Source organism: Arthrobacter sp. Helios (assembly GCF_023167125.1).
In the GTDB taxonomy this organism is placed as follows: domain Bacteria; phylum Actinomycetota; class Actinomycetes; order Actinomycetales; family Micrococcaceae; genus Arthrobacter_B; species Arthrobacter_B luteolus.
Genome location: NZ_CP095402.1, coordinates 1,889,268 through 1,946,938 on the forward strand (window position 1 = coordinate 1,889,268; position 57,671 = coordinate 1,946,938).

At 64.4% G+C, this 57,671-nt stretch carries 42 protein-coding genes, 3 tRNA genes and 3 rRNA genes (2 of these 48 cut by a window edge); 22 read left to right on the forward strand and 26 right to left on the reverse strand.

Features of this window, described 5'->3' with window-relative positions; genetic code table 11:
* From ArtHe_RS08490 to ArtHe_RS08520, 7 genes are all read right to left on the reverse strand, one after another.
* Positions 1-992, reverse strand: partial view of a DUF5979 domain-containing protein gene (locus ArtHe_RS08490; RefSeq protein ID WP_248319580.1) — the 5' portion only. It extends 610 nt beyond the left edge of the window; only the first 992 of its 1,602 coding nucleotides appear in the window; the start codon lies at positions 990-992; the stop codon falls past the left edge of the window.
* Between the two features lie 476 nt (positions 993-1,468).
* Positions 1,469-1,585: ribosomal RNA gene (rrf, locus tag ArtHe_RS08495) — 5S ribosomal RNA — on the reverse strand.
* 239 nt (positions 1,586-1,824) lie between these two features.
* Positions 1,825-4,960: ribosomal RNA gene (locus tag ArtHe_RS08500) — 23S ribosomal RNA — on the reverse strand.
* Positions 4,961-5,548: 588 nt separating this feature from the next.
* A 16S ribosomal RNA gene (locus tag ArtHe_RS08505) occupies positions 5,549-7,077 on the reverse strand.
* Together the 16S, 23S and 5S rRNA genes form the textbook arrangement of a ribosomal RNA operon.
* Positions 7,078-7,693: 616 nt before the next feature.
* Entirely contained in the window at positions 7,694-8,491 is a 798-nt protein-coding gene (locus tag ArtHe_RS08510) for an MBL fold metallo-hydrolase (RefSeq protein WP_248319581.1), read from the reverse strand.
* Between the two features lie 6 nt (positions 8,492-8,497).
* Positions 8,498-9,604, reverse strand: coding sequence for a branched-chain amino acid aminotransferase (locus tag ArtHe_RS08515; RefSeq protein ID WP_248319582.1), 1,107 nt, complete (start codon positions 9,602-9,604; stop codon positions 8,498-8,500).
* Between the two features lie 62 nt (positions 9,605-9,666).
* A complete protein-coding gene (locus tag ArtHe_RS08520; protein WP_248319583.1) occupies positions 9,667-10,731 on the reverse strand; it encodes a 3-isopropylmalate dehydrogenase in 1,065 nt (354 codons plus the stop codon).
* Positions 10,732-10,899: 168 nt separating this feature from the next.
* On the opposite strand from ArtHe_RS08520, the gene ArtHe_RS08525 reads away from it, so the two are divergent.
* The 6 genes from ArtHe_RS08525 (at position 10,900) to ArtHe_RS08550 (ending at position 17,239) form a co-directional block, all read left to right on the forward strand.
* Complete coding sequence (locus tag ArtHe_RS08525) at positions 10,900-12,138, forward strand: histidine kinase (protein ID WP_248319584.1); 1,239 nt, start codon at positions 10,900-10,902, stop codon at positions 12,136-12,138.
* A gap of 2 nt (positions 12,139-12,140) precedes the next feature.
* Positions 12,141-12,881, forward strand: a complete 741-nt coding sequence (locus ArtHe_RS08530) for a response regulator transcription factor (RefSeq protein ID WP_248319585.1) — start codon at positions 12,141-12,143, stop codon at positions 12,879-12,881.
* Positions 12,882-12,912: 31 nt separating this feature from the next.
* The gene (locus ArtHe_RS08535) at positions 12,913-13,227 is read left to right on the forward strand and encodes an MmcQ/YjbR family DNA-binding protein (RefSeq protein ID WP_248319586.1); all 315 of its coding nucleotides are present in this window, start codon (positions 12,913-12,915) and stop codon (positions 13,225-13,227) included.
* A 69-nt stretch (positions 13,228-13,296) separates the two neighbouring features.
* Complete coding sequence (locus ArtHe_RS08540; protein WP_248319587.1) at positions 13,297-14,067, forward strand: ABC transporter ATP-binding protein; 771 nt, start codon at positions 13,297-13,299, stop codon at positions 14,065-14,067.
* Complete coding sequence (locus ArtHe_RS08545) at positions 14,060-16,585, forward strand: FtsX family ABC transporter permease (protein WP_248319588.1); 2,526 nt, start codon at positions 14,060-14,062, stop codon at positions 16,583-16,585. The genes ArtHe_RS08540 and ArtHe_RS08545 overlap by 8 nt, the downstream gene beginning before the upstream one ends.
* 144 nt (positions 16,586-16,729) lie before the next feature.
* Positions 16,730-17,239 carry a hypothetical protein gene (locus ArtHe_RS08550; RefSeq protein ID WP_248319589.1) on the forward strand — a complete coding sequence of 170 codons (510 nt, stop codon included), beginning with the start codon at positions 16,730-16,732 and terminating at the stop codon, positions 17,237-17,239.
* 96 nt (positions 17,240-17,335) lie between these two features.
* Here the strand turns inward: ArtHe_RS08550 and metG are convergent, their stop codons facing one another.
* The 8 genes from metG to ilvD all read right to left on the reverse strand — a co-directional run bounded on the left by metG (position 17,336) and on the right by ilvD (position 28,692).
* Positions 17,336-18,895: a methionine--tRNA ligase gene (gene metG, locus ArtHe_RS08555; RefSeq protein ID WP_248319590.1), complete on the reverse strand. Its 1,560-nt coding sequence runs from the start codon at positions 18,893-18,895 to the stop codon at positions 17,336-17,338.
* 55 nt (positions 18,896-18,950) lie between these two features.
* Positions 18,951-20,336 (reverse strand): FtsX-like permease family protein, encoded by a 1,386-nt coding sequence (locus ArtHe_RS08560; RefSeq protein WP_248319591.1) that lies wholly within the window; start codon positions 20,334-20,336, stop codon positions 18,951-18,953.
* Positions 20,333-21,046 (reverse strand): ABC transporter ATP-binding protein, encoded by a 714-nt coding sequence (locus tag ArtHe_RS08565; protein WP_248319592.1) that lies wholly within the window; start codon positions 21,044-21,046, stop codon positions 20,333-20,335. Before ArtHe_RS08565 ends, ArtHe_RS08560 begins: the two co-directional genes overlap by 4 nt.
* A 168-nt stretch (positions 21,047-21,214) precedes the next feature.
* Positions 21,215-22,810, reverse strand: a complete 1,596-nt coding sequence (serA, locus tag ArtHe_RS08570; RefSeq protein WP_248319593.1) for a phosphoglycerate dehydrogenase — start codon at positions 22,808-22,810, stop codon at positions 21,215-21,217.
* A 157-nt stretch (positions 22,811-22,967) separates the two neighbouring features.
* The gene (ilvC, locus tag ArtHe_RS08575; RefSeq protein ID WP_248319594.1) at positions 22,968-23,993 is read right to left on the reverse strand and encodes a ketol-acid reductoisomerase; all 1,026 of its coding nucleotides are present in this window, start codon (positions 23,991-23,993) and stop codon (positions 22,968-22,970) included.
* A 46-nt stretch (positions 23,994-24,039) separates the two neighbouring features.
* Positions 24,040-24,552 (reverse strand): acetolactate synthase small subunit, encoded by a 513-nt coding sequence (ilvN, locus tag ArtHe_RS08580; RefSeq protein ID WP_248319595.1) that lies wholly within the window; start codon positions 24,550-24,552, stop codon positions 24,040-24,042.
* 4 nt (positions 24,553-24,556) lie between these two features.
* Positions 24,557-26,464, reverse strand: a complete 1,908-nt coding sequence (locus ArtHe_RS08585; protein WP_248319596.1) for an acetolactate synthase large subunit — start codon at positions 26,462-26,464, stop codon at positions 24,557-24,559.
* Positions 26,465-26,988: 524 nt separating this feature from the next.
* Positions 26,989-28,692, reverse strand: a complete 1,704-nt coding sequence (ilvD, locus tag ArtHe_RS08590; RefSeq protein WP_248319597.1) for a dihydroxy-acid dehydratase — start codon at positions 28,690-28,692, stop codon at positions 26,989-26,991.
* Between the two features lie 160 nt (positions 28,693-28,852).
* On the opposite strand from ilvD, the gene ArtHe_RS08595 reads away from it, so the two are divergent.
* On the forward strand, positions 28,853-29,293 hold the full coding sequence (locus tag ArtHe_RS08595; RefSeq protein ID WP_248319598.1) for a hypothetical protein: 441 nt from the start codon (positions 28,853-28,855) through the stop codon (positions 29,291-29,293).
* Between the two features lie 31 nt (positions 29,294-29,324).
* Here the strand turns inward: ArtHe_RS08595 and ArtHe_RS08600 are convergent, their stop codons facing one another.
* The 3 genes from ArtHe_RS08600 to bcp form a co-directional block, all read right to left on the reverse strand.
* Positions 29,325-30,281, reverse strand: a complete 957-nt coding sequence (locus tag ArtHe_RS08600; protein WP_248319599.1) for a 2-hydroxyacid dehydrogenase — start codon at positions 30,279-30,281, stop codon at positions 29,325-29,327.
* Positions 30,282-30,399: 118 nt separating this feature from the next.
* A tRNA-Leu gene (locus tag ArtHe_RS08605) sits at positions 30,400-30,484 on the reverse strand.
* Between the two features lie 53 nt (positions 30,485-30,537).
* Complete coding sequence (bcp, locus tag ArtHe_RS08610) at positions 30,538-31,005, reverse strand: thioredoxin-dependent thiol peroxidase (RefSeq protein ID WP_066295386.1); 468 nt, start codon at positions 31,003-31,005, stop codon at positions 30,538-30,540.
* Between the two features lie 154 nt (positions 31,006-31,159).
* On the opposite strand from bcp, the gene ArtHe_RS08615 reads away from it, so the two are divergent.
* Entirely contained in the window at positions 31,160-31,657 is a 498-nt protein-coding gene (locus tag ArtHe_RS08615) for a MarR family winged helix-turn-helix transcriptional regulator (RefSeq protein ID WP_349238399.1), read from the forward strand.
* Between the two features lie 162 nt (positions 31,658-31,819).
* Here ArtHe_RS08615 and ArtHe_RS08620 read toward each other — a convergent pair whose 3' ends face one another.
* From ArtHe_RS08620 to ArtHe_RS08630, 3 genes are all read right to left on the reverse strand, one after another.
* The gene (locus ArtHe_RS08620; RefSeq protein WP_248319600.1) at positions 31,820-32,080 is read right to left on the reverse strand and encodes a hypothetical protein; all 261 of its coding nucleotides are present in this window, start codon (positions 32,078-32,080) and stop codon (positions 31,820-31,822) included.
* Positions 32,081-32,266: 186 nt separating this feature from the next.
* Positions 32,267-32,339, reverse strand: a tRNA-Lys gene (locus tag ArtHe_RS08625).
* A 192-nt stretch (positions 32,340-32,531) separates the two neighbouring features.
* A tRNA-Lys gene (locus tag ArtHe_RS08630) sits at positions 32,532-32,604 on the reverse strand.
* An 852-nt stretch (positions 32,605-33,456) separates the two neighbouring features.
* Here ArtHe_RS08630 and ArtHe_RS08635 point away from each other — a divergent pair.
* The 3 genes from ArtHe_RS08635 to ArtHe_RS08645 all read left to right on the forward strand — a co-directional run bounded on the left by ArtHe_RS08635 (position 33,457) and on the right by ArtHe_RS08645 (position 37,113).
* On the forward strand, positions 33,457-35,076 hold the full coding sequence (locus ArtHe_RS08635; protein WP_248319725.1) for an ABC transporter substrate-binding protein: 1,620 nt from the start codon (positions 33,457-33,459) through the stop codon (positions 35,074-35,076).
* Positions 35,077-35,170: 94 nt separating this feature from the next.
* Complete coding sequence (locus ArtHe_RS08640; RefSeq protein WP_248319601.1) at positions 35,171-36,175, forward strand: ABC transporter permease; 1,005 nt, start codon at positions 35,171-35,173, stop codon at positions 36,173-36,175.
* Positions 36,172-37,113: an ABC transporter permease gene (locus ArtHe_RS08645; protein WP_248319602.1), complete on the forward strand. Its 942-nt coding sequence runs from the start codon at positions 36,172-36,174 to the stop codon at positions 37,111-37,113. Before ArtHe_RS08640 ends, ArtHe_RS08645 begins: the two co-directional genes overlap by 4 nt.
* Before the next feature lie 122 nt (positions 37,114-37,235).
* Here ArtHe_RS08645 and ArtHe_RS08650 read toward each other — a convergent pair whose 3' ends face one another.
* On the reverse strand, positions 37,236-39,002 hold the full coding sequence (locus tag ArtHe_RS08650; protein WP_248319603.1) for an ABC transporter ATP-binding protein: 1,767 nt from the start codon (positions 39,000-39,002) through the stop codon (positions 37,236-37,238).
* 132 nt (positions 39,003-39,134) lie between these two features.
* Here ArtHe_RS08650 and ArtHe_RS08655 point away from each other — a divergent pair, with 132 nt between their 5' ends.
* From ArtHe_RS08655 to ArtHe_RS08680, 6 genes are all read left to right on the forward strand, one after another.
* The gene (locus ArtHe_RS08655) at positions 39,135-40,805 is read left to right on the forward strand and encodes an ABC transporter substrate-binding protein (RefSeq protein ID WP_248319604.1); all 1,671 of its coding nucleotides are present in this window, start codon (positions 39,135-39,137) and stop codon (positions 40,803-40,805) included.
* Between the two features lie 107 nt (positions 40,806-40,912).
* Positions 40,913-42,409, forward strand: a complete 1,497-nt coding sequence (locus ArtHe_RS08660) for a malate:quinone oxidoreductase (RefSeq protein WP_248319605.1) — start codon at positions 40,913-40,915, stop codon at positions 42,407-42,409.
* Positions 42,410-42,541: 132 nt separating this feature from the next.
* A complete protein-coding gene (locus ArtHe_RS08665; RefSeq protein WP_248319606.1) occupies positions 42,542-45,673 on the forward strand; it encodes an efflux RND transporter permease subunit in 3,132 nt (1,043 codons plus the stop codon).
* Between the two features lie 144 nt (positions 45,674-45,817).
* Positions 45,818-46,927, forward strand: a complete 1,110-nt coding sequence (locus ArtHe_RS08670; protein ID WP_248319607.1) for an LLM class flavin-dependent oxidoreductase — start codon at positions 45,818-45,820, stop codon at positions 46,925-46,927.
* 4 nt (positions 46,928-46,931) lie between these two features.
* Positions 46,932-47,414: a MarR family winged helix-turn-helix transcriptional regulator gene (locus tag ArtHe_RS08675; protein ID WP_248319608.1), complete on the forward strand. Its 483-nt coding sequence runs from the start codon at positions 46,932-46,934 to the stop codon at positions 47,412-47,414.
* Positions 47,411-48,331 (forward strand): oxidoreductase, encoded by a 921-nt coding sequence (locus tag ArtHe_RS08680; RefSeq protein ID WP_248319609.1) that lies wholly within the window; start codon positions 47,411-47,413, stop codon positions 48,329-48,331. Before ArtHe_RS08675 ends, ArtHe_RS08680 begins: the two co-directional genes overlap by 4 nt.
* On the opposite strand, the gene ArtHe_RS08685 is transcribed toward ArtHe_RS08680, so the two are convergent.
* The 4 genes from ArtHe_RS08685 to ArtHe_RS08700 all read right to left on the reverse strand — a co-directional run bounded on the left by ArtHe_RS08685 (position 48,297) and on the right by ArtHe_RS08700 (position 52,540).
* On the reverse strand, positions 48,297-49,775 hold the full coding sequence (locus tag ArtHe_RS08685) for an MFS transporter (protein WP_248319610.1): 1,479 nt from the start codon (positions 49,773-49,775) through the stop codon (positions 48,297-48,299). The genes ArtHe_RS08680 and ArtHe_RS08685 overlap by 35 nt on opposite strands.
* A complete protein-coding gene (locus ArtHe_RS08690) occupies positions 49,775-51,172 on the reverse strand; it encodes a M20/M25/M40 family metallo-hydrolase (RefSeq protein WP_248319611.1) in 1,398 nt (465 codons plus the stop codon). The genes ArtHe_RS08685 and ArtHe_RS08690 overlap by 1 nt, the downstream gene beginning before the upstream one ends.
* Before the next feature lie 104 nt (positions 51,173-51,276).
* Positions 51,277-51,984, reverse strand: coding sequence for an NUDIX domain-containing protein (locus ArtHe_RS08695; RefSeq protein ID WP_248319612.1), 708 nt, complete (start codon positions 51,982-51,984; stop codon positions 51,277-51,279).
* A 55-nt stretch (positions 51,985-52,039) separates the two neighbouring features.
* A complete protein-coding gene (locus tag ArtHe_RS08700; RefSeq protein ID WP_248319613.1) occupies positions 52,040-52,540 on the reverse strand; it encodes an Lrp/AsnC family transcriptional regulator in 501 nt (166 codons plus the stop codon).
* Between the two features lie 805 nt (positions 52,541-53,345).
* On the opposite strand from ArtHe_RS08700, the gene ArtHe_RS08705 reads away from it, so the two are divergent.
* The 5 genes from ArtHe_RS08705 to ArtHe_RS08725 form a co-directional block, all read left to right on the forward strand.
* A complete protein-coding gene (locus tag ArtHe_RS08705; protein WP_248319614.1) occupies positions 53,346-54,380 on the forward strand; it encodes a thiamine pyrophosphate-dependent enzyme in 1,035 nt (344 codons plus the stop codon).
* A 25-nt stretch (positions 54,381-54,405) separates the two neighbouring features.
* Entirely contained in the window at positions 54,406-55,422 is a 1,017-nt protein-coding gene (locus ArtHe_RS08710) for an alpha-ketoacid dehydrogenase subunit beta (RefSeq protein ID WP_248319727.1), read from the forward strand.
* Entirely contained in the window at positions 55,415-55,744 is a 330-nt protein-coding gene (locus tag ArtHe_RS08715; protein WP_248319615.1) for a biotin/lipoyl-containing protein, read from the forward strand. Before ArtHe_RS08710 ends, ArtHe_RS08715 begins: the two co-directional genes overlap by 8 nt.
* Positions 55,744-56,559: an alpha/beta fold hydrolase gene (locus ArtHe_RS08720; protein ID WP_248319616.1), complete on the forward strand. Its 816-nt coding sequence runs from the start codon at positions 55,744-55,746 to the stop codon at positions 56,557-56,559. The genes ArtHe_RS08715 and ArtHe_RS08720 overlap by 1 nt, the downstream gene beginning before the upstream one ends.
* Positions 56,560-56,748: 189 nt before the next feature.
* Positions 56,749-57,671, forward strand: partial view of a serine/threonine-protein kinase gene (locus ArtHe_RS08725; RefSeq protein WP_248319617.1) — the 5' portion only. The gene runs 22 nt beyond the window's last position; only the first 923 of its 945 coding nucleotides appear in the window; it begins with the start codon at positions 56,749-56,751; its stop codon lies off the right edge, out of view.

Below are 57,671 nucleotides of genomic sequence, written 5' to 3' on the forward strand. Positions count from 1 at the left end.
CCGGCGGGAATGGTGAAGGAGCCGGGGAGCCCGGCACCGCAGTCCACGTTGACGACTATGTCCCCTTGGTTGCCCGCCCCGGCGCCGGTAATCGTCTTAGCCACCGTCAAGGATCCAGGGTCCACCTGCAGGTGGGAAAACAAAGCGGTGTCGTTGGCGCCCAGCTGACTCGTGGCCGCGAGGATCAGCGGCTGGGCCGCACCGGGGTTCCCTTGTGCCAGGTACACACTCCCCGCCTGGACGCTCACGTTGGCTACAGCCCCCAGGGCGCCGGACGATGGCCCCGTCGTGTTGTTCTGCACCCACAATTGCGTTCCAGGGAGCACCTGAGATCCGCTGGCGAGGGCGTCTCCCCCAGTCTGCGCCGTGTGAAGTGTAAACCCATCGGGAACCGTCACCGTCACAACGTCCACGTTCTCCCCGTTGACGGTAAAGGGACCAGCCCGCGTTCCCATATCGGCCGACGCCGTTTCGGGCGTGATTTCGATTCCGGGTACCGCTGGCTCAAGGACCGGTCCGTTTGCCTGGGCGGCAGCAACGATTGCGGCCACCGCTCCCCGGATGTCAGTTTGAGCTGTGTCGACCACGTATCCATCGGTGAAATACCAGATGGCTGCCTGCACGGCGGCAGCCTGCTGGTCAGCAGTCAACCCGGCCGGCTGCGGCATCATTGGATAGTAGTTGTTGAGGATGAACGTCACGTACCCGATATTCGGCACGTTGGACTCTGCCCAGGAGTCCAACTGATATTCGATACCTACGCCGGTTTCCAGATAGACGTTGATACAGTACATCTGGACCGGCTGTCCCTCGGCGCTGACCGCATTAACGATCCCGGCGAAAGTGTCGATGTCTACATAGTCCGCCGGATTCTCCGCCGGGTATTCGGCGGTCGGGTCCATACCGCTGCCCTGCCCGGGATGCAGCCCTTGGATCTCTAGACCGGGACCAAAGCCGGTGACCTCCAACGCCGGCAGTGGCTCAACAGCCATCGCGTTCAAGGGGCCTGCCATCAAGAGGCCGGAGGTAATTAGCCCCGCTAAGAGTGCACGCCATACAGGCACCCGTTTACGTCTAACTGACTGTCCGTTGGCCTTGGACAGCGACAAAAAAGATCTCATGGACATCGACTCCTGCGTTAGCTGTTTTTCGACGCCGCAACCGAGACTTTGCGGCCTATCGGAGCACTTCCGCCCCCACGAATCCGCGAGGGTACTGGAAATCAGCGGCCAGCGACAGCGCAAATAGATGTGCACTTGGCTACAAAAGGGTTGCTAAACAGATAACGCAGGTTTAAATCTGACCGATTTCCTGCCCAGGAGTGCAGAACAGCAGGCGAGGCGGGAGCAGGGGGTGTGTGGGGGGGACATCCGCGGGTTAAGCGGGGTTAAACAGGTCAGGCCCCGCACCAAGGGTGCGGGGCCTGAACCCGGACCACCCCACAAAGGGGGGTGGCCTTGAAATGATTGTCCGGCGGTGACCTACTCTCCCACACCCTCCCGGGTGCAGTACCATCGGCGCTGCGGGTCTTAGCTTCCGGGTTCGGAATGGGACCGGGCGTTTCCCCCGCGCTGTGACCGCCGTAACCCTTCCAACCCAAACCCCTCTTGCTGCCGGCATCATCCCGAAAAGGAGGATGCGGTGGCGGGGGGCGGGTAAATCTGTGGTGGATTACACGGGTACCGTGTATTCAATTATTTGTTCCCTGGAATAACAACCCAACGGGTTGTTGTCCGGGAACCACATAGTGGACGCAAGCAGCATGATCATCACACCCCTCTATATTGCGGAACCGTTTGAAGTCGTGTTCCGCCAGAGTGTGTTGTGGTGTAAGTTATCGGCCTATTAGTACCGGTCAGCTTCACGGGTCTTTAGTCCCCGCTTCCACATCCGGCCTATCAACCCAGTGGTCTGGCTGGGGGCCTCTCACACACAAGGTGTATGGAAATCTCATCTCGAAGCAGGCTTCCCGCTTAGATGCTTTCAGCGGTTATCCCATCCGAACGTAGCTAATCAGCGGTGCACTTGGCAGTACAACTGACACACCAGAGGTTCGTCCGTCCCGGTCCTCTCGTACTAAGGACAGCCCTTCTCAAATTTCCTGCGCGCGCAGCGGATAGGGACCGAACTGTCTCACGACGTTCTAAACCCAGCTCGCGTACCGCTTTAATGGGCGAACAGCCCAACCCTTGGGACCTACTCCAGCCCCAGGATGCGACGAGCCGACATCGAGGTGCCAAACCATGCCGTCGATATGGACTCTTGGGCAAGATCAGCCTGTTATCCCCGAGGTACCTTTTATCCGTTGAGCGACGGCCATTCCACAATGTACCGCCGGATCACTAGTCCCGACTTTCGTCCCTGCTTGAGATGTCTCTCTCACAGTCAAGCTCCCTTGTGCACTTACACTCGACACCTGATTGCCAACCAGGCTGAGGGAACCTTTGGGCGCCTCCGTTACTCTTTAGGAGGCAACCGCCCCAGTTAAACTACCCATCAGGCACTGTCCCTGACCCGGATTACGGGCCGAAGTTAGATATCCAGTATGACCAGAGTGGTATTTCAACGATGACTCCACCCGAACTGGCGTCCGGGTCTCACAGTCTCCCACCTATCCTACACAAGCCACACCGAACACCAATACCAAACTATAGTAAAGGTCTCGGGGTCTTTCCGTCCTGCTGCGCGTAACGAGCATCTTTACTCGTACTGCAATTTCGCCGAGTTTATGGTTGAGACAGCGGGGAAGTCGTTACTCCATTCGTGCAGGTCGGAACTTACCCGACAAGGAATTTCGCTACCTTAGGATGGTTATAGTTACCACCGCCGTTTACTGGGGCTTAAATTCCCAGCTTCGCCCGTAAGGGCTAACCGGTCCTCTTAACCTTCCAGCACCGGGCAGGAGTCAGTCCGTATACATCGTCTTGCGACTTCGCACGGACCTGTGTTTTTAGTAAACAGTCGCTTCCCCCTGGTCTCTGCGGCCCACACCCGCTCACGCCAGCAAGTGACGGTCACGGGGCAGGCCCCCCTTCTCCCGAAGTTACGGGGGCATTTTGCCGAGTTCCTTAACCATAATTCTCTCGATCGCCTTAGTATTCTCTACCTGATCACCTGTGTCGGTTTGGGGTACGGGCGGCTAAAACCTCGCGCCGATGCTTTTCTAGGCAGCATAGGATCACCGGATTCCCCCGTTCGGGGGTCCCATCAGATCTCAGGTGCGTCATCAAAGACACAGTGACGGATTTGCCTATCACTGACCCTACATCCTTAGACCAGGACTACCATCGCCTGGCCCGGCTACCTTCCTGCGTCACACCTGTTAATACGCTTACCTCCCGGGTTACGGTCCCGCGCTCCACCAAAAACCGGGTCGCCACAAGGGCGGCCGGTCAGGTATTGGGCGGTTAGTATCCCCCGTTTGGTATGGGCGGTTTTTCGCCGGTACGGGAATATCAACCCGTTGTCCATCGACTACGCCTGTCGGCCTCGCCTTAGGTCCCGACTTACCCAGGGCAGATTAGCTTGACCCTGGAACCCTTGATCATTCGGCGGACGGGTTTCTCACCCGTCTTTCGCTACTCATGCCTGCATTCTCACTCGTGTAGGCTCCACCACTGGTTTACACCGCAGCTTCACTGCCCACACGACGCTCCCCTACCCATCCAGACGGCTGAACCACGAAGGCTTACCAAAAATCTGAATGCCACAACTTCGGCGGTGTACTTGAGCCCCGCTACATTGTCGGCGCGGAATCACTTGACCAGTGAGCTATTACGCACTCTTTCAAGGGTGGCTGCTTCTAAGCCAACCTCCTGGTTGTCTGGGCAACTCCACATCCTTTCCCACTTAGCACACGCTTAGGGGCCTTAGTTGGTGGTCTGGGCTGTTTCCCTCTCGACTATGAAGCTTATCCCCCACAGTCTCACTGCTGCGCTCTCACTTACCGGCATTCGGAGTTTGGCTGACGTCAGTAACCTTGTAGGGCCCATCGGCCATCCAGTAGCTCTACCTCCGGTAAGAAACACGCAACGCTGCACCTAAATGCATTTCGGGGAGAACCAGCTATCACGGAGTTTGATTGGCCTTTCACCCCTACCCACAGCTCATCCCCTCCATTTTCAACTGAAGTGGGTTCGGTCCTCCACGACGTCTTACCGTCGCTTCAACCTGGCCATGGGTAGATCACTCCGCTTCGGGTCTAGATCACGCCACTCACTCGCCCTATTCAGACTCGCTTTCGCTACGGCTTCCCCACACGGGTTAACCTCGCGACGTAACACTAACTCGCAGGCTCATTCTTCAAAAGGCACGCTGTCACAGCTACAAGGCTGCTCCAACGGTTTGTAGGCACACGGTTTCAGGTACTATTTCACTCCCCTCCCGGGGTACTTTTCACCTTTCCCTCACGGTACTTGTCCGCTATCGGTCATCAGGGAGTATTTAGGCTTACCAGGTGGTCCTGGCAGATTCGCACGGGATTTCTCGGGCCCCGTGCTACTTGGGATCCTCTCCAAGCGGCAGCATACATTCCGGTTACGGGGCTAACACCCTCTACGGCCTGGCTTTCAAACCAGTTCACCTATGCACCTGCACTCACTTCACCAATCCGGCAGAACTGGTACGGAAAGTCCCGCAACCCCAGTGATGCAACGCCCGCCGGCTATCACACACCACTGGTTTAGCCTCTTCCGCGTTCGCTCGCCACTACTAACGGAATCACTGTTGTTTTCTCTTCCTGCGGGTACTGAGATGTTTCACTTCCCCGCGTTCCCTCCACGCACCCTATGTGTTCAGATGCGGGTCACCCGGTCACTCGCGCGCCGGGCGGGGTTTCCCCATTCGGACATCCTGGGATCAACGCTCGGTTATCAACTCCCCCAGGCTTATCGCAGATTCCTACGTCCTTCTTCGGCTCCTGATGCCAAGGCATCCACCGTGTGCCCTTAAAAACTTGACCACAAAGATCAATAATTAATATCGCTATCGAGAAAACCACGGTCTCACCAGCCAACCCATCAACCCACCCCCTCAAAGGAGGACAAGCCAACAGACCAACCGGATCTACCAGGTTTTTCTGAAATTGCACTTAATAATTTTTAAGATGCTCGCGTCCACTATGTAGTTCTCAAACAACAACCCCGTCACACCCCTCCACCACCACGTATTTACCGTGACAGTCTCAGACCTGCGCAGGAACAATCAGAAACAACACCGAATCCGTGTCCTTCCAACCACCCGCCGGCACCCGCTCCGCACAAAACGGATCAGGCCACCAGCAGTCAATTGTCATTCATACGGTCCTGTTGCCTCAGGACCCAACAGTGTGCCAAACGGAAAAACCCGGTCCCACGATCCGGCAGCGTGTTCCAATCCCGTCCCCGAAGGAACAGAACGTACTGGGCTGCCAGGCGTAGCGCCGGGCACCTGCTTATTGATATTCCACCCTTGAGCACCCACCGGGGAACATATGTCCCCGATATGGGCATCTCCTGCAAAACACACATCCAGCACTGTGGAAGGACATGGGCCTTGAGGTGCTCCTTAGAAAGGAGGTGATCCAGCCGCACCTTCCGGTACGGCTACCTTGTTACGACTTAGTCCCAATCGCCGGTCCCACCTTCGACGGCTCCCTCCCACAAGGGGTTAGGCCACCGGCTTCGGGTGTTACCAACTTTCGTGACTTGACGGGCGGTGTGTACAAGGCCCGGGAACGTATTCACCGCAGCGTTGCTGATCTGCGATTACTAGCGACTCCAACTTCATGAGGTCGAGTTGCAGACCTCAATCCGAACTGAGACCGGCTTTTTGGGATTAGCTCCACCTCACAGTATCGCAACCCTTTGTACCGGCCATTGTAGCATGCGTGAAGCCCAAGACATAAGGGGCATGATGATTTGACGTCGTCCCCACCTTCCTCCGAGTTGACCCCGGCAGTCTCCTATGAGTCCCCGCCATAACGCGCTGGCAACATAGAACGAGGGTTGCGCTCGTTGCGGGACTTAACCCAACATCTCACGACACGAGCTGACGACAACCATGCACCACCTGTAAACCGGCCACAAGTGGGGGACCTGTTTCCAGGCCTTTCCGGTTCATGTCAAGCCTTGGTAAGGTTCTTCGCGTTGCATCGAATTAATCCGCATGCTCCGCCGCTTGTGCGGGCCCCCGTCAATTCCTTTGAGTTTTAGCCTTGCGGCCGTACTCCCCAGGCGGGGCACTTAATGCGTTAGCTACGGCGCGGAAAACGTGGAATGTCCCCCACACCTAGTGCCCAACGTTTACGGCATGGACTACCAGGGTATCTAATCCTGTTCGCTCCCCATGCTTTCGCTCCTCAGCGTCAGTTACAGCCCAGAGACCTGCCTTCGCCATCGGTGTTCCTCCTGATATCTGCGCATTTCACCGCTACACCAGGAATTCCAGTCTCCCCTACTGCACTCTAGTCTGCCCGTACCCACTGCAGACCCGGGGTTGAGCCCCGGGCTTTCACAGCAGACGCGACAAACCGCCTACGAGCTCTTTACGCCCAATAATTCCGGATAACGCTTGCGCCCTACGTATTACCGCGGCTGCTGGCACGTAGTTAGCCGGCGCTTCTTCTGCAGGTACCGTCACTTTCGCTTCTTCCCTGCTGAAAGAGGTTTACAACCCGAAGGCCGTCATCCCTCACGCGGCGTCGCTGCATCAGGCTTTCGCCCATTGTGCAATATTCCCCACTGCTGCCTCCCGTAGGAGTCTGGGCCGTGTCTCAGTCCCAGTGTGGCCGGTCACCCTCTCAGGCCGGCTACCCGTCGTCGCCTTGGTGGGCCATTACCCCAACCAACAAGCTGATAGGCCGCGAGTCCATCCAAAACCGCATAAAGCTTTCCACCACCATGGCATGCGCCAGGTGGTCGTATCCGGTATTAGACCCAGTTTCCCAGGCTTATCCCGAAGTTAAGGGCAGGTTACTCACGTGTTACTCACCCGTTCGCCACTAATCATTCTGTGCAAGCACAGAAGTCATCGTTCGACTTGCATGTGTTAAGCACGCCGCCAGCGTTCATCCTGAGCCAGGATCAAACTCTCCGTAAATGTGTTACAGACACAAAACCGGAGCCAAGGAAAATTGGCTGCACAGTTCTGCACTAAATTCGAAACCAGCTAAAAAAACCATCCACAGCCCACGGGGTGGGCGGGACAGCCAATTCAACCAATCAAAATAATTGGTATCAATAAACTTGGCACACTATTGAGTTCTCAAACAACAGTCGCATCCGGTCTACTCAGAAAAACCATTCCGTTTCCGGATCAATGTTTTTCTTTTCGCACCGCTGCGGTGTTTCATAATTCTATTTCATCTTTCCGGTTTTTGCAATTCGGCGGATTTCCGTGGAAATCGTTCCGAACCGTTCAAACCGGCTGTCCGAACCACACAAAAGCAACCGGATTTATCCGTGATTTTGTGTGGGTTTGGTTTCCGTTCCGACCAGTCCTGGTCGGCGGCAACTCGTTTATCTTGCCACACCCCGGGCAGTTCCTGCAACTCGGCGGGGCTGTGATGCCCCGCACCGTCCGGCCCAGCCTTCGGTGCGTGTCCTCCCCGTTCCGGAACCAGCCGGCCCCGGCGGGAAGTACAGATCCATTGTAGGGAGAGACGGGCGGCCAGGCGCAAGCCGAACGGCCGTGCCGGTGCTCACAACGGCCGGATTCAGCTGGTGACGCGCAGGTATTCCAGCTGTGCGGCGACCGAAAGCTCGGCCGCGGAACGGACTGACGCGGGCACATCCGCGTAGACGGCGTCGGTCACGTCCCCAACCGTGGCGCCCTCCCCCAGATGCTCCAGCGCCGACCTGATCTGTGCGAGCCGTTCATCCCGGTGGTCACGGTAGGTCAGAACCACGGACTCGAGGTTCTCCAGGTCCGGGCCGTGGGCCGGCAGCACCGTGGCGGGGCCCAGCTTGCCGAGCTTGTCCAGGCTGGCCATAAAGTCCACCAGGGTTCCATCCGGGTAATCCAGCACGGTGGTCCCCCGGCCCAGGATGGTGTCACCGGTCAGCACCGAACCGTTGGAGCCGTCTGCGGGGAGATAAAAGCAGACGGAGTCGGAAGTATGCCCCGGCGTCGCCACTACCTGGATCCGTGTACCGCCGGCATGGATGACTTCGCCGTCGGCCAGCTTTTCTCCGCCGTGGCAGAAGGCGGGATCGGCGGCGCGTACAGGTGCACCCGTCAGCTGGTGCAGCCTTTCGGCTCCCTCTGTGTGGTCCGGGTGCCTGTGCGTGATCAGAATCAGGGCAATGTCGCCTGCGGCAGCCAGGGCCGCGAGGTGGTCTTCCTGGGCAGGACCCGGATCAACCACTACCGAGGGGCCGCCGTCTGCGGCGGCAATGATGTAGCTCTTCGTGCCGTCCAGGCTCATGGGCCCGGGATTGTCGGCCAGCCGGTACCGGGCGAGCGGGGAACTGCGCACCAGCTGTTCCGGTGCCGGCTGTGCCGATTCAGTCATCTCCGGTTACGCCAGCCGGGTCAGCCAGCCGCGGGTGTCCTCCACGGCTCCGGTCTGGATTCCCAGGAGTTCCCGGCGGATCGACATGGTGATCTCCCCTGCCGCAGCTTCCGGGGAACCGATGGTCTCGGTCTCCGACTTCAGCTCGCCGACCGGCGTGATCACCGCGGCAGTGCCACAGGCGAAAACCTCGGTGATGTCGCCGGAGGCAACGCCGTCGCGCCATTCGTCCAGGGTGATTTTGCGTTCTTCAACCTGCAGTCCGCGGTCGCGTCCCAGCTGGAGCACGGAATTGCGTGTCACCCCGTGCAGGATGGTGCCCGACAGCGCCGGTGTCACGAGCCGTCCGTCCTTGAAGACGAAGAACACGTTCATTCCACCGAGTTCTTCCACAGCGTTGTCGTTGAACTCGTCCAGGAACAATACCTGCTTGCAGCCGTTGGCTTCGCCTTCCATCTGTGCGATCAGCGATGCGGCGTAGTTACCGCCGCACTTGGCTTCGCCGGTTCCGCCGCGGCCTGCCCGCGCGTATTTCGTGGACAGCCAGATCGACACGGGCTTGAGCTCGCCGCCGAAGTAGTTGCCGGCAGGCGAGGCGATGACGCGGTAGGACACCTCCCGGGCCGGGCGCACGCCGAGGAACGGTTCCGTGGCGATCATGAACGGGCGCAGGTACAGGGATTCCCCGTCACCGGTGGGAACCCAGTCCCGGTCGACGGCGACGAGCTGGCTCAGGGATTCGAGGAACAGCTCCTCCGGCAGTTCCGGCAGGGCCAGGCGGCGGGCCGAGGTGTTGAGGCGGGCGGCGTTCGCTTCCGGACGGAAGGTCCAGATGGACCCGTCCTGGTGGCGGTAGGCCTTGAGGCCTTCGAAGATTTCCTGGCCGTAGTGCAGCACCGCGGCAGCCGGGTCCATGGCGATCGGACCGTAAGGCTCGATGCGGGCGTCCTGCCACTGGCCTTCGCCGTTTTCGCCGGCACGGTAATCAATGACGGCAGTGTGGTCCGTGAAGTGGTTTCCGAATCCCGGATCCGCGAGAATCCGTGCGCGTTCCTCCTCGGACTTGCGCTGGGCGGATAGCTTCTGGGTGAACTCCAGAGCGCTGACAGACATTATTCCTCCACGGTGAACGGGGAAGCCGTTCTCTTTGCCGATTGATTGGGTCACTGTTGAGCTTATGACACTGCCGCGGCGATCGCATCGCCGATTTCCGCCGTTTTGCGCGTGTGTGCGGTGCGGCCTGCGACGTCGGCTTCCACAGCCTGTTCCACGCGTTCCGCTTCGGAGTGGAAACCGAGGTGGTGCAGCAGCAGCGCCGCAGAGAGGATCGCCGCCGTCGGGTCGGCAATCTGCTGGCCGGCAATGTCCGGGGCTGAGCCGTGAACCGGCTCGAACATCGAGGGGAAGGTGCCTTCCATGTTGATGTTGCCGGAGGCGGCCAGCCCGATCCCGCCGGTGACCGCAGCAGCGAGGTCGGTGAGGATGTCGCCAAACAGGTTGTCGGTGACGATGACGTCGAACCGGGAGGGGTCCGTGGTCAGGAAGATGGTCGCGGCGTCAACGTGGAGGTAATCCACCGTGACGTCCGGGAACTCGGCGGCGACGGCGTCCACGGTCCGCTTCCACAGCTTGCCGGCGTAAACCAGGACGTTGTGCTTGTGTACCAGGGTCAGTTTCCTGCGCGGCCGGTCGTTGGCCCGGCGGAAGGCGTCCCGGACCACGCGCTCGACGCCGTGGGCCGTGTTGAGCGAAACCTCGGTGGCGATTTCATGCGGGGTCCCCGTGCGCAGAGATCCGCCGTTGCCGACGTATGGACCTTCCGTGCCCTCGCGGACGACGATGAAGTCGATCTCGCCGGGATTGGCCAGCGGGCTGGCGACGCCGGGGAAGAGCTTGGACGGCCTCAGGTTCACAAAGTGGTCCAGGCTGAAGCGCAGCTTGAGCAGCAGTTCGCGCTCGATCAGGCCCGACGGCATGGTGGTGTCCCCCGGTGCGGCGCCGACAGCACCGAAGAGGATGGCGTCGTGCCCCTTGAGCGACTCCAGGGTTTCTTCCGGAAGGGTTTCACCGGTCCGAAGCCAGTGCTCGGCACCGAGGGAATATTCCGTGAGGTCGAAGCGCGCCGGGCTGCCCTGCGTCACCGCCGTCAGTACCTTGACGGCTTCTGCCGTGACTTCGGGACCGATGCCGTCGCCGGGGATGACGGCCAGGGAGATAACGTTCGACGCTGCTTCATTCATGGGCCAATTCTAGGAAGACTGTCCATATAGCGGTCAACACGTATCACATACTGAGACGGAGCTACGGGAGCGGCAGCGACGCGGGTGCCGGCACGGTCCACGGCGGACTCCAGGTTCAGACCACGGCATGACGCGCCCCTCCACCGCCGGGCCCTAGAGTTGTTTTCCATGCTCCTGCACCGACGAATCTATGCCTGGGTCCAGGCCAACCCCGGCAAGGTGGACCTCGCGCAGGCCCTCGGCGTCACCTTGATCTTCGCAGTCCCCTTTTTGCTCTTTACCGGATCAGTGGTCGAGTTCCTCCTCTCCTGCGCGCTCTGCCTGCCGCTGGCCTGGAGCCGGTCCCGGCCGGTGACAGCCGCTGCGATCCAGGCCTCGGCGTGCCTGTTGTCGCTGGTCCTGGTTCCGGACACCGGGTTGCCGGCCTACGTCCTGGTTCTGGGCACCGTCTATTCCCTGGCCGCCCATGCCCCGCGCTGGGCCAGCCTCAGCGGGCTGGCCCTGGCTCTGGTCGGCGGGGTCCTGCTCATCCTGCGGTATCTGGTCATCCCCTCGGTGCAGATGGTTGCCGGCACCCCGCAGCTCTTCCCGGGCCAGCTGGTGATCTTTGTGATCTCCGTGATCGCCGTCGACGCGGTGGTGCTGGTGGCCTGGACGTTTGGCGACCTGGCCCGCACCCGGCGCCTGGCCATGCAGGCCCTGAAGGACCATGCCCGGCGCCTGGAGGTGGAACGCCAGCAGGAACGCGATCTGGCCGCTGCCGATGAACGCACCCACATTGCCCGCGAAATGCACGACATCGTGGCGCACTCGCTCTCCGTCATCATTACGCAGGCCGACGGCGCCCGGTATGCGAGCGCCCAGGATCCGGAGATTGCGGCGAAGACCCTGGGCACCATCGCCGATACCGGCCGGGGTTCGCTGCGCGAAATGCGCCGGCTGCTGGGGGTGCTCCGCGGCGACGAGCTGGCCTCGACCCGTCCCCTGCCCACCCTTGACGACGTCGATTCCCTGGTGGACGCCGTGCAGCGCGCCGGTCTGGAAGTACGGGTGAACCGGACCGGAATGATGCGCCGTCCGCTGCCCGCCGGTGCGGAGCTCACGGCCTACCGGGTGATCCAGGAGTCACTGACCAACGTGCTCAAGCACGCCGGCCCCCAGTCGCACGCAGAGGTGGACCTCCAATGGACGCCCCGGGGCCTGGAAATCCAGGTGCGCGACGACGGCCGGGGAGCTGCGGCGGATGCCGCGGCCCCCGGCGGCGCAGGGAACAACGCGGGCAGTCACGGCCAGGGCATCAAGGGCATGACCGAACGTGTGGCCCTTTACGATGGAAGCCTTATTGCTGCACCCGCGGCCGGCGGAGGATTCCGCGTGGCCGCCTTCATTCCCTATACGGAGGCCTAAGCATGACCGGCGCCCTGTCCCCCCAACCTGACGGCGGCGAAGCCAGCCAGGAACCGATCCGCGTAGCCCTGGTCGATGACCAGCAGCTGGTCCGCGGCGGCTTCAAGATGCTCATCAACTCACAGCCGGACCTGACTGTCGTGGCGGAAGCCGGCAACGGCGCCGAAGCCGTCCGGGTCCTCTCCTCGGTCCCTGCCGACGTCGTCCTGATGGACGTGCGGATGCCCGGTATGGACGGGATTGAGGCCACCGCCAAAATCCTTGAGCGCGCAGCGGCGCAGCCGGAGGGCTCAACGGACACTGGAATCCGGGTAGTTGTCCTGACCACCTTCGACCTGGACGAATATGCGCTCTCCGCCATCCGCGCCGGAGCCAGCGGTTTCCTGCTCAAGGACGCGCCGCCCGAGGAACTGCTGGACGCGATCCGGACCGTTCACCGCGGGGATGCCGTGATTGCGCCCTCCACCACGCGGAGGCTGCTGGACCATGTGGCTCCCCTGCTGCGCGAACCAACTCCCGAGGTCAGCCGGCACGCTGCCAGCGTGGAGACCCTGACGCCCCGCGAGCGCGAAGTGTTCACACTGATTGCCGGCGGCCTGTCCAATCCGGAGATCGCGGCGACGCTGTTCCTGTCCGAGGCCACGGTCAAGACCCACGTCGGCCACATACTTGCCAAGCTCGGCGCCCGGGACCGGGTGCAGGCGGTTGTCATCGCCTACGAAACCGGTATCGTCGCCCCATAGCGCGAAGCTGCCGTGCGGAGAGGGGCCTGTCGTGTCCACTCAGGACGACGTCCGTTCCATCTGCCTGGCGCTGCCCGGGGTTACCGAACGGCTGAGCTGGCAGCAGCCGGCCTGGTTTGCCCGCACGCTGATGGCCCGCATGTGGGAGGACGGCGTTCTTACGGTGAAATCGGAGGAACGCGAGGCCCTGGCCGGCACGGATCCGCAGAAGTTCTTCTGGACCCCGCATCATGACCGCTCACCCCTGCTGGTGCTGGTCCGGCTCGTTGCGGTGGAGGAGACAGAACTGCAGGAGCTGCTGCTGGAGTCCTACCAGCTGGCAGGCCCGCTTCCACCCACGGTATGACCCGGTGGACGGTAATCCCCCTCCACCCTCCGATGTGCCGGCACCGGCCGGCGAAATAGCGTTGGGGGTATGACAACCCTTACTGAGCAAAACCCTGTGCCCGGGCCCGGCAGCACCACGGCTGCCGCGGCGGCACAGGCACTGAACAAGACCTACGGAAAAGGCGACACCACTGTCCACGCCCTGCGCAGCGTGGACGTCAGCTTTGAGTCCGGCTCCTTCACCGCCATCATGGGCCCCTCCGGTTCCGGCAAGTCCACCCTCATGCACTGCCTGGCCGGGCTGGATTCGGCGGACTCCGGACAGATCTGGATCGGCGGTACGGAGATCACCGGACTGAATGACGCAGACGTCACCCGGCTCCGCCGCGACAGCGTCGGATTCGTGTTCCAGTCCTTCAACCTCGTCCCCACGCTGACCGCGGAGCAGAACATTACCCTTCCCGTCGCCCTGGCCAATGGGAAGGTGGACAAGCAGTGGCTCGGCGAGATCACCCGCACGCTCGGCTTGGAAGGGCGCCTGCTGCACCGCCCGCATGAACTCTCCGGCGGCCAGCAGCAGCGCGTGGCGGTGGCCCGTGCCCTGCTGACCCGCCCGCACGTTGTCTTCGGCGACGAACCCACCGGCAACCTTGACTCCCGCTCCGGTGCCGAGGTGCTCTCGCTGCTGCGGCGCTCCACCCGGGAGATGGGCCAGAGCATCATCATGGTCACCCACGACCCGGTCGCGGCCTCCTACGCCGACCGCGTTGTTTTGATGAACGACGGCGAACTCGTCGGCGAGCTGTCAAAGCCCACGCCTGAATCGGTCCTTTCGGCCCTGACGAAGCTGGGTGCCTGACGTGCTGCAGGTAGCCCTGGCGCAGGTGCGCCTGAATGCGCGGCGCTTCATCGCCGTCGGCGTCGCGGTTCTGATCGCGGTCGGTTTCCTGACCGCGACGCTGATCATCAATTCCTCCTCCAAGGCGTCGTTGACGCAGAGCGTGGGCCAGAGTTTCCGGAACGCGGACCTGGTCGTGTCAGCAGGATACGACGACGAGTCCCAGAGCTGGGCGGTCCTCACCGAGGAGACCGCCAGCCTGGCCCGCGGTGTGGACGGCGTCACCGATGCCTATGCAGTCCGGACCAGTTACGTCACCATCGGCGGCGGCGGAAGCACCGCCTTCGCCGAGCTGAGGAACATTCCGTCCGACAAGTCGCTGATGCCGGTCGACGTGGTTCAGGGAACCCTGCCCGTCACGGGCACGGAGATCGCCGTGGACCAGACAACGGCGGAGCGCCGGGGCCTTTCCCTGGGCTCGATGCTGCCCGTCGCGTCCCAGGACCCCACCACTGACGTGCCGCCGGCGGAACTGCGGGTCAGCGCGCTGGTGGAAACTTCCGCGGATCCCGGCATGATGGGCGCTGCCCAGCTCTACGCAGTGGATGCGGCGGCCGCCCTGTATGCCGACCCCGCCTACGGTTTTGACAGCATCCAGCTTTCCCTCGCGGACGGAGCCTCGCTGCAGGAGGTCCAGGCTGCGCTCCAGCAGGACCTGGCCGCTGCCGGTATCTCCGCGGTCACCGTACGGACCGTGGAGGAACAGACCACGGAACTCGTCGCATCCCTGACCGGCGGCGAAGACGCCCTGACCATCATCCTGCTGGCGTTCGCCGCCGTCGCCCTCCTGGTCTGCGCCCTGGTGGTCTCCAATACCTTCTCGGTGCTCGTGGCGCAGCGGACCCGGGAACTTGCCCTGCTGCGCTGCATCGGAGCAGCCCGGTCCCAGATCCGCCGCTCCGTCCTCGTCGAAGCGCTCCTGGTAGGCATCGTGGCGTCTGTTGCCGGTGTGCTGGCCGCGGTAGGGCTGGTCGCGGCAATCGTGGCCTACCTCCAGACGCAGCCGAACAGCGGGTTCGCCACCATGGCCGTCACCCCCTGGTCGGTGGTGGCGGGCATGGCCGCCGGGATTCTGCTCACTGTTCTGGCCGCACTGGTTCCCGCCCGGGCCGCCACCGCTGTGGCCCCGCTGGCCGCACTGCGTCCGGCCGAGGACATCCGTGCCGGCACCCGCAAGGGCCGGGTCCGGCTCACCGCCGGCCTGGTGCTGACCGCGGGCGGCAGCGCCCTGCTGATTCTGGGTGCCGTCCGCGGAGACCTGCTGATTGCCCTCCCCGGCGGCCTGCTGAGCTTCGTCGGCGTGCTGATGTGCTCCACTCTGTTCGTCCCCCCGCTGGTCCGCGCCGTCGGTGCCCTGGCGGCACCGCTCGGTGTGCCGGGCAAGCTCGCCGCCGTCAACGCGGTCCGCAACCCGCAGCGCACGTCTGCGACGTCGTCGGCCCTGCTGATCGGCGTGACCCTGGTGGCCATGATGATGACCGGAGCGGCAACAGCACGAACCGCCTTCGATTCAGCGCTGTCCAGTGAATTTCCCGTGGATGTCAGCGTCCGGGGGGCTCTGCTGGATGGAAGTCCGCTGGACGCCGGTGACACCGCCACAGCACGGTCAGTGCAGGGCGTGGAGAACGCTGTGCTGATGCCCGTCGCCGGAATGGCCGGAGGCAACGACGGCGACATCGCTGTTTATGCGCTCGATTCCGCCGGAACCTCTGTCCTCCAGGACCCGTCACTGATTCCGGAGGACGGCGAGATCATCATGCCGCAGGGCACCGAGGCGAAGACCGTCACTGTCCGGGGAGCCTCGGGCGACACCCAGCTGAAGGTTAGAACCTCCGGCAGCGCCTACTTCCCCGCACTGGTCTCGGCGCAGACGGCCGAGGCGATGGGCGGCCTCCCCGCGGCGACGGACGCGGGCGGTTATGTGCCGGAGCCCATGCTCTGGCTCTCAGTCGCTGACGGCCTGGGCACCAATGAGCTGATGGATCTCCAGTCGGAACTGGCCGCGGCCGTCGGCGTCGAGGACTACCAAATCTCCGGCTCCTCGATTGAACGCGCAGCGTACGAGCAGGTCATCGATGTGCTGCTGATGGTGGTGACCGGGCTGCTGGGGGTCGCCGTCGTGATTGCACTGGTGGGTGTGGCGAACACGCTCTCCCTGTCCGTCCTGGAACGCACCCGGGAATCCTCCCTGCTGCGTGCGCTGGGGCTCACCCGGGGCCAGCTGCGCGGCATGCTGGCACTGGAGGCGGTGCTGATCGCGGGAGTGGCAGCCCTGTTCGGCTGCCTGCTCGGGGCACTGTACGGCTGGCTGGGGGCACAGTCCGCTCTGGGCTCCTTCGCCGCCGTCACGCCGGCTCTCCCCTGGGCCCAGCTGGGCGGCGTCCTCGCCGTCGCCCTGGCAGCAGGCCTGGCCGCCTCGCTGCTTCCGGCCCGCAGGGCAGCCCGGCTGTCTCCGGTGGCAGGACTGGCAGCGGACTGACCGGAACCAGTTTCCCGGTGCGCGGGGTATCCGCCGGCTGGACGGATACCTCGCGCAACTGCTCAGTGATCTGCGAAGATACAAAGCAGACTGAGCTTTGGCGGCAGGCCTGCCTGCCACCCCGGATCGATGAAGGAGCCCGCCATGCCCCAGACAGAGTCCGGCAGGACACCGCGCCACGAGTCGCTGGCCGCCTACTTGGATGACCATCTGCTGGGTGCCGAGTCCGGCGTGCGGCTCTTCAAGGCAGCGCGCAGGACCTGGGAAGGCACCGAGTATGAGGGCGTCTTCGCCAGCCTCACGGAACAGATCTCGGATGAGCGGGACGAGCTCGAGACCCTGATCCTGGCACTGGGCTATCAGCGCAGCCGGCTCAAGACGGCCCTGGCCTGGGTGGGCGCCCTGGTGGGGCGCGCCGGCCCGGTCAACCCGCTGAGCACCGGTTCCGGAACCACCGGCCAGCTCGAACTCGAAACGCTCCAGGCGATTGTACGGGCCAAGGAATGCCTGTGGCGGACGCTGCTGGTCCTCTCCGCCCACGACCACCGGTTCCACGCCCCGCGGATCCGGGAGCTGCTGAGCACGGCCCAGGCACAGCAGGACGCCGTCGCCAAGGTCATGGAAGACACCGCACCGGCACGCTTCCTCACCTAGGCCGGCACTCCGCCAGGTTCCACTTGAGACACAACAGAAGGTGGCCGGGTCTCCGGCCACCTTCTGTTGTTCGGTTACTGCAGTGTCAGCGGCAGATTACTCCGCTGGCTCCTCGTACTTGGGGAAGATCGGTGCCGGAGCCGGCAGCGGGGTGCCGGGGACCAGCGGCGTGCCGAGCGCCGCGAAGGTCCGGGCATCGCCATCGGCCTGGCCGAGCAGGTCAAGCAGCTTCCCGGTGCTGGCGGGCATCACCGGCTGCGCCAGGATCGCCACGATCCGCAGCACCTCCAGCGTGACGTAGAGCACCGTGTTCATGCGGGCCGGGTCGGTCTTGCGCAGCACCCACGGCGCCTGCTCGGCAAAGTACGCGTTGGTATCCCCCAGCACCGCCCAGGCCGCTTCGAGCGCCCGGTGGAAGTCCTGCACGTCGTAGGCCTCGCGGGAAACCTCAAGGAGGCCACGCGCGGCGGAGAGCAGAGTCTGGTCCTCGGGTGTGAGCTCCCCCGGTTCCGGGACGGCTGCGCCGCAGTTCTTCGCCACCATGGACAGGGACCGCTGAGCCAGGTTGCCCAAATTGTTGGCCAGGTCCGCGTTCATCCGGCCGACGATGGCTTCGTGGCTGTAGGAGCCGTCAGCACCGAACGGCACCTCACGGAGCAGGAAGAAGCGCACGGCGTCGAGCCCGTACTGTTCCACCCAGTCCCCTGGCGCCACCACGTTGCCCAGCGACTTGGACATCTTCACGCCCTTGTTATGCAGGAAACCGTGGATCATCACGCGCTTGGGCAGCGGCAGTCCGGCCGACATCAGGAACGCCGGCCAGAAAATGGCGTGGAAGCGGGAGATGTCCTTGCCGATCACGTGCACGTCCGCCGGCCAGTACTTCTTAAAGGCCTCCGAATCGACGTCCGGGAAGCCGACGCCGGTCAGATAGTTGGTCAGTGCGTCCACCCACACGTACATCACGTGGTCCGGGTTGCCGGGCACCGGAACGCCCCAGTCGAAGGTGGTCCGGGAGATCGAGAGATCCTCCAGTCCGCCCTTGACGAAGCTGATCACCTCGTTGAACCGGGAACGCGGCGCGGCGAAGTCCGGCTGCTCCTCGTACAGGGCCAGGAGCTTTTCCTGGTAGTTGGACAGACGGAAGAAGTAGCTCTCCTCCTCCGTCCAGGTCAGCTCGGTGTCCGTTGTCTTGGAGTAGCGGATGCCGTCCTCGCGCAGCTCGGTTTCGTCTTCGCCGTAGTAGGCCTCGTCCCGCACGGAGTACCAGCCGGCGTACTTGGAGAGGTAGATATCGCCGTTCTCTTCCATCCGCTTCCAGATGGCCTGCGCCGCGGCGGTGTGGTCTGCGTCCGTTGTCCGGATGAACCGGTCATAGGAGGTCCCCAGGTCATCGTTCATCTGCCGGAACGCGGCGGAGTTCCGGTCCGCCAGTTCCTTGGCAGGGATGCCTTCCTTATCCGCGGACTGCTGCATCTTCTGGCCGTGCTCGTCGGTGCCGGTCATAAAAAAGACGTCGTATCCGTCCAGCCGCTTGAAGCGGGCCATCGCGTCGGTGGCGATCGCTTCCCAGGCATGGCCGATGTGCGGCACGCCGTTGGGATAGGAGATGGCAGTGGTGATGTAGAACGGGGTCTTGGAGTCGGTTGAAGTCACACTAGAAAATTACCCTGTTTGCCCGCCGGTTGTCGCTTTGCGCTCTCCCGGGCCCTCAGCGGCCGGCACCGGCTGGATCGGCAAGCACGCCGTCCAGGACCGGACGGGTTGCCCGCAGCCCGCCGCGGACCAGCAGGACCCCCACTGCCAAACAGGCGGCGATCACAGCCACCGAGAGCGGCGCGAGGACCAGGGCCAGTCCTGCCAGCGGGAAGACCAGCACGGCCGCGGACGCCGAGGAGAGCAGGCTGACTGTCAGCAGCGGCCCCATCACTGCCTTGGTCCGTGCCTGGTCGATCACCTGGGACGGCATTCCCATCCGGTCAAGGCTGACGTACAGGTCCGCCCGGTCCAGGATGCCGGCCGCCGAGTTGATGGCCGCGGAGCAGGCGACCATCAGGAAACCGGTGATCACGGTGATCAGGATCCCGGTGCGGATGTCCTGCAGCAGGTAATCCTCCGGTCCGGCACCCCCGGCTCCGTCGGCGAGAGCCACCCCGGTGCCGCCGAAGACTGCTACGAAACTCACCATCGCCACCCCGCTGACCTGGCGCCACGCCGCCTTGGGCGCATCCAGGACGGTCCGTGCGGTGAGCAGCTGCGCAGGTGACTCCGCCCGGCGCAGCCTGCGGCGGGCGGCGACGGCGATCACCCACGGGCCGGCCAGGTTCAGGACGGCCAGGCCGGCGGCGAATCCGCCCAGAATCACCACAGTGGCGGCCGCTGCGTCCGCGAACGGCGTCTGGATCAGGATGAAAACCCCTCCGATGACCAGCAGGCCGGTGAGTCCCCGGAGCCAGTGCGCTTTCTGCGGCTGGGTCCGCATCCGAACACCCAGCGGGGTCAGCACCACACGGCGCAGTCCCGCCGCGGCGCTGGCAGCGGCCAGCAGGACGACGGCGGCGGGCACGGCCGCGGCCACCAGCGGGTTCAGCCAGTACGCGGATCCAAGCGGCGCACCGTCAAACGGAATCAGCTGCACCAGGGGGCCGAGCAGCAGGTATCCGCCCAGGCCCGCCAGCGATCCGGCGAGGGCCAGTGCCGCTGACTCCAGGATGCTGACCAGGGCCACTGTTCCCGAGGTGGCACCTAGCAGCCGGAGGGTGGAAAGGTTCGCGTCGCGGCGCCGCGCAGACAGCCGGGCAGCGGAGGCACCCAGGGTAAGCAGCGGCACCAGGAGCAGGACCAGGGCCAGTGCGGCCAGCAGCTGGTAGAGGCCAGCCAGGTCAGTCGTCCAGGTCAGGAAGGTCAGCGCGCCGGCCAGGACGGTGAGCAGCAAAGTGGTGACGACGGCGAACGCAGCCACCGGAAGCAGGGCGGCAGACCTCCCGGCGGACCGGGGCCTGGCCAGCAGCCAGGCGACGCGGAAGGGCACCGCCCCGCCGGCCCGGAGGGGACGGTTCCCCATGACGCCGGGTGCGGGTTCGACGGCGCGGTTCACCGGGCACCGCCCCGCACCTGTGCGGAGCCGTCCACTGTGGTTCCGTCCGCCAGCGTGATGGTCCGGCCGCACCACGCCGCAACCGAGGGGTCATGGGTGACGACCACCAGCGTCTTGCCGGTGTGAACCGTGGATTCCAGCAGCACCTGCATCACCTCGGCGGAGGTGCGGGAATCCAGAGCACCGGTGGGCTCATCGGCGAACAGGACCTGGGCGCCGGTGACCTGGGCCCGGGCGATGGCAACCCGCTGCGCCTGGCCGCCGGACAATTCGCCAATTCGGCGCTGTTCCATCCCTGCCAGTCCCAGCCGGGCCAGCCACTGCGCGGCCGAGGCTTCGGCAGCGGCCCGCCGGATTCCGTTCAGCATCAGGGGCATGGCCACGTTCTCCCCTGCGGTCAGCTCCGGAATCAACAGTCCCTGCTGGAACACAAAACCGAAGTCCCGGCGGCGCAGGAGCGACCGCCCGGCGTCGTTCAGGGACGTGATGTCTGTCCGCGCCCCGGGAAGCTGCAGCAGCACCGTCCCGCTGTCCGGCTGCACGATTCCGGCGAGGCAGTGCAGCAGAGTTGTTTTGCCGGATCCGGACGCGCCCATCACCGCCACCGACTCGCCGGCGCGGATGGCAACGGATACGCCGTTCAGCGCGGTGGTGCTGCCGTAGGTTTTTCTCAGGTTGTGGGCGCTCAGAAGCGGGAGGTCTGCACTCATGCTTCCAGTCTCCGTTTTGGCGCCCGCCCGGCGCGTCGGATTCCGGCATGAACTGCCGGGACCCGCCGTCGTACTGCGGGTGGAGACGGGTCCGGGAGCCCTGCTGCCGTGGACGCAGATGAGGCCGGCCCCAACGGGACCGGCCTCATCCTGACAAACTCTGCGGGATTAGTCCTGCAGATCCACTTCGCGGGCCACGGAGGCACCGATGGCGTCGCGGAGGGTTTCCAGGACGTCCTGCGGCACCGAGGAATCCACGGTCAGCAGGGACAGCGCCTGGCCGCCTTCGGAGTTCCGGGCCACCTGCATACCGGCAATATTGATGTCCTTTTCGCCCAGGACCTGGCCGAGGGAGCCGATGACGCCGGGACGGTCCTGGTAGATCAGCACCAGCAGGTGTTCGCTGATGGGGATTTCCAGGTCATAGCCGTTGACGCCCACCAGCTTCTGGATCTGCTTCGGCCCGGTCAGGGTGCCGGCCACCTCCAGCTGCGTGCCGTCGGAGAGGGCGCCGCGGATGGTCAGCAGGTTGCGGTAGTCATCCACGTCGGGCGTGGTGATCAGCCGCACGGCGATGCCGCGCTGCTCAGCGAGCACCGGAGCGTTCACGTAGGACACCTGCTCGGAGACTATGTCGGTGAAGATGCCCTTCAGCGCGGCCAGTTCCAGTGCCTTGACGTCCAGGGACGCGATCTCGCCGGCCACCTCAATATCGATGGCGGTCATGGAGTCGTGGGCCAGGGCGGTGAAGATCCGCCCCAGCTTTTCGATCAGCGGGATGCCCGGGCGGACGTCTTCGGCGATCACGCCGCCGGCGACGTTCACGGCGTCGGGGACCAGCTCACCTGCCAGGGCCAGGCGCACGGACTTGGCCACGGAAATGCCGGCCTTCTCCTGCGCTTCGTCGGTGGATGCACCAAGGTGCGGGGTGACGATGACGTTGTCCAGGGACATAAACGGCAGATCGGTGCTCGGCTCCTTGACGAAGACGTCCACGCCGGCGCCGGCGATCTTGCCTTCGGTCAGGGCCGTGTAGAGGGCTTCCTCATCCACGAGGCCGCCGCGGGCCACGTTCACCACGTAGGCGGTGTCCTTCATCTTTTCGAAGGCGTCGGCGCCAAGCATGCCCAGGGTTTCCGGAGTCTTGGGCATGTGGATGGTGACGAAGTCCGACTGCTCCAGGAGCTCATCCAGGGTGACCAGCTTGACGTTCAGCTGGGCCGCGCGTGCCGAGGTGATGTACGGGTCGTAGGCCAGCACCTCGGTGCCGAAGCCCTGCACGCGGGCTGCCACCAGGGCGCCGATGCGGCCCAGGCCGATGATGCCGATCTTCTTTTCGAAGAGCTCGGTGCCGGTGTACTTGGAGCGCTTCCACTCGCCGCCCTTGAGCGCGGCGGAGGCCTGCGGGATGTGGCGGGCCAGGGAAAGGATGTGGCCAACGGTCAGCTCCGCAGCGGAGATGATGTTCGACGTCGGCGCGTTAACCACCATCACGCCGGCCTGGGTCGCTGACCGGATGTCCACGTTGTCCAGGCCCACGCCCGCGCGGGCAATGACCTTCAGGTTCTTGGCGGCGGCAATAGCTTCGGCGTCGACCTGGGTGGCGGAGCGCACCAGGATGGCGTCAACGTCTTTGATGGCGGACAGCAGCTGGGTACGGTCTGCTCCGTCGGTCTGGCGAATCTCGAAATCGGGGCCGAGGGCCTCAACCGTGGCAGGCGAAAGTTCCTCCGCGAGGAGTACTACTGGTTTGGTGGCAGTCACCGATGACCTCTTTAGCTGTGTGTCGATGTGGTTTGGGTATTCACGCCGGAGGCCGGACCCGTTGCCGGGCCCGGCCTCCTTACCGAAACGGCTTGCTTTTTAAGCCTAGCGTGCCGCTTATTGACACGGGGAATCCGCGTCTTTGTTACTCAGGTGACTAGCGTGCGACGGAACCTTCGGTGTAATCGTCGTCGGACTTGATCCAGGAGAAGAGCTTGCGCAGCTCGCGGCCGGTGGCCTCGATCGGGTGGTCTTCACCCTTCTGGCGCAGTTCCTTGAACTCCGGAGCGCCGGCGTCCTGGTCATCGATGAAGCGCTTGGCGAAGGCACCGTTCTGGATGTCGGCGAGGACAGCCTTCATGTTTTCCTTCACCTCGGGGGTGATGACGCGCGGGCCGGAGACGTAGTCGCCGTACTCGGCGGTGTCGGAAACGCTCCAGCGCTGCTTGGCGATGCCGCCCTCAACCATCAGGTCGACGATCAGCTTCAGCTCGTGCAGCACCTCGAAGTACGCGACCTCCGGCTTGTAGCCGGCTTCGGTCAGGGTTTCGAAGCCGTACTGGATCAGCTGCGAAGCGCCGCCGCAGAGGACAGCCTGCTCGCCGAAGAGGTCGGTTTCGGTCTCTTCGGTGAAGGTGGTCTCGATGACGCCTGCACGGGTGCCGCCGATGGCCTTGGCGTAGGAAAGCGCCAGGTCCTTGGCTGCACCCGAAGCATCCTGCTCCACGGCGATCAGGTCGGGAACACCGCGGCCGGCTTCGAATTCGCGGCGGACGATGTGGCCCGGGCCCTTCGGTGCCACGAGGGCAACATCGACGTCGGCCGGCGGCTGGATGTAGCCGTAGCGGATGTTGAAACCGTGGCCGAAGAACAGGGCGTCACCGGACTTCAGGTTCGGTGCGATCTCCTCCGCGTAGACGAAGCGCTGGACCTGGTCCGGCGTCAGCACCATGATCAGGTCGGCTTCGGCTACGGCCTCGGCGACGCTGAGGACGCGCAGGCCCTCGGCCTCGGCCTTGGCGCGGGACTTGGAGCCTTCCTTGAGGCCAACGCGGACATCAACACCGGAATCGCGCAGGCTGAGGGCGTGTGCGTGGCCCTGGCTGCCGTAGCCGATGACGGCGACTTTGCGTCCCTGGATGATCGACAGGTCGGCGTCGTCGTCGTAATACATGTCAGTCACTTCAATATCTCCTGTTTGGGTTCTTGGATAAAGGTTTTGGTGGAACCTAGGCGCTGCGCAGCGCGCGGTCGCTCATCGACTTCGCGCCGCGGGCAACGGCCAGGGTTCCGGATTGAACAATTTCGCGGATGCCAAAGGGCTCCAGCACTGAAAGCAGTGCATTGAGCTTATCGGCGGTGCCAGTTGCTTCAACGATCAGGGAGTCGGTGGACACATCTACCACTGAAGCACGGAACAGCTCGGCTGCCTGGGTTACCTGCAGCCGGGTTGCGGCATCCGCGCGAACCTTGACCAAGATGTGGTCGCGTTGCACGGAAGACTCGGGAACCAGCTCGACGATTTTGATGACGTTGACGAGCTTGTTCAGTTGTTTGGTGACCTGCTCGAGCAGATCCCCCTCGGCCTCGACGACCACGGTGATGCGGGACAACCCGCCAACCTCCGAAGGTCCGACAGCCAAAGAATTGATGTTGAACGCCCGGCGGGCGAACAGGGACGCAACCCGGGTCAGGACACCGGGGACGTCTTCGACCAGTACGGAAAGGGTGTGGCGTGCCATGTCCCTACTCCTCCTCTTCCCAGGTGGGCGTCATGTTGCGGGCAATCTGGATGAGGTCGTTGCTGACCCCGGTCGGGACCATCGGCCACACCATGGAGTCGCGGCTGACCACGAAGTCGATGACCACGGGGCGGTCATTGATTTCCAGCGCCTGCTTGATGGTGGCGTCGATGTCCTCTTCGCGTTCGCAGCGCAGGCCCACGCAGCCGTAGGCGTCAGCCAGCTTGACGAAGTCCGGCACCCGGACGGTGTCGTGTCCGGTATTCAGGTCCGTGTTGGAGTAGCGCGAGTTGTAGAACAGGGTCTGCCACTGCCGCACCATGCCCAGCGAGGAGTTGTTGATGATGGCAACCTTGATCGGAATGTTGTTGATCAGGCAGGTGGCCAGTTCCTGGTTGGTCATCTGGAAGCAGCCGTCGCCGTCGATCGCCCAAACCACGCGGTCCGGGTTGCCGACCTTGGCGCCCATGGCGGCGGGCACGGAGTAGCCCATGGTGCCCAGGCCGCCGGAGTTCAGCCACGCGCGGGGACGCTCGTAGTTGATGAACTGCGCGGTCCACATCTGGTGCTGGCCCACACCGGCCACGTACACGCCTTCGGGACCGGTGAGTTCACCGATGCGCTTGATGACCTGCTGCGGGGCGATGTGTCCGTCTTCGGGCTCGGTCCAGCCGGTGGGGTAGGTGTCCCGCAACCGGGAAATCACTGACCACCACGGGGAAATGTCCGGTGTGCCGGAGGCCTCGAACTGGGCGCGTACGGCGTCTGTCAGTTCGGGAAGGATCTCCTTGACCGAACCAACGATCGGAACGTCGGCCGTGCGGTTCTTGGAAATTTCCGCGGGGTCGATGTCCGCATGGATGACCTTGGCGTTGGGAGCAAAGGTGCTCAGCACGCCGGTGACGCGGTCGTCGAAGCGGGCGCCCAGGGTGATGAGCAGGTCCGACTGCTGCAGCGCGGTGACGGCGGAGACGGAACCGTGCATACCGGGCATGCCGACGTGCTGCGGGTGGGAATCGGGGAAGACTCCGCGGGCCATCAGTGTGGTCACCACGGGCGCACCGACGGTCTCTGCCAGCTCCAGCAGTTCCTGCGAGGCGTTGGCCTTGAGGACACCGCCGCCGACGTAGAACACCGGGCGCTGGGCAGCGGCGATCAGCCTGGAAGCTTCCCGCACCTGCTTGGAGTGTCCGCGGACCACGGTGCGGTAGCCGGGCAGATCGATCTTAGGCGGCCAGGAGAAGGTTGTTTTTCCCTGCTGGGCATCCTTGGTGATGTCCACCAGGACGGGGCCGGGGCGGCCGCTCGTGGCAATGTGGAAGGCCTCGGCCAGGACGCGGGGAATGTCGTCTGCGTTGGTCACCAGGTAGGAATGCTTGGTGATCGGCATGGTGATACCGACGATGTCCGCTTCCTGGAAGGCGTCCGAGCCGATAACCGTGCTCGAAACCTGTCCGGTGATGGCAACCATGGGCACTGAGTCCATGTGGGCATCCGCGATGGCGGTGACCAGGTTGGTGGCGCCCGGGCCGGAGGTGGCGATGCAGACACCTGCGCGGCCAGTGACCATGGCATAACCTTCGGCTGCGTGGCCGGCACCCTGCTCGTGCCGCACCAGGATGTGCCGCAGCTTCTTTGAATCCATCAGCGGATCATAGGTCGGCAGGATGGCGCCGCCGGGGAGACCGAAGACGTCGTCGACTCCGAGCTCTTCCAGCGAACGGACAATGGCCTGCGAGCCGGTCATTTCGGTGGGGGGTACTACGTTATTCGGACCTTGGACACGCGTGTCCATAGCTTCAGCCGAGGCCGCTGCAGGGAATGCTGCATCTTGCTTCTTGGCATGCATGGACCGGGCCGTGCCTGCCTTCTGTGCCATCAGCGATGGGCTGATTGGCGATCCCTTACTCATCGGAAACTTCCTTTGCGGATACATATCCATGTTGTTCTGATGCGGCGGCTGCCCGGGCGGTCGGACCGGTGCGGCCTTTGTACTTTCTGAAGCCAATAAAAAAACCCCTCGTGCCTGTTGGCTCCGTAGGGGTTCGCGCGTGACGTCTTTTTCAAGTCGGGCTGTTACGCCACGCGCTTGGTAAGGACGACGGTTACGATCTGCATACTGCTCAGTCTTCCCCTCCCCCGGTTCCAGTGTCAACCGGAGGCTTTACCGTCTCATTATATGGACATCAGTTCCACCTTCTGGACACATGCGCCGCCCACAAGCCAGTGGTTCTCCACCCAGCGAAGGAGACGTCAGGGCTCCCACTCCGCGCTAGCGGGTTTTGAAGCATGCCCCTTAGAGGCGGCAGGAGAACCACGCGCTCCAGCGCCCTCCCGGTTCCCCGCCCACACCCGGCGGCAGGGCTTAATAAGGTTGAAACCCCTTAGGGGCCCCATGCGGAAGGCGCTCCAGCGCCTTCCGCATGGGGAGGGGTTTCAACCGCAGTAAGCACCCGTCGAGGCCGAGTTGACCATCTTGGCGTACTTGGCCAGGACACCCTTGGTGAACTTGGCCGGGAGGGGCTCCCAGCCGATCTTGCGGGCTTCGATTTCTTCGGGATCCACCAGCAGGTCGAAGCTGCGGGCTGCGATGTCCACGCGGATCCGGTCCCCGTCCTTGACGAAGGCGATGGGACCGCCGTCGACCGCTTCCGGCGCCACGTGCCCGATGCACAGGCCGGTGGTGCCGCCGGAGAACCGGCCGTCGGTGAGCAGCAGGACGTCCTTGCCCAGCCCGGCGCCCTTGATCGCTCCGGTGATGGCAAGCATTTCGCGCATGCCCGGGCCGCCCTTGGGGCCTTCGTAGCGGATGACGACGACGTCGCCGGCGTGGATCTCTCCGGCGTCGAGCGCATCCAGGGCACCCTGCTCGCGTTCGAACACGCGGGCGGTGCCTTCGAAGACATCGGCGTCGAACCCGGCGCTCTTCACGACGGCGCCTTCCGGGGCCATGGAGCCGTGCAGGATGGTGATGCCGCCGGTCTTGTGGATCGGGTTGTCCAGGGCGCGGAGCACCTTGCCGTCCGGATCCGGCGGGTTGATCGCTTCGAGGTTTTCCGCGACGGTCTTGCCGGTGACGGTGAGGCAGTCGCCGTGCAGCAGGCCGGCGTCGAGCAGGGCCTTCATGATCACCGGCACACCGCCGATCTTGTCGACGTCGAACATCACGTAGCGGCCGAACGGCTTCAGGTCACCCAGGTGCGGGATCTTGTCGCCGATGCGGTTGAAGTCCTCGAGCGTCAGGTCAACTTCGGCCTCGCGGGCGATGGCCAGCAGGTGCAGGACGGCGTTCGTGGAACCACCAAAGGCCATGGTGACGGCGATGGCGTTTTCGAACGCCTTCTTGGTCATAATGTCGCGGGCGGTGATGCCCTTGCGCAGCAGATTGACGACGGCTTCGCCGGACTTGCGGGCGAATTCGTCGCGCCGGCGGTCGGCCGAGGGCGGGGCAGCGGATCCAGGCAGGGACATACCCAGGGCCTCACCGATGCAGGCCATCGTGTTGGCGGTGTACATACCGCCGCAGGCACCTTCACCCGGGCAGATGGCCCGTTCAATGGTGTCCAGGTCCTTGAGGCTCATCTTGCCGGCGGCACAGGCACCCACGGCTTCAAAAGCATCGATCAGGGTGACTTCGCGCTCCGTGCCGTCCTCCATTTTGGCGAAGCCGGGCATGATCGAGCCGGCGTACAGGAAGACGCTGGAGAGATCCAGGCGGGCTGCTGCCATCAGCATGCCGGGCAGGGATTTGTCGCAGCCTGCCAGCAGGACGGAGCCGTCGAGCCGTTCTGCCATCATGACTGTCTCTACCGAGTCGGCGATGACTTCGCGGGAGACCAGCGAGAAGTGCATGCCTTCGTGGCCCATCGAAATACCGTCGGAGACCGAAATGGTACCGAACTGCATCGGGAACCCGCCGCCCGCGTGGACGCCTTCCTTGGCGCCCTGGGCCAGCCGGTTCAGGGACAGGTTGCACGGGGTAATTTCGTTCCAGGAACTGGCGATGCCAATCTGCGGCTTGGCGAAGTCGTCGTCCCCCATACCGACAGCACGGAACATGCCGCGCGCAGGCGCCGCGTGAATACCGTCGGTTACAACTCGGCTGCGGGGTTTGATGTCAGGGGTGTTCTCCATGCTCATACCCGAAATCCTATTCCCAAGCCGGCCCCGCGGGCGCATCCGCCGGTCCGTGCCGCTGCTTGTTACGCCCGGGTTACGCAGCCTGGACGGCGGCATCAAGTTTGCCTTCGCGCCGCATCGCTTCCCCCCGATGGGAGCGCATGTCCATACACTGGGGACCATGACTCCGGAACCCGGCTCACCCGATGTCCAGTCCAGCGAAGCCCTGAAGGCCCTGCTCCGCAGGATCTTCGATTCGCAGATCCCCAATTACGGGGACTACAACCTGGTCTGTGCGACGCCGGCCCCCGGGTCCTCCACCTACTACGTGATGGGCTACCGCTGGCGGCCCGCGGAACTCGTCTTTGCTCCTTTCTCCCCCGGGTCATTCGAGAGCATTGAACCTCCGACGGCGGTGAACACAACCAATCTCTCGCACGCGGACGAGGTTGGGCCCGGCAGTTACGAAGTGGGTACCACCACCGGGCGGATCTTCCGTTTCGGGGTCGAGCCCGAGGCGAAGCTGTCCACCGGCAACGGCGGAGAGCAGCAACGGGTACTCCAGGAAGCGGACCAGGAGGACTTCAATTCCTTCCTGGACACCTTCCTGGAGCTCGCCTAGGGCCTGACCTGGCCCGCTCCCGCGGGCCAGGTCAGGCCCAGGGGCCGCGCTGGACGAGGTTGAGCGGCTCGCGCCCATCGGCCAGCCGGTGCACCTGGCGGCGCAGGAACGCCTGGATCCTGGGCGTGAAGGCGTCCGAGTTCCCGCCTACATGCGGCGTCAGGATAACGTTCCGCGCTTTCCACAGCGGATGGTCCGCGGGCAGCGGCTCGGGGTCGACGACGTCGAGGGCAGCCTTGAGCCGGCCGGACACCACTTCTTCGGTCAGGGCATCGGTGTCGACGACCGCCCCGCGGGCAACATTCACCACCAAGGCGCCGTCGGGAAGGGCAGCCAGCACCTCCCTGCCCACCAGGTGCCGGGTCTGCTCAGTCAACGGGGTAATCAGCACCAGCACATCGGTGCGGGAGGCCAGCTCCACCAGTTCGCCGGTGCCGTGGACATGCCCTTCATCGTCATCCCGCGCCTGGCTGCCCACGCGGGTGAGTTCCACTTCAAACGGTGCCAGCCTGGCCGCGATCTCCCGGCCGATCCCGCCTACTCCCACCAGCAGGACGCGCCGGTCAGCCAGCCCGGGGCAGCGCTGCGGATTCCAGTGGGCATCCAGTTGGTCACGGACCGCCGCGTCTATGCCGCGGAGGGAGGCGAGCATCAAACCAACCGCAAGTTCCGCCGTCGCCGCTGCGTGGACGCCGGCCGCGCTGGCAACCGCTGTACCGCTGCCCACCAGTTTCGGAAGGCCGTCGTGGCCGGTGGTCTGGGCCTGGAGCAGCTGAAGGTTGGGCACCCGGGCGACGCCGGAGCGCCAGTCAGCGGCGCTCGCGTAGGGGGTCACGACGGCGTCGATCTCCGGGTAGTCCAGCCCGCGGGGCTCACCGACCAGGTCCCAGACCCCGGCCCGCATACCGGCAGGCAGCGGCCCCAGGGCATCGAGAAGTTCTTCTGTCGGAACGGTGATGTTTCGGACTGCGCGTGATTCTGGTGACATGCGACATAAGCCTAGCGGGCTGGCAGCCGGGCCTGGGCAAAGAGAAACACCCCGGTCCGAGGACCGGGGTGCCTGCGATGATCCGGCCTGGCCGGAAAGGAAGCCTTGATCTTTCATCTGGTGCGCGAGGAGGGACTTGAACCCACACGTCCGAAGACACTGGAACCTAAATCCAGCGCGTCTGCCAATTTCGCCACTCGCGCGCGGCCTGCCCCGGAGGTCCGGGGCAAATGCCAGCCTTTAGTGTACCCGAGGTTCAGTCGAGACCGAGATCACGCCGAAGTTTGGCAACATGTCCGGTGGCCCGCACGTTGTACTGAGCGAGGGCAATCCGGCCTTCGGGATCCACCACCACGGTGGACCGGATGAGACCTTCGTACACCTTGCCGTAGTTCTTCTTTTCGCCCCAGGCACCGTATGCCTCGGCAACCGCGTGGTCCGGGTCGGAGAGCAGCGGGAAGGTAAGGGCCTCATCCGCAGCGAATTTGGCAAGCTTCTCCACTTTGTCCGGGGAAATTCCCAGCACTGCAAACCCGGCGGCGGACAGGGAGTTCAGGTTGTCCCGGAAGTCGCATGCTTCCTTGGTGCAGCCCGGAGTTGCCGCCGCCGGGTAGAAGTACACAATGACGCTGCGGCCACGCAGGTCCGCGAGCGATACGACGGAGGAATCGGACGCCGTCAGGGTGAAATCAGGTGCGATGTCACCAACGGTTAGTCTGGGCATTGAACAGGTGCTCCTTCGGTATCGATTGCGCATCGGCTGTGTCATAGGACGACAGCAGGCTTTCGGATGGATATCCTAGACACTGGATTTGTAGGCTATCCGATTGGCCTGGCGAATCCGTACTCGAAAGGAAGAGTTCAGTTTTATGCCGGATATGGAGCATTGGCCCACCGGTCGCCTCTTGTCAACCGCTGCCCGTCTGGTGGAGCATGCCTGGAATGAGCGACTGGTCCGTATAGGGGTGACGCATGCAGGCGTCATCGCACTTGGCGTCCTAGATTCCCAGGGGCCCATGACCCAGGCCCACCTTGCCCAGCTGGTCCGGGTCCAGGCACAGACGATGGGCAAAACGCTCTCCAGGCTGGAGTCCCACGGCCATGTAACACGGGTCCGCAATGACCTGGACAAGCGCAGCCACATGGTTTCGATCACCCCCGCCGGCGTCGAGGCGCTGCGGGAGGCGCACGACATTGAACGGACACTGCTCGACGGCGAGGAACTGCTTTCCGAAGACCTGCGCAGCCAGCTGAGAAGTGTCATCCGTGAACTTGGGAACCCGCGCTGGCAGATCGCAGTGGACGTTCCCGGCCTCCCCGTTCCGCTCGATACACCGCTGGCTCCGCCGCTGAACCCGGAGCAGCAAACCGCCTAACGGCACCCGGCCCGCCGTCCCAAGGGACCGCCGGCAGCAGAATTTCCAGTGTGCGCGCTCACTTCTGAGCGTGCACACTGTTGTTTAAGCCACTGTTCGAGCGTTTTACGCCGCTGTTCACGCATGCACCGTAAGCGCACCGCCGCTGGAGTTCCGGCTGGCCTACTGAACGGGAACTTCCACCCACTCCGGTCCGCCGTCCCAACGCACGTGCATACTGGCCGGCGGATGGTAGCCGCCATGGTGGTGCAGGTGGAATTCCACGCCTTCCCCCGCCGCCAGTGACATCCCGGCCGGAAGGTCCTGCGAGGCTGCACCCGTCCTGGCGATGTCCACCATCACCTGCTCCAGTGTCTTTCCGCTGGTATTGCGCAGCACGTAGGTGTCCTTCGCGGGGCTTTCAATGCGGACTTCGTTGCTCATCAGGGGCTCCCATTCTGGCCTGTTGCCGCGCCGCCGCAGAGGCAGGAGAAAAGCAGCGGCCCTGCCGGGAATGCTACGCGCGCAGGCGGGGCCGCGGAAGCAGCCCGGCAGACTTCCCGGCCCCGGGACCCGAAAGCAAAAAAGGCCCCGCCAGGAAGGAGCAACCTTCCGGACGGGGCCCAGCTGTGCACCCCCCGGGACTTGAACCCGGAACCCATTGATTAAGAGTCAATTGCTCTGCCAATTGAGCTAGAGGTGCTTGGCGGTGATACTGCGGTGCTTTTCCCAAGACTGGATGACAGTCCCGGGCGATGAGCAACGACAAGTTACTCTACCAGCTTTTCCGCACGGGACCGAACCAGTGCTATGCGGACCCGGCAGGCTGGCGGCCGGAACGAGCAACCCCGCCCCATCCGGCCACTGACCGGATGGGGCGGGGATTTCCACTCTGTGCACCCCCCGGGACTTGAACCCGGAACCCATTGATTAAGAGTCAATTGCTCTGCCAATTGAGCTAGAGGTGCTGGCAGTTTTGGAGGGTGAATCTGCCGGAAAATTCCGCAGTTCCTCCTCCGCAACGACATGAAACTCTACCAGTACTTATTCGTAAAAGTGAAATCAGCGGCCATGGGGAGGCGGGCTCACCGTCCGGCGCTCCTCCCGCCCGGACGCGGATCCGGCCGTGGAATCATAAACTCCCCCGGTTCGCCTTCCCATTCAGGGCCGTCCTGCACCAGCCATGTGCGTAGCGGGATGCCGGACGGAGCATCCAATGGAGTGACCTCCACCGCCTCAACCGGCGCCGCCCGGACAGCAGGAAAGACCTCTTTCCAGCCTGGCAGGGGTTCGCCCGCATCCTTGACGGCGGTTACCGGTGCCGGATTACCGTTACCGGGCCCGCCCGCGGTACCCGGCTGCTCCGGTCCCGGAACCGCTGAGGTTATGACCGGATGCCGAAGCATCCTGCGGAGCACCACTGCGGCTGCCGCTGCCGCCAGGCCGGCAGCGGCTCCGGCGGCCAGGGCCGCGAGCGCGGCACCGGCGGGCGAAGGTGCACCAGATGGAGTGGATCTCACCCTTCGAAGCTACGGCGGGCGGCTGGCAGTGTCCACACAAAAGCTGCGATGGCAGCCCTCCGGGGCCGGGTGGGCTTAACCGAATTGTGACCGCGCCGGACCTGCTTAGCGTCCCAAACCACCGGCAACGTGCCATTAGGCTCTGACATTACGTTTGTGTTCTACGCCACACCACACCCGCCGGCCAGCACGCTGTCCGGATTCACCGCCCCAGAGGAGATAACAATGACCCTTGCTGGCAGATTCACTCTCAGCAGGTCCACCCGGAAACGGGCAGCTGCCCTGACCGCCGGGCTGGCCATGAGCGCACTCGTGCTCTCCGGCTGCGCCCAAAGCAACCGCGACGCCGCTGACGACGGCGCCACAGCCTCGGAAGTCGACGGCACGTTCGTCTTCGCCGCATCCTCGGATCCCAAAACCCTGGATCCGGCCTTCGCGTCCGACGGCGAGTCCTTCCGCGTCAGCCGCCAGATCTTTGAGGGCCTCGTAGGTGTGGAGCCCGGTACCGCAGACCCGGCGCCGCTGCTGGCCAAGTCCTGGGAGACCTCCGAGGATGCCCTGACCTACACCTTCGCGCTTGAGGAAGGCGTCACCTTCCACGACGGCACGCCCTTCAATGGAGAAGCTGTCTGCGCCAACTTCGACCGCTGGTATAACTTCACCGGCATCCAGCAGGCCGAGAGCCTCGCCTACTACTACGGCAAGCTCTTCAAGGGATTCGCTGATACCCCCGAGACCGCAACCTATGAGTCCTGCGAGGCCACCGGAGAGAATGAGGCAGTAGTTACTCTGGCCAAGCCGTTCGCCGGGTTCATCGCTGCCCTCTCGCTCCCCGCATTCTCCATGCAGAGCCCCTCCGCCATGGAGGAGTTCGGCGCCGACGAGGCCTCCGGCACCGCTGAGGCACCCACCCTTACCGCATATGCCAAGGAGCACCCCACCGGCACCGGTCCGTTCAAGTTCGACGGCTGGGAAGTCGGCAACCAGATCACCCTCTCGGCCAACGCCGACTACTGGGGTGAGCAGGGACAGGTCACTGACATCATTTTCCGGGTGATCGATGATCCGAACTCCCGCCGCCAGTCCCTGCAGTCCGGGGACATCGACGGTTACGATCTGGTGGCTCCGGCCGACACCCAGGCCCTGGCCGACGCCGGCTTCAAGGTCATTCCCCGTGATCCCTTCACCATCCTTTACCTGGGCATGAACCAGAAGGTCGAGCAGCTTGCCGACCCGCTGGTCCGACAGGCAATCGCCCACGCAATCGACAAGGAAGCGCTGGTCAACCAGACCCTTCCTGAAGGCACCAAGGTGGCCACGCAGTTCATTCCGGACGTAGTCAACGGCTACAACGAAGACGTCACCACGTATGAGTACGACCCGGAGAAGGCAAAGGCACTGCTGGCCGAGGCCGGCTACCCGGATGGCTTCACGGTGGACTTCAACTACCCGACCGGCGTTTCCCGCCCGTACATGCCGACTCCTGAGCAGGTGTTCTCCAACATCTCCGCACAGCTGGAGGAAGTGGGCATCAAGGTCAACCCGCAGCCGAGCAAGTGGTCCCCCGACTACCTTGACCGCGTGCAGGCCACCGAAGACCACGGCATTCATCTGCTGGGCTGGACCGGCGACTACAACGACACGGACAACTTCGTAGGCGTGTTCTTCGGGCAGGAGAAGCCCGAATTCGGCTTCACCAACCCGGAAATCTTCGACCAGCTCGAAGCAGCCCGTCAGGTGAGCAGCCTGGACGAGCAGACTCCGATGTACGAGAAGATCAACGACGACATCGCCAAGTACGTGCCGGCCGTACCGCTGGCACACCCGGCACCGTCGCTCGCTTTCTCAGACCGCGTGGATTCCTACCCGGCTTCCCCCGTGAATGACGAAGTGTTCAACCAGATCAAGCTCAACAAGTAGCGGCTAAACGGGCCGGGATCCAGCTCAGCTGGGTCCCGGTCCGTTCTGTCCTTACCTTTTCCGCAGCCACGCAACCGGCTGAGAAAGGACACTCGTGCTGCGAGTTATCGGCAAGCGCCTGTTAATGCTGATCCCGACCCTGATCGGCTTGTCCATCCTTCTGTTCATTTGGGTCCGCAGCCTTCCCGGCGGCCCAGCAACCGCCCTCCTGGGAGACAAGGCCACACCCGAGGCCATCGCCAGGATCAACGAAGCCTACGGCTTCGACCGCCCGCTCATCGAGCAGTACTTCACCTACGTCGGAAAGCTCCTCCAGGGCGACTTCGGCACGTCCACAGTGACCGGCCGGCCCGTTCTGGAAGAGTTCGCCACCCGGTTCCCTGCCACACTGGAACTCGCCGCCGTTGCCCTCATCTTCGCGATCGGCATCGGCATTCCCCTGGGCTACATGGCAGCCAGGCACTACGGCCGGTTCTGGGACCACTCCTCCGTGGTGCTGTCCCTGATCGGCATCACCGTGCCTGTCTTCTTCCTGGCTTTCATTCTCAAATGGCTCCTGGCCATCCAGATCCCCCTCTTCCCCACAGACGGCCGGCAGGATCCGCGGATCAACGCTACCCATGTGACGGACTTCTACGTCCTGGACGGGTTACTGACCAGGGAATGGGACGCGGCCTGGGATGCCCTGATGCACCTGTTGCTTCCCGGCATCGCCCTGGGCACCATTCCGCTGGCCATCATCGTGCGCATTACGCGTGCCTCGGTCCTGGAAGTCCAGGGGGCAGACTACGTCCGCACCGCCCGGGCCAAGGGCCTGATGGAACGGACCATCCGCAACCGGTTCGTGCTCCGCAACGCCATGCTTCCCGTCACCACGACGATCGGCCTGCAGACCGGGCTCCTCATTTCAGGGGCGGTGCTGACGGAAACAGTCTTCGCGTTCAGCGGGGTGGGCAGATTCCTGCGGGATGCCATCTTCAACCTGGACTATCCCGTGCTGCAGGGCTTCATCATTTTCATCGCCGTGGCGTATTCACTGATCAACCTGCTGGTTGACGTCTCCTACGGCTTCATCGACCCGAGGGTGAGGGTGCAATGAGTACAGTTCTTCCCCCTCCTGCCGGCGGAGCCGTCCGGCCGGATGAGCCGTCAGCTCCGGACACGCGCGGGAGCGGCATGTGGCAGGACGCCTTCCGGCGGCTGCGCCGCAACCCGGCGGCAATCGCAGGCGCCGTAATCGTTGGCCTGTTCATCCTGGTGGCCATCTTCGCACCGATTCTGGCTCCCTACGGGGGCGAGGAACTGCCCGGCCGCACCGAGATCACGCCGACGTCGATTCCCGGCCCCGGGGATATCGAGGGTTATCCCCTCGGCCTGGACCGGTTCGGCGGCGACGTCCTTTCCAAACTCATCTGGGGAGCACGCGCTTCGCTCCTGATCGGCGTCATCTCCACGGCCCTCGGCCTGCTGGGAGGCATGCTGCTCGGTGTGATCGCCGGCGGGTTCGGCGGCTGGGTCGACAACGTCATCATGCGCTTTGTGGACATCCTGCTTTCAGTGCCCAACCTGCTGCTGGCAGTGAGCATTGCGGCGGTCCTCGGGCAGACACCTTCCGCGGTGATGATTGCCATCGGTGTATCGCAGGTGCCGATCTTCGCCAGGCTCCTGCGTTCCTCCATGATCAGCCAGCGCGGAGCAGACTACGTCCTGTCCGCGCAGGCACTGGGACTGAGTACCCGGACCATCACCATGAGCCATCTGCTGCCCAACAGTGTTGGTCCGGTGATTGTCCAAGCCACCCTGACCCTGGCCACCGCCGTGATCGACGCCGCTGCCCTGTCCTTCCTGGGACTCGGCGGCGGACGTCCGGAGAGCGCCGAATGGGGCCGGATGCTTACCTACGCGCAGAACGAACTGGCAGTGGCGCCGCAGCTGGCGTTCCTGCCCGGTATCTGCATCGCCATCACGGCTCTTGGATTCACCCTGCTGGGCGAGTCCCTGCGTGAAGCCCTGGACCCCAAGACCAGGCGCAAATAACCGCGCTGCTGTACACAAAGGGCCGGGCCCGCTCCCCACGGAGCGGGCCCGGCCCTTTGTGTACAGCACGGCTAGCGGAACTGTACTCCGGAGAGATGGCGGTGGAGGCAGGACCGCTTCGGTTAGGAGGCGAGTTCGCCGTCGATGTTCAGTTCGTTGCCCGGTATTGAGGCAAGCAGCTTCCGTGTGTAAGGGTGCCGGGGGTTCTGGAACACTTCCTCGGACGACGCCGCCTCAACCAGCTCCCCGTCCTTCATCACGCAGACATAGTCCGAGATCAGCCGGACCACGGCGAGGTCGTGGGAAATAAAGAGGTAGCTCAGTCCGAGGTCCCGCTGCAGATCGCCGAGCAGTTTCAGGATCTGGGCCTGCACCAGCACGTCAAGCGCAGACACGGGCTCGTCGCAGACGATCAGTTCCGGGTTCAAGGCGAGCGCCCGGGCAATGGCCACGCGCTGGCGCTGCCCGCCGGAGAGTTCAGCCGGGTACCGCCGCAGCATCGATGCCGGCAGCGCCACCTGCTCCATCAGCTCCCGGACCCGGGCAGCCCGTTCAGCGCGGTCGCCGCGTTTGTAGGTCTTGAGCGGTTCCTCCAGGATCCGCTCAATGGTGAACATCGGGTCCAGGGACGAATACGGGTCCTGGAAAATGGGCTGCACCCGCTGGCGGAAGCTGCGCAGTGTCTTCTTCTCCAGCGACGCGATGTCTACGCCGTCGAACGTCATGGTGCCGCTGGTCGGGGTGATCAGTTTCAGGAGCATCCTGGCGGTGGTGGTTTTCCCCGAACCTGACTCGCCGACGATTGCCACCGTCCGGCCGCGGGGGATTTCCAGGCTGACATTTCGGACCGCATGGAAGTCACCGGCTTTGCCACGGATCTTGTAGACCTTGTTCAGGTCCCGGATCTCAACGATGTTGGGCGTTTTGGCGTACGTCTCCGTCCGCTCCCCTTCCGGACCTGATTCAGTTGCCACAGCCAAAGCTGAGCCGGCAGATTCGGCGCCGCTGGAGCCAGATCCGGTTTCGGCCAGGTGCAGGCGCTGTGACGCCGGCGCCGCAAACGCACCGGGACTGAGCCGGACCGCGGCGACGCTGGGAGCCGCCCGGACCAGAGACTGGGTGTAGGGGTGCTGCGGGTCCTCCAGCAGCTGCCGGGCGGGGCCTGTCTCCACGACCTCGCCCCGGTGCATCACCACCAGCTCCGAGGCGCGCTCGGCGGCCAGTCCAAGGTCGTGGGTGATCAGCAGGACGCTCGTGCCAAGTTCGTCGGTCATGCGGCCAATCTGGTCCAGAATGGTCCGCTGGACCGTGACGTCCAGGGCACTGGTGGGTTCATCGGCGATCAGCAGCCTTGGCCGGCACGCGAGGCCGATGGCGATGAGCGCACGCTGGCGCATCCCGCCGGAGAATTCGTGCGGATACTGCTTGGCGCGCTCGGCGGCGTCCGGCAGCCCCGCTGCAGTCAGGACCTCCACAACCTTCCGGTCCACGTCTTTGGAAGTGGCCATACCGTGGACCAGCAGGGTCTCAGCAACCTGGGTGCCAACCTTGGTGACCGGGTTCAGGTTGGACATGGGGTCCTGCGGCACCAGCCCGATCGAACGGCCGCGGATGGCACGCATCTTGGACTCGGCCAGGCCAACCAGTTCCCTGCCGTCGAAACGGATGCTCCCGGCCGTCACTTTGCCGTTGCCCGGCAGCAGGCCGATCACGGCCATCGCCGTGGTGGACTTTCCGGATCCGGATTCCCCCACGATCGCCAGGGTCTGTCCGGCGCCGAGGCTGAACCCTGCCTTGCGCACCGCCTGCACCTGGCCGTCCATCGTCTGGAAGCCAACGGCGAGATCGGTCACTTCGAGCAACGGAGATTCAGGGCTGGTTTCAGTCATTTCCATATCCTGCCTTACCAAAGCGCAGTTGTGAGGTAACTCTCACCCGCCTTTACCGGTTTTTTATCATTTAGACTTAGAAATTCACCCAGCCGGCAGGGATGGTGCGTCCCGGAGGAGAACCAAACAGCTGTGACCCAATCCGCCACACGGCGCTCCGTGATCAAGGCCGGAGCCATTGCCGCAGCCCTTGCCCTGGCAGGCTGCACGGCCGCCCGCCCCGATGAGGAGCCAGCCAGCCCCTCCCCCTCGCCGTCGCCGTCCACCGAGCCCACGGCGTCATTCACCTTTGCGACTGCTGCCCGCCCCGCCGGGCTGGACCCGTTCCTCGCCGTCGACACGGAATCCCACCGGATCACGCGCCAGATCCTGGAAACCCTGGTGGGCGTGGATCCCGTGACGTCTGCCCCCGTACCGCTGCTGGCGGAGGCCTGGACCGAGTCCGAGGACGGACGGATCTATGAATTCACGCTCCGGCAGGGCGTGACCTTCCACGACGGTGAGCCCTTCAACGCGGCGGCCGTCTGCACTAACTTTGAACGCTGGTACAACCTGCCGGCCGCGGTCCGGGGCTCCGAGGTGCTGACCTTCCGCTCCGTCTTCAAAGGCTTCGCCGACACGCCGGACGCTTCCGCCTACAAATCCTGCACCGCGGTGGACGAGTACACCGTCCGGCTGGAACTGACCACCAGGCTGACCGGCCTCATTCCCGCACTTGCCTCACCTGAGTTCGGCATCTCCTCTCCCCGTGCCCTGGCCGACGGACGCGCTGACACGCTTTCCGAGGACCGCAACGGAACCCGGATCTCCGCCTACGCGCAGCACCCGGTCGGCACAGGACCGTTTACCCTCACCAGCTGGGCCGAAGATGAAGTGCTGCTGGCCTCCAACCCGGACTACTGGGGCGACAGGGGAGAGATCGGCGAGCTGGTCTTCCGCACCATCACCAGTCCGGAAAGCAGGTTGCGTGCCCTGAAGAACGGTGAGGTGGACGGCTATGACCTGGTGACAGTCTCCGACGTCGGAGAACTGGCGCGCGCCGGCATGCAGATTCTGCAGCGCGACCCCTATTCCATTCTTTACCTGGGCATTAACCAGAACTTCCCCGGCCTCGACGAACCGAAGATGCGCCAGGCCATTGCGCACGCCGTGGACAAACCGGCCCTGCTCGAAGATCTGTTCCTGAGCGGCACAAAGTCCGCCAACCAGTTCATTCCGGAAAAGCTGGGGCTGAGGTCAGATAACGTGACCAACTACGGCCACAACGTCGAGCGTGCCAAGGAGCTCCTGGCGGAAGCCGGCTATGCCGGCGAAGAGCTGCCGTTCTACTACCCGCGCAGGGTCACCCGCGCCTACCTCCCGAACCCGGAGAAGGTCTACGCCGAGCTGAGCCGGCAGCTCACGGCGGCGGGGCTGAACATCCGGCCCGTTCCCGTCGAATGGTCAGACGGCTACCTGGAGCAGATCTCCCGCAAGGGCGACCGCGCGCTTCATCTCTCCGGTCTCAGCGGCAGCTACATGGACGCCGACAACTTCGTGGGAACCCTGTTTGGGGCCTACAGCGAAGAGTTCGCCTACGACGATCCGCAGTTGTTCACCAAAATCGACCGGGCCCGCACGCTGCCGGCAGACGAGGAACGCTCCGAGGCCTACCGCTCCATTTCGGACCGCATCTCCACGCGCGTGCCGGCCATTCCGCTGGCCTACCCCATCTCGACGCTCACGGTTTCACCGCGGGTTGCCCAGTACCCAACCTCTCCCGTCCTCAACGAGGTCTTTAATAAGGTCCGGCTCACCAACTAGTGTGGGGCACCTTAATGGCGTGTCCCGTGTCTACAGAGCGCAAGGAATTTTAGTAAGCGCGCTGCGGGGGATACGCTTCTTAGGCTAGCGTCCACGTGACTGGAGATATGAAGTTGACTGCTGATAGCCCGGCGGAGAAGTCCGCAACAAAAACTGACGTACTGCTGATCGGCGGCGGCGTCATGAGCGCGACTCTCGGAGCGTTCCTGAAGCAGCTGGCTCCCGATTGGAGCATTTCCCTCTTCGAGCGCATGGACCGTGCCGGCACCGAAAGCTCGGACCCGTGGAACAACGCGGGCACCGGCCATGCCGCCCTGTGCGAACTCAATTACAGCCCGGCCGGACCGGACGGAACGGTTGACCCGGCCAAGGCAGTCGGCATCAACGAGCAGTTCCAGGTCTCCCGTCAGTTCTGGTCACATATGGTGGACCAGGGCCACATCTCCGGCGGTTTTATCAATCCGCTCCCCCACATGAGCTTTGTCTGGGGCGACGCACACGCCGAATACCTGCGCAGGCGCTATGAATCGCTCAGCGCCCAGCCGCTGTTCAAGTCCATGGAGTTCAGCGAGGACCACAGCAAGATTGCCGAGTGGGCCCCCCTGCTGATGCAGGGCCGCGACGCCGGGCAGCGGGTCGCAGCTTCCCGTGTCGCCGGCGGCACGGACGTGGACTTCGGCGCGCTCACCCGCGAACTGATCAACTACCTCGGCGCCAACGGGGCGGACCTGCACTTCGGCCATGAAGTCACCAACGTGACGCGCGCCTCCAACGGCGGCTGGGACGTCACCGTCCGCAACCGCGCCACGAAAACTACCCGCACGGTTTCGGCAAAGTTCGTCTTCATCGGCGGCGGCGGCGGCGCCCTGCACCTGCTGCAGCGCTCCGGCATTCCGGAGGGCAAGGGCTTCGGCGGCTTCCCGGTGTCCGGCCAGTTCCTGCGCTCCACTGACGAGAAAATCATCGCCCAGCACAATGCCAAGGTCTACGGCCAGGCCTCGGTGGGTGCCCCGCCCATGTCGGTCCCGCACCTGGACACCCGCTTCGTGGACGGCAAGAAGTCCCTGCTGTTTGGCCCGTATGGCGGTTTCTCCCCCAAGTTCCTCAAGGGCGGTTCGTTCCTGGACCTGCCTCTGTCCGTCCGCCCGCACAACCTGGTGCCCATGCTGGCCGTCGCCAAGGACAACATGTCCCTGGTGAAGTACCTCGTCACTGAGGTCCTCAAGTCCCGCGAAGGCAAAACCAAGGCGCTGCGCGAGTTCTACCCCGAAGCGACCACTGAAGGCTGGGACCTCATCACGGCCGGCCAGCGGGTCCAGGTCATTAAGAAGGACCCGAAGAGCGGCGGGGTGCTGCAGTTCGGCACCGAGCTCATCACCTCGGCGGACGGGTCCATCGGCGCCCTGCTCGGAGCCTCCCCGGGCGCCTCCACCGCCACCCCGATCATGATCAACCTCATGAAACGCTGCTTCCCCGGCGAATTCGCCGGCTGGGAGCCGAAGATCAAGGAAATGATCCCGGGCTACGGCGTCAAGCTGAACGAGAACGAGTCCCTCGCCGAAGAGATCGATGCCGAGGCAAACCGCGTCCTGAAGCTGGGCTAGCCGGCCCGCGCAAGGAAGCTGTGCCCCGGACTGCCACATGCGGTCCGGGGCACAGCACGTTAACGCCCGTTTGCGGCCGGGCCGCCCGGGAGCGCACGTATGATGATTCCGTCTACGTCAAAAGGCAGGTACATGGATCGTCTGGCCAAGCTCTCCCTCTCCAACCGGGCCCTGATCGCCCTCATCACGGTTTTCGTTGCCGTCTTCGGTGTGATCTCGCTGAACTCGCTGAAACAGGAACTGATACCTGCCCTGGAGTTCCCCCAGATCAGCGTGATTACCGCGCTGCCGGGAGCCTCCCCCGAAGTTGTGGACAAGCAGGTGAGCGAACCGCTGGAAGCGGCACTGACCGCCGTCGAAGGCCTGGAGTCCTCCTCCGCAACCTCCCGGACCTCCATTTCAGCGATCACCCTGACCTTCGCCTACGGCACCGATCTGGACCGGGCCCGTGGCCAGGTGGACCGGGCCATTTCCAATGCCCGGCAGTCCCTGCCCGAAGACACGAACCCGCAGTCGCTCGCCGGCAGCATCAGTGACTTCCCCATTGTTTATCTGGCGGTTTCCAGCGACCAGCCGCTGAGCGAGCTCAGCGCTGACCTGCAGCGGCTCACCGTGCCGCGGCTGCAGAAGATCGAGGGAGTCCGCACGGCAGAGGTCACCGGAGGCTCTGAACGGCACATTGCCGTGCTGCCCGACGACGCCGCGATGGCGGCGCTGGGCGTCACGCCGTCGGCCATTTCCGCGGCACTGGAGAACAGCGGCGCCCTCATCCCGGCCGGAACAGTGCAGGAGGACACCCGCACCCTCTCGATCCAGGTGGGCAGCCCGCTGGATTCCCTGGAGAAGATCTCAGCGCTGCCACTGGAAACGGAGGACACCTCTCCCGGTGCAGAACCGCCGGTTATCGGCGACGTAGCCACTGTGGAAATCACCGACGACGAACAGACCTCGATCACCCGTACGAACGGCGAGGCCACCCTCGCCATCTCGATCACGAAAACACCGGCGGGTGACACCGTGGGGATTTCCCACGAAGTGATGGACCTGCTGCCCTCGCTCCAGGACGAACTGGGCAACGGAGCAAAGTTCACGGTGATCTTTGACCAGGCCCCCTTCATCGAAAAGTCCATCTCCGACCTGACTACCGAAGGCCTGCTGGGCCTGGGCTTTGCCGTCCTGGTGATTCTGGTGTTCCTGCTGTCCATCCGGTCCACCCTGGTCACGGCGGTGTCAATTCCACTGTCGCTGCTGGTCACGTTCATCGGGCTGCTGGCGTTTGGCTACTCCTTGAACATCCTGACCCTGGGCGCACTGACCATCGCGATCGGCCGGGTGGTCGACGATTCGATCGTGGTGATTGAGAACATCAAGCGCCACCTGGGGTACGGCGAGGAGAAACGCACGGCCATCCTCACCGCCATCCGTGAAGTCGCCGGAGCGGTGACGGCTTCCACCCTGACGACGGTGGCTGTCTTCGCTCCGATCGCCCTGGTGGGCGGGCTGGCCGGGGAGCTCTTCCGCCCCTTTGCCGTCACCACGTCGTTGGCGCTGCTGGCGTCGCTGCTGGTCTCGCTGACGATTGTGCCGGTGCTGGCCTACTGGTTCCTGAAGTCTCCCAAGCCGGTCAGCGATCCGAAGGGCTACCGTGCCGAGGCCGAACGCCGGGAGCAGTCCACCTTCCTGCAGCGCGGCTACCTGCCGATCCTGCGCGGCACGCAGCGGCATCCGGTGTACACCCTGCTGGCCGGCGCCCTGGTCCTGGCCGGAACCGTGGCGATGACGCCGCTGCTGCAGACGAACCTGCTGGGCGATACGGGGCAGAACACCTTCAGCGTCCGGCAGGAGCTCCCGCCGGGCAGCTCGCTGGAGACCACCTCAGAAGCCGCTGCCGCGGTGGAAGACCTCCTGGCCGGGACCGACGGAGTGAAGGACGTCCAGGTCACCATGGGCACCTCCACCTCCGGTATTGCCGCGTTCAGCGCCGGCGGGGCGTCGGTCGCCAACTTCACGGTGATCACCGATCAGGGCGTGGACCAGGTAGCGCTCCGCGAAACCGTCCGCCGCGAGCTGGAAGATCTTGGCGATGAGTCCGGCACCGTGTCCCTGGGCACCCAGGGCGGCGGGTTCGGCACGTCCAATACGGTGGACATCGAGATCTCAGCCGGTGACCCGGCCGAGCTGCAGCCCGCCTCGGATGCCCTGGTTGAAGCCATGTCCACGCTTCCCGGTGTCTCCGAAGCGACGTCGAACCTGGCCTCCTCGGAACCGGTGGTCCAGGTGACCATCGACCGGGCGAAAGCCGTCGCGGCGGGCCTGGATGAGCAGCAGGTGGCGGGGATTCTCGCCTCCACCCTGAGCCCGCTGCCGGCCGGCACAGTCCGGCTGGGCACCGATGACTTCCCGGTCCTGATCGGTGAAGGCACCGAGGTCACCACCACGGAGCAGCTCGCCGGGATTATTGTGCCGACGGCCACGGGGCCGGTACCTCTGAGCGATCTGGCCATCGTGGAGGAAACCAGCGTCCCCACCACGGTGTCCTCCTCCGGAGGCGAACGCACCGCCGTCGTATCGGTGACCCCGGCCGGTGACAACCTTGGCGGTGCGATCGCCGAGGTCCAGGCCGAGCTCGCCAACGTCGAGCTGCCGCCCACCGTCACCGCGACGCTGAGCGGTGCCGCCACCCAGCAGAACGAATCCTTCACCCAGCTCGGCTGGGCCCTGCTGGCGGCGATCGCGATTGTGTACGTGATCATGGTGGCGACCTTCAAGTCCCTGGTGCAGCCGCTGATCCTGCTGGTCTCCATTCCGTTCGCTGCGACCGGAGCGATCCTTCTTCTGCTGATCGCCAACGTGCCGCTGGGCCTTCCTTCGCTCGTAGGGATGCTGATGCTGGTGGGCATCGTGGTGACGAACGCCATTGTGCTCATGGACCTGATCAACCAGTACCGCAGGCCCCGCGGCGGCGAACCCGGCATGAGCGTGCGGGACGCAATCCTGCGGGGGGCGCGGCAGCGGCTGCGGCCGATCCTGATGACAGCGCTGGCGACCATCTTTGCGCTGACCCCGATGGCCCTGGGGGTCACCGGCGAAGGCGGTTTCATATCCCGCCCGCTGGCGATCGTCGTCGTCGGCGGTTTGGTGAGTTCCACCCTGCTCACCCTGGTCCTGGTCCCGGTCCTGTACCAGCTGGTTGAAGGACCCAGGGAACGCCGTGCCCTGGCGAAGGAAGAATCTGCCCGCCGCACCGCGGAAGCCGGCGGCTGAGCAGGTTACCCCGAGGCTGATTCGTCCGGAAGGAATGTTCCTGGCCGGTACTCTGTTGTATCCTGTCATTAGATGCAAATGCATATATCTCCCGTTTCTCCGTCCACCGGCGAAACAGGACCAGCCAGGCAACAGGAGGCCACCATGCAGATCGGCGTATTCAGCGTCAGCGACATCACCCGGGACCCCGTCACGGGACGGATGCCCACCGAAGGCGAGCGCATCCAGGCTGCCGTAGCGATAGCCAAGAAGGTCGAAGAGATCGGCATGGACGTCTATGCCACCGGCGAGCACCACAACCCGCCGTTCTATGCATCTTCACCCACCACGCTGCTGGGTTACATCGCGGCGCAGACAGAACGCATCATCCTGTCCACCACCACCACCCTGATCACCACCAACGATCCGGTGAAGATCGCGGAAGACTTCGCTATGCTGCAGCACCTCTCCGGCGGCCGCACCGACCTGGTCCTGGGCCGCGGCAACACCGCCCCCGTTTACCCCTGGTTCGGAAAGAACATCCAGGACTCGGTTGACCTGACCGTGGAGAACTACAACCTGCTCCGCCAGCTCTGGGACAAGGAGACAGTGAACTGGGAAGGTAAATTCCGCACCCCGCTGCACAACTTCACCGCCACACCGCGGCCGCTCGACGGCGTCGCCCCGTTCGTCTGGCACGGCTCCATCCGCACACCGCAGGTTGCAGAGATTGCTGCCTACTTCGGTGACGGATTCTTCGCCAACAACATCTTCTGGCCGAAGGAGCACTACATGCAGCTGATCGGCCTCTACCGGGAACGCTACGAGCACTACGGCCACGGTTCAGCGGACCAGGCCATCGTGGGGCTGGGCGGACAGTTCTTTATGCGGAAGAACTCCCAGGATGCCGTGAACGAATTCCGGCCGTACTTCGACAACGCTCCGGTCTACGGCCACGGCCCCTCGATGGAGGACTTCACCGCGCAGACTCCCCTGACCGTCGGCAGCCCCCAGGAAGTGCTGGAAAAGACCCTGACTTTCCAGGAGTACTTCGGCGACTACCAGCGCCAGCTTTTCCTGATTGACCATGCCGGCCTGCCGCTCAAGACCGTGCTGGAGCAGCTGGATCTCTTTGGTGAGTACGTCCTGCCGGAACTCCGCCGCGAGCTCGATTCCCGCCGTCCGGCACACGTACCCGACGGACCCACCCACGCGGACCGGGTTGCGGCTCGCGCCAGTGCCGCCACACAGAGCGCATCTTCTTCAGTAGGCTAAAGGGATGAGTTCGGAGAACAGCGGGTCAACTCCCGTCAAACAGACAGCCGAAACCTGGGAATCACTCTTCCGGGCCCAGGTCGGCGTAATGCGGAGGCTCCAGCGTGACCGGGAGTTCAAGGAACTCACCATGCGCGAGTACGACGTGCTGTTTAACCTCAGCCGGTGCCCCGGCGGATGGACCAGGCTGAACGAGCTCAACGAACACCTCCTGATCAGCCAGCCAAGCCTGAGCCGGATGATGGACCGGCTGGAGAACAAGGGTTTGGTCTGCCGCCGTCCGGCCCAGAATGACCAGCGGGGCGTGGAGCTGTCCCTGACTGAGGAAGGCCGGGCGGTGCAGAAGCGCCTGGGCCGGATTCATGTCCGGGGCATCCACGACCTGCTGGCCCCGGCCCTGACCCCCCAGGAACTCAGTGACCTGAAGGCCCTGACCGACAAGCTGCTCGACAGCCTCAACTCGGACGGCAAACCCGGACCGGCATGACTGAACCGCCGTCGTACCGTGCGGCTCCCGTCCAGCGGGAGCTCTTAGGTATGACGGCGGTGGTCACCGGAGCCAACAGCGGTATCGGGCTGGCAGTCTCCCGGGCCCTGGCGCGGGACGGCGCCGCTGTGGTGCTCGCCTGCCGGGATACCGGCCGCGGCTACCGGGCCGCTGAAGCCCTCCGGGCAGAAGCCGGAAACAACCAGGTGCGGCCGGGGGTGCTGGACCTCGCTTCCCTGCGTTCCATCCGCAGCTTTGCCTCAACCATCACCGGGCCTCTGGACCTGCTGATCAACAATGCCGGCCGTTTTTCGAGAGTCCGCCGCGAGACCAGCGACGGCTTCGAACTGCAGTTTGGAGTGCATCATCTGGGTCATTTCGCCCTGACCGGGCTCCTGCTGCCCCGGTTGGCTGCCGCATCCGCTGCCCGCGTGGTGACGGTTTCCAGTGTGTCCCACCGCTACGGGCGGATTGATTTCACGGATCTGTCCGCCGTACGCAGCTACCGGCCCTGGCATCGGTATTTCATGAGCAAACTCGCCAATCTGGTTTTCACGGCGGAACTGGGCCGCCGGCTGGCGGCGGAGGGCCTGCCAGTGACCGCGTTGGGAGCCCACCCCGGCCTCACGGATACCAATTTCCTGACCGGCAGGTACGCCGCTGCAGACCTGCTGGGTGGCCTGTTCAGGGCTCTGGTGCAGCCGGCCGGACTGGGCGCCCTGCCGGTGCTGCACGCTGCGCTGGCTCCGGAGGTTGCACAGGGAGAGTGCTATGCACCGTCCGGCCGGCTGCAGCTGCGCGGATCTCCGGTGCGGATCCGTCCCGCGCCGCGGGCCCTCGACCGGGAAACCGGAACACGGCTGTGGGACGCCAGCTGCGGGCTCACCGGGGTGCGGTATCTTCAGGCGCCGGCATAGCTGTCTCCGCGCCTGAGGCCAGCGGCGGGTCCGCGAAGGCCAGGCGCGGAACCAGCAGCAACGCAAGTGCCGCTGCGAAAGCCGTCACTGAACAGACAATCCACACCGTCAGGTATCCGGCCAGCGGGGCGGCTGTGGCGGCGCCCGTAATCCCGCCCAGGGACTCCCCCGCGGCGCTGAGCAGCGCAATCCCGAAGACGGCCGAGGCGAAGGATCCGCCGATCGTCTTGGTGGTGTTGGTCAGCCCAGTAGCCATGCCGGTGCGGTTCAGCGGTGCCGCGGCCGCAGCGGCGGAGGGCAGCGCCGCCACGAGCGCCCCGGAGCCAAGTCCGGCCACCACCATGTTCGTCAGGGTCTGGGCCAGGGAATCGTGGAAGGGAAGGAACATCCCATACCCGATACCGACGACGGCGGCGGCACCGCTCAGCGTAATCCGGGGAGTTGAAAGCCGGGCAACCAGCGGGAACAGCAGGGCGCCTGCGAGCACTGACAGGACGTAGGCGCCGATAATCAGCGACACCGACCCCGCTTCCAGACCCAGCCCGTAGCCGTGCAGATCCGGGTTCGTCCGCGCAAAGGTGGACATGGGTGCCTGAGCTCCCAGCACCGATATGCCGAACAGGCCAGCGGTCAGCTGCACCGGCCACATGGCCGGAGCGCACAGCATCCTGATATCGACCAGCGGCTCGGCCAGCCCCAGCTGGTAGCGGACAAAGGGCACGAAAGCCGCGAGTCCCGCTGCAAGCACCAGCCACACCCACCAGGTTTCCACGCCGTTGATGCGCAGGAAGGTGAGACCGGAGGTGAGCAGCAGCAGCCCAACAGCCAGCAGCACGAATCCCTTGATATCCACGGTGCCGCCCGCCCGGGCTGCAGACTCCGGAACGCCGAACCAGACGGCGAAGATGCACAGCGTGGCAGCTGCCGCCGGGACCATCAGTGTCAGGCGCAGATCGCCGTCGAAAATCTCCACCAGGGCTCCGGCTGCGAGCGCCCCGGCGATTACTCCAAACTGCAGCCCGCCCACCAGCAGCCCGGCAGCCTTTCGGGTCAGGGCCGCCCGGTTCGGCGACGACGCAGCCCGGGCAAAGATGAGGGCCACTTCCAACGGCAGCCAGACCACATAGAAGCCCTGCAGCGACCAAGCCGCCAGGAAGGTCCAGAAATCGGGGGCGAACGCCACACCCCAGGACGCGGCAGCGGTGAGCACGGTGGAGACGAGCAGGATCCGTTTGTGCCCGTAGATGTCTCCCAGCCGCGCCAGGACCGGAACGGCCAGGGCGCTGAACATCAGCTGTGCAGCTTCGAACCAGTTGACGTCTCCGTCGGCGATGCCCAGCCCTCGGGCAATGTCTGTGAGGATCGGCGTGTAGTAGCCCTGCAGGATGCCGCTGGTGATTTCCACCAGCACCAGGAAGAGGACAACCGGCCCCAGCGCGCGCATCAGGCCGCCGTCCCAAGTCCCTGCAGGAGCCGGCGATAGAAGAGAATCCCCTCACCGAAGGACTTTACGGCGAGCTTTTCGTTGTCCGCGTGGATGGACGCGCGGGCCGCTTTGTCCATCCGGAACGGAGCGAAGCGGTAGACGGCGCCGCAGATGGTGGTGAAGCGGCGGGAATCGGTGCCGCCGAGCATGATGTACGGGGCAGTGATGGCATCCGGGAAGATCTCCCCGATCACCTCTTCCAGCAGAGCGAACTGCGGATTGGTGGTGGATGACACCGGAGACGGCTCGGTTCCTTCGATCACGCGGAGGGAGACTTTCCGGTCCCGGATGGTGCGCCGGAGCCGGTCCAGGACGGAGCCGATGGACTCCCCCGGGGCGATGCGGATATTAGCGGTGGCGCTTGCCCGCGTTGCCAGTACGTTGGAGGCTTTGGACCCCTGCAGCCGCGTCACCGCTACGGTGGTGCGGGTGAGGGCGTTAGGTTCGCCGCCCAGAGCACCGAACACGCGCGTCAGCGGACGCCGCAGGGTGCCGGCCCGCGCGAACAGGAGCCTGGGCAGCAAGGAGGAACCCGTGGAAAGCCGGCCCAGCATTTCGACGGTGACCGGGTGCAGCGATGCCGGGAACGGCCGGTTGTCCAGGCGCACGACGGCGCGGGCGAGCCTGCTGGTGGCGCCCCTGCGGCTGGGTGTGGACGCGTGTCCGCCGGGGTCTTCCACGGACAGCTCGACGTCGAGGATTCCCTTTTCGGAGACACCGACGACTGCGACCGGCCGGTTCACGAAGGGAAAGGCCTGCGCTGCCACAGCGCCGCCTTCGTCCAGGACCAGCCAGGGCCGCACCCCGCGGACCGCGAGGGTCTCCGCGATCGCGGCTGCGGTGTCGCCTGCGGTTTCCTCGTTGTCGCCGAAGCTGAGGTAAACGTCCCGCTCAGGAACAAAGCCCTCCCGCAGCAGCGCTTCGGCTGCCTCCAGGATGGCCGCCAGGGCACCCTTGTCATCCAGCGCCCCACGCCCGTGGATGTAGCCGCCTTCGATGACCCCGGCGAAGGGCGGATGGTCCCAGGTGTCCTCGTCCTCGACCGGAACGACGTCGTAGTGCGCCATCAGCACTATTGGTGCCGGCGGGACGGCCGGGCCGGAGGAGCCTGCCCGCCCGGCCCAGCGGTACAGCAAACCGCCGCCGTTGACCTGCTCAAACTCCAGTGCCGCATGCACCAGTGGATACAGCTCTGCCAGCAGGCGTCTGAACCGGGCAAACTCACTGGGATCAACGTCTTCCGGATCCCGGGATGAGACGGTCCGGCAGGTGATCAGCTGCGCCAGCCGGGAGGCCGCGGCCTCCTCCGGGGTCCGGGGCAGCGGCTCGGCGTCAGCAGGGGCAGTCGTAGGCATGGGATGAGTGTAATCACCGCCACAACCCGTTCGGGCACTGCGGGCGGGTGCGGCGCCCTCCGGTTCGTTCCGCTAAACGACGGCGCGGCTTCGCGCCGGGCGGATCAGGCGGGAGGGAAGGCGTCCGGCTGCAGCTCCGGCCCGGTATAGCGGTAGAGCCGGGGTGGCCGGTGCCGGCCGCCCTGCAGGAAGGAATCGGTCCGCTCAATGTCCTGGGTTGCCTGCAGCTGGCGGCGGAAATTCGCCGGGTCCAGTTCCCGTCCGAGGACGGCTTCGTAGACCTCACGGACCTGCGCCAGCGTGAAGGTGGGGCCCAGGAAGGCGTAGGCGATGGAGCCGTACTCCATCTTGTTGCGCAGCCGCCAGAGAGCGTACTCGATGATCCGGTTGTGGTCGAAGGCGAGGGTTCCGACGGCGTCGGCGCGGAACCAGTCCACATTCTCATCCTGGCGGGCAAGCACCGCCTCATCAGGCTGGACGAGTGCCCAGTAAACAATCGAGACAACCCGCGGCGTGGGCGACCGGTCCGGGCCGCCGAAGGCATAGAGCTGTTCGAGATAGCGCGGCGACAATCCGGTGGTGTCCTGCAGGTTCCGGGCAGCAGCGTCCTGCAGCGATTCGGTGGGCCGCAGCGGTCCACCGGGCAGCGCCCACAGATCACGGTACGGCTGGCGGATACGCCGGACCAGGGGAAGCCACAGGACCAGCCTGCCGGTGTCCGGGTCGGGGCGCAGCGCGAAAATCACAGTCGAAATGGCCAGTGACGGCGGCTCCAGCTCCCGCTCGGAGACGTTGGCGTACTTCGGAGTCATCCCCGCAGGCCCTTCCTTGAACTTATGTGGCAGTCAGTGCAGCTTCAACTCCACGCTACGCGCTTTGGCCCGGGCTTTCCTGCGCCTCGAGACCGGCCGCGGCGTGCAGCAGCGGAAGCATGCGCCCTTCAAAATGGGTGTTGAGCACAATGACGGAGGAGGACCGAAGGACCGTTCCGGTAGCGACCATGGAGTCGATGACCCGCTGCAGGTCCGAGTTGGAGCGGGCAGCCACCCGCGCGATCAGGTCGCTTTCACCTGACACCGTGTGCGCTTCCTGGATTTCCGGGATTTCCGCCAGGGCCGCCACCACTGCGTCGTGGCCCAGGTCCTGGCGGATAGTCAGCGAGCAGTAGGCAATGACGTCGTACCCCAGTGCAGCAGGGTCAAGCCTCGGCCCCCACCCGGCTATCACTCCGGTGCGCTGCATCCGGTCCAGCCGCGCCTGCACGGTTGCCCTGGCGACTTTCAGCTTTCGTGATGCCTCCAGCACAGACATGCGGGGGTCGTCGGTAAAAAGGGAGACGATCCTGGCATCGAGCTGATCCGTCGCCATGGCAACCTTTCCGTGGAACCGCAACCGGCAGCCCGACGAACCGATCCGGGCCGGAGGGCTCAGGTGCGCTGGCCCTCATCCGGAACTCTATCCGCAGAACCGGCACAGCGCTCAGCGCGCCACGGCAAACGCCCCCGCCGGAAAACCAGCGGGGGCGGCCGTATTTAGATCATTTCCGAGGAATAAAACGGCAGAAAAAACCCGGCAGGCAACCTTGCCGTTTTACCAAACGGTTTTCAGGCAAAAACCCGCAGAAAGAAAAACCCGCCGTCAGATTTTTACGGATATGTAATTCCCGTAAAACCTTGCCGGGTTTCTCTTCCGGGCCATCACTCCAGACGGCTAGCCTCGGAGGCCTGCCGCCTGGTGTGCTACTGTCCCTTGCGCTTCCTGGGCACGAGCTCAGTGTCGGCTGCTGACTTGGCCCGTTTCTCGGCCCGCTTCTCCTTGATCGACTTGCCGGGTTTTTTGGCGTCGGATCCTTGCGGTGATTTTCCAGACAATTTACACTCCTGTGTCACTCAACCAGTGGATACTTTCAGACCATACCGGGAAATAAAATAAATGCCAGTCCGGCCCGCAAAATCCGCCCCGTGGAACCGGTTTCCGCTTAACCTCAACAACCCCACCGGCAGCACCTGTGGCCACCCTTCGCGGTCCGCACTGCACCCTCTGAACAGTGGTTTGGGGAAAACCTGAACACTTTGTCCAGGTAGTTGGCATTTATAGGGCACAACATGCACAGTATGTTCAGCGGCAACATCTCTGATTGCCTCGGCTACGTGACAGCGGTTACTTTCGCCTCATGGACCTAGACACCACGAGCACTCCCGAGCTCACGCACGAGGAACTCCGCCGGCTCTATTCGCTGGTGAGCGCCACCCGGGAACTGGACCTGGCCGCCGTCGCCTGGCAGCGCCAGGGCATTATTCCGGGCTACGCACCGGAGCTGGGGCAGGAAGCGGCCCAGGTGGGCAGCGCCTTTGCCATGGATCCGGCCAGGGACTTCCTGTTTCCGACCTACCGCGAAATGGGCGTCGCCCTGGCCCTGGGCGTGGACATGGTCGAGTACATGTCCACCCACAAAGCCAGCTGGCACGGCGGACTGTACAACCCGGTCGAAACCCGGCTGGCGCCTATCCAAGCTGTCGTCGGCGGTTCGGTGCTGCACGCCGTCGGCTGGGCGCACGGAGCCCGGCTCTCTGCCGAGCCCGGAGCGGACCTCCCCGTTGCCATCACCTACTTCGGTGACGGTGCCAGTTCACAGGGCGACATCCACGAGGCGATGAACTTCGCCGGGGTCCTGAAAGCTCCCGTGATCTTCTTCGTGCAGAACAACGGATGGGCGATCTCGCTGCCCACCGAAGAGCAGGTTGCCGGAGGCACTGTGGCGGCCCGTGCCGCCGGATACGGAATGGCATCGGTGACCGTGGACGGCAACGATGCCGCCGCCGTCGTCCGCGCCACCCGCAGTGCACGGGACCATGCCCGCGCCGGCAGGGGACCGGTACTGATTGAAGCCATGACTTACCGCCGCGGCCCCCACTCCACCAGTGATGATCCCGGCCGCTACCGGAGCCTCGACGAGGAGCGCCGCGACGCCGGCACCGATCCGGTTCCGCGGCTTGCCGAACTCGTCCTGGCAACCGGAGCAGGTACCCAGGAGTTCCTGGACGCTGCTGCGGCCGAAGCCAAGGCACACACCGAGACCGTCCGTGAAGGCGTCCAGGCCCTCGGGTCCCGGCCGGGGACGGAAATGTTCGATTTCGTCTTCGCAGAACCCACTGACGCATTGAAGGCCCAGGCACGCGCCTGGCGGGAGGAATCCGAGCATGTCTAGCCAACTGACCGAAGGAGCCCGGCTCATGGACGGAGCAAGTCCCGCCCCTGAGTCCGCTGCCGTCGAAACAATTTCCATGCAGGCGGCGCTGAACCGCGCCCTGGCCGAGATCCTGGCCGAGGATCCAAAAGCCGTGGTGCTCGGGGAGGACGTCGGCCGGCTCGGCGGCGTCTTCCGCATCACCGACGGTCTCCAGAAGCGCTTCGGCGCTGATCGGGTCTTCGACACCCCGCTGGCGGAGTCCGGGATCCTGGGCATGTCCGTGGGACTGGCGATGGCCGGCTTCCACCCCATTCCCGAAGTCCAGTTCGATGGCTTCGCCTACCCTGCCGTCAACCAGATCATCACGCAGCTCGCCCGCATGAACTATCGCAGCCGCGGCACCATGCCGATGCCGGTGACCCTGCGCGTGCCCAGCTTCGGCGGCATCCGTGCACCCGAACACCACGGCGAGTCGCTCGAAGCGCTGTTCGCGCATGTTCCGGGGCTGAAGGTCGTCTCGCCGTCGAGCCCGCACGAGGCCTACCACCTGCTGAAATATTCTGCAGCGGCCCAGGATCCGGTGGTCTTCATGGAACCGAAGTCCCGCTACTGGCAGAAAGACTCCGTTAACTTCGCGGATTCCGGCTCACCGCTGGGATCCAAGGTGGCCCGGCCCGGAAAGCACCTGACCCTCGTCGCGTGGGGCGCCATGGTGGCCCGCTGCCTGCAGGTGGCCGAGCTTGCGGCCGAAGACGGAATCGACATCGAAGTCCTGGACCTGCGCTGGCTCAAGCCGATCGACGCCGAGGGGCTGGCGGCTTCGGTCAGCCGGACCAGGCGCGCCGTGGTGGTCCATGAAGCTCCGCTGACCGCAGGCCTTGGCGCGGAAGTCGCCGCCCTCATCACCCAGCGGTGCTTTGACACACTGCGCGCTCCGGTGGAACGGGTCACCGGATTCGACGTACCGTATCCCTCAGGTGACCTCGAAGACGAATACATCCCGAACATTGACCGCATCCTCTTTGGGATCCAGCGAGTATTGGAGTACCGGCGTGGCTGAAATTTCCTTTCCCCTGCCCGACCTCGGCGAAGGCCTGATTGAAGCAACAGTCCTCGAGTGGCTGGTGGCCCCGGGCGACCAGATTGAGCGCAACCAGCCGCTGGTGGAGGTGGAAACCTCCAAATCCGCCGTCGAGCTTCCCTCCCCGCAGGCCGGGATCGTAGCCCGCATTTACGGCGAACCGGGCGAAAAAATCAACGTCGGTGAGCCGCTGGTGGTGTTCGAGGTTCCGGATAACACCGCGGGCATTGTCGGCACCGTTCCCGAGGAAGCCCCGGCACGCCGCCGGGTCCGGCTTTCCGCCGTCCTGGACGAGGACTGATGACGGCGGAGACCCTCGACGGCACGGAGGTGGCACTGCACCTCGAGGTCCATGATCCAGCAGAGGGAACGAACGCAGGACTGCGGCCCATCCTGCTGCTGCATGGTTTTGCCTCCTCGACGGAAATGAACTGGCAGTCCACCGGCTGGATCCCAGCCCTTACCGGGGCTGGAAGGCGGGTGATCGCCGTCGATCTTCCGGGCCATGGGCGCAGCCCTGCTCCGGCGGCCAGGGACAGCTACCGGCCCAGCCGGATCAGGGCCGATCTCCTGCAGCTGCTCATCACCAACGGGGTCCGTCCGCTGACGGCAGGTGATGACTCCTCCGGCGTCGACGTTGTTGGCTACTCTCTCGGTTCCCGGCTGGCATGGGAATTCGGGGCAGAAGCTCCGGCCTATGTGCACCGGATGGTTCTGGGCGGCCCGGGCACCGGGGATCCGCTGGCCGGCTTTGACCTGGCGGGTGCACGTGCCTCGCTTGCCGAGGGGACACCCATCCCCGATCCGGTCAGCGCGGACCTGCTGCGGATGGCCACCCTGGTTCCGTCCAATAACCTCGAGGCCTTGTTCACACTGATCGAAGCGATCAAACAGGAGCCGTTCCGGCCCGGGGATGCGATTCCCGCCATGCCGCTGCTGCTGGTCGCCGGGGACAAGGATGCGCTGGCCGCCACCGCTCCACGGCTGGCAGAACTCAGCGGACGGGCGGACCTGCTTCTGCTGCCGGGCCGGAGCCACTCTAACGCGGTGACCTCGCGGGCCTTTAAGAGCGCTGCGGTGGAGTTCCTCGGTCCGGACACCTCTGTTTCCGCCTAGGACCCGCAGGTCAAGACTTGGTCACGGCCGGCCGCAAATGGGGGCCTGCAGGGAGATACAGGCTAAGATCGATTAGTCAGTTCACTTAAACAATTACTAAGCGTGCTTTCGATTTTTGCCTTTACCATTTCCCCCGCATGTTTCTGCTGCAGTTTTTGTGCTGCAGTCCACCCATAAGTGAGGACGCCGTTGGACCTATTCCTGGGGCAGCGCTACCGCATTACCGAGCTCATCGGCACCGGCGGCGCTGCATCCGTACACCGCGCAACGGATGAGAACCTGGGACGCGAAGTTGCCGTGAAGCTGTTTCGGCCCACTGTGCAGGAAGACGACGACTACCGCCGGCAGCACACCGAAACGCTGCTCCTGGCGACGCTTAACCATCCGGGGCTGGTCACGCTCCTCGACGCCGGCGTGCACCACGACGAGGACGGCCACGTACTGAGCTACCTCGTGATGGAACTGGTGGACGGGCCGGATCTGCGCCGCACCCTCAAATCGGGTCCGCTGCCCCCGGTCTCTGTCGCATCGCTCGGCGCCGACCTGGCCGATGCACTTGCCTATGTGCATTCCCAGGGGGTCATCCACCGCGATGTGAAGCCGGCCAACATCCTGCTCTACCCGCAGGACCACGATTCACGGCTGTACCCCAAACTCACGGATTTCGGCATTGCCCGCATGGTGGAAGCCACGGTGGCTACCGCACACGGCGCGACCATCGGCACCGCGAATTACCTCAGCCCGGAGCAGGCCCAGGGCGGAGCGGTCCAGCCCTCAACGGATGTCTATTCGCTGGGCCTGGTACTCCTCGAATCGCTGACCGGAGAAAAGGCCTTCCCCGGCCCCATCGTGGAAGCGGCGGTCGCCCGCCTGCTCCGGGATCCCGAGGTACCAGCTGCCCTCGGCGAGGACTGGACGGATTTGCTGCGCGCCATGACGGCGCGGCTTCCTGACGTCCGCCCGGCAGCGCAGGATGCGGCGGCGGCACTGCGCCTGCTGGCGGCCGAACCCGATGTTGCTCTGGCAGTCGAAGACGCAGCAGTCCAGGAGGACGAGGAAGCCAGCACCGGTGGCATCACCACCGGTAATATCTACATCCCGCTTCCGCCGGA

What these genes read in the sequence shown, in the direction of transcription:
- ArtHe_RS08665 (WP_248319606.1), top strand. Translation starts at nt 42,542, where the DNA reads ATGGATCGTCTGGCCAAGCTCTCCCTCTCCAACCGGGCCCTGATCGCC.
- ArtHe_RS08635 (WP_248319725.1), top strand. Translation starts at nt 33,457, where the DNA reads ATGAGCGCACTCGTGCTCTCCGGCTGCGCCCAAAGCAACCGCGACGCC.
- ArtHe_RS08670 (WP_248319607.1), top strand. Translation starts at nt 45,818, where the DNA reads ATGCAGATCGGCGTATTCAGCGTCAGCGACATCACCCGGGACCCCGTC.
- ArtHe_RS08510 (WP_248319581.1), bottom strand. Translation starts at nt 8,491, where the DNA reads ATGACTGAATCGGCACAGCCGGCACCGGAACAGCTGGTGCGCAGTTCC.
- ArtHe_RS08585 (WP_248319596.1), bottom strand. Translation starts at nt 26,464, where the DNA reads ATGAGTAAGGGATCGCCAATCAGCCCATCGCTGATGGCACAGAAGGCA.
- ArtHe_RS08645 (WP_248319602.1), top strand. Translation starts at nt 36,172, where the DNA reads ATGAGTACAGTTCTTCCCCCTCCTGCCGGCGGAGCCGTCCGGCCGGAT.
- ArtHe_RS08595 (WP_248319598.1), top strand. Translation starts at nt 28,853, where the DNA reads ATGACTCCGGAACCCGGCTCACCCGATGTCCAGTCCAGCGAAGCCCTG.
- ArtHe_RS08680 (WP_248319609.1), top strand. Translation starts at nt 47,411, where the DNA reads ATGACTGAACCGCCGTCGTACCGTGCGGCTCCCGTCCAGCGGGAGCTC.
- ArtHe_RS08620 (WP_248319600.1), bottom strand. Translation starts at nt 32,080, where the DNA reads ATGAGCAACGAAGTCCGCATTGAAAGCCCCGCGAAGGACACCTACGTG.
- bcp (WP_066295386.1), bottom strand. Translation starts at nt 31,005, where the DNA reads ATGCCCAGACTAACCGTTGGTGACATCGCACCTGATTTCACCCTGACG.
- ArtHe_RS08525 (WP_248319584.1), top strand. Translation starts at nt 10,900, where the DNA reads ATGCTCCTGCACCGACGAATCTATGCCTGGGTCCAGGCCAACCCCGGC.
- ArtHe_RS08685 (WP_248319610.1), bottom strand. Translation starts at nt 49,775, where the DNA reads ATGCGCGCGCTGGGGCCGGTTGTCCTCTTCCTGGTGCTGGTGGAAATC.
- ArtHe_RS08565 (WP_248319592.1), bottom strand. Translation starts at nt 21,046, where the DNA reads ATGAGTGCAGACCTCCCGCTTCTGAGCGCCCACAACCTGAGAAAAACC.
- ArtHe_RS08540 (WP_248319587.1), top strand. Translation starts at nt 13,297, where the DNA reads ATGACAACCCTTACTGAGCAAAACCCTGTGCCCGGGCCCGGCAGCACC.
- ArtHe_RS08720 (WP_248319616.1), top strand. Translation starts at nt 55,744, where the DNA reads ATGACGGCGGAGACCCTCGACGGCACGGAGGTGGCACTGCACCTCGAG.
- ArtHe_RS08530 (WP_248319585.1), top strand. Translation starts at nt 12,141, where the DNA reads ATGACCGGCGCCCTGTCCCCCCAACCTGACGGCGGCGAAGCCAGCCAG.
- ArtHe_RS08600 (WP_248319599.1), bottom strand. Translation starts at nt 30,281, where the DNA reads ATGTCACCAGAATCACGCGCAGTCCGAAACATCACCGTTCCGACAGAA.
- ArtHe_RS08515 (WP_248319582.1), bottom strand. Translation starts at nt 9,604, where the DNA reads ATGTCTGTCAGCGCTCTGGAGTTCACCCAGAAGCTATCCGCCCAGCGC.
- ArtHe_RS08520 (WP_248319583.1), bottom strand. Translation starts at nt 10,731, where the DNA reads ATGAATGAAGCAGCGTCGAACGTTATCTCCCTGGCCGTCATCCCCGGC.
- ilvD (WP_248319597.1), bottom strand. Translation starts at nt 28,692, where the DNA reads ATGAGCATGGAGAACACCCCTGACATCAAACCCCGCAGCCGAGTTGTA.
- ilvN (WP_248319595.1), bottom strand. Translation starts at nt 24,552, where the DNA reads ATGGCACGCCACACCCTTTCCGTACTGGTCGAAGACGTCCCCGGTGTC.
- ArtHe_RS08695 (WP_248319612.1), bottom strand. Translation starts at nt 51,984, where the DNA reads ATGACTCCGAAGTACGCCAACGTCTCCGAGCGGGAGCTGGAGCCGCCG.
- ArtHe_RS08690 (WP_248319611.1), bottom strand. Translation starts at nt 51,172, where the DNA reads ATGCCTACGACTGCCCCTGCTGACGCCGAGCCGCTGCCCCGGACCCCG.
- ArtHe_RS08660 (WP_248319605.1), top strand. Translation starts at nt 40,913, where the DNA reads ATGAAGTTGACTGCTGATAGCCCGGCGGAGAAGTCCGCAACAAAAACT.
- ArtHe_RS08675 (WP_248319608.1), top strand. Translation starts at nt 46,932, where the DNA reads ATGAGTTCGGAGAACAGCGGGTCAACTCCCGTCAAACAGACAGCCGAA.
- ArtHe_RS08705 (WP_248319614.1), top strand. Translation starts at nt 53,346, where the DNA reads ATGGACCTAGACACCACGAGCACTCCCGAGCTCACGCACGAGGAACTC.
- ArtHe_RS08700 (WP_248319613.1), bottom strand. Translation starts at nt 52,540, where the DNA reads ATGGCGACGGATCAGCTCGATGCCAGGATCGTCTCCCTTTTTACCGAC.
- ArtHe_RS08650 (WP_248319603.1), bottom strand. Translation starts at nt 39,002, where the DNA reads ATGACTGAAACCAGCCCTGAATCTCCGTTGCTCGAAGTGACCGATCTC.
- ArtHe_RS08710 (WP_248319727.1), top strand. Translation starts at nt 54,406, where the DNA reads ATGGACGGAGCAAGTCCCGCCCCTGAGTCCGCTGCCGTCGAAACAATT.
- ArtHe_RS08615 (WP_349238399.1), top strand. Translation starts at nt 31,160, where the DNA reads ATGGAGCATTGGCCCACCGGTCGCCTCTTGTCAACCGCTGCCCGTCTG.
- ArtHe_RS08550 (WP_248319589.1), top strand. Translation starts at nt 16,730, where the DNA reads ATGCCCCAGACAGAGTCCGGCAGGACACCGCGCCACGAGTCGCTGGCC.